56 protein-coding genes (1 of these 56 running past the window's edge) are annotated in these 54,995 nt (G+C 65.3%); 30 read left to right on the top strand and 26 right to left on the bottom strand.

Going from position 1 to position 54,995, the window contains the following annotated elements; genetic code table 11:
* Positions 1-308: 308 nt before the first annotated feature.
* Together NMQ16_RS15675 and NMQ16_RS15680 are read right to left on the bottom strand one after the other, a co-directional pair.
* Entirely contained in the window at positions 309-1,445 is a 1,137-nt protein-coding gene (locus NMQ16_RS15675) for an EAL and HDOD domain-containing protein (protein WP_257081814.1), read from the bottom strand.
* Positions 1,442-2,458, bottom strand: a complete 1,017-nt coding sequence (locus NMQ16_RS15680; protein WP_257081815.1) for a CDP-6-deoxy-delta-3,4-glucoseen reductase — start codon at positions 2,456-2,458, stop codon at positions 1,442-1,444. Before NMQ16_RS15680 ends, NMQ16_RS15675 begins: the two co-directional genes overlap by 4 nt.
* 22 nt (positions 2,459-2,480) lie before the next feature.
* Between NMQ16_RS15680 and NMQ16_RS15685 the strand changes: the two genes are divergently transcribed.
* The 4 genes from NMQ16_RS15685 to NMQ16_RS15700 all read left to right on the top strand — a co-directional run bounded on the left by NMQ16_RS15685 (position 2,481) and on the right by NMQ16_RS15700 (position 5,563).
* Entirely contained in the window at positions 2,481-3,413 is a 933-nt protein-coding gene (locus NMQ16_RS15685) for an SDR family oxidoreductase (protein ID WP_257081816.1), read from the top strand.
* An 8-nt stretch (positions 3,414-3,421) separates the two neighbouring features.
* Positions 3,422-3,850 (top strand): CopD family protein, encoded by a 429-nt coding sequence (locus tag NMQ16_RS15690; protein ID WP_257081817.1) that lies wholly within the window; start codon positions 3,422-3,424, stop codon positions 3,848-3,850.
* Positions 3,851-3,953: 103 nt separating this feature from the next.
* On the top strand, positions 3,954-5,180 hold the full coding sequence (locus tag NMQ16_RS15695) for a class I SAM-dependent RNA methyltransferase (protein WP_257081818.1): 1,227 nt from the start codon (positions 3,954-3,956) through the stop codon (positions 5,178-5,180).
* Between the two features lie 11 nt (positions 5,181-5,191).
* Positions 5,192-5,563 (top strand): hypothetical protein, encoded by a 372-nt coding sequence (locus tag NMQ16_RS15700; protein WP_257081819.1) that lies wholly within the window; start codon positions 5,192-5,194, stop codon positions 5,561-5,563.
* Between the two features lie 16 nt (positions 5,564-5,579).
* On the opposite strand, the gene msrA is transcribed toward NMQ16_RS15700, so the two are convergent.
* The 3 genes from msrA to NMQ16_RS15715 form a co-directional block, all read right to left on the bottom strand.
* A complete protein-coding gene (gene msrA, locus NMQ16_RS15705; RefSeq protein ID WP_257081820.1) occupies positions 5,580-6,083 on the bottom strand; it encodes a peptide-methionine (S)-S-oxide reductase MsrA in 504 nt (167 codons plus the stop codon).
* Positions 6,080-6,529, bottom strand: a complete 450-nt coding sequence (gene msrB, locus NMQ16_RS15710; RefSeq protein WP_257081821.1) for a peptide-methionine (R)-S-oxide reductase MsrB — start codon at positions 6,527-6,529, stop codon at positions 6,080-6,082. Before msrB ends, msrA begins: the two co-directional genes overlap by 4 nt.
* 113 nt (positions 6,530-6,642) lie before the next feature.
* Positions 6,643-7,248, bottom strand: a complete 606-nt coding sequence (locus tag NMQ16_RS15715) for an XRE family transcriptional regulator (RefSeq protein WP_069038618.1) — start codon at positions 7,246-7,248, stop codon at positions 6,643-6,645.
* Between the two features lie 196 nt (positions 7,249-7,444).
* Here NMQ16_RS15715 and NMQ16_RS15720 point away from each other — a divergent pair, with 196 nt between their 5' ends.
* Genes NMQ16_RS15720 through NMQ16_RS15755 form a run of 8 tightly spaced genes read left to right on the top strand, consistent with a single transcriptional unit; the run spans position 7,445 to position 16,928 of the window.
* Positions 7,445-8,686 (top strand): FAD-dependent oxidoreductase, encoded by a 1,242-nt coding sequence (locus tag NMQ16_RS15720; RefSeq protein WP_306441089.1) that lies wholly within the window; start codon positions 7,445-7,447, stop codon positions 8,684-8,686.
* 54 nt (positions 8,687-8,740) lie between these two features.
* Positions 8,741-8,998: a sarcosine oxidase subunit delta gene (locus NMQ16_RS15725; RefSeq protein ID WP_257081823.1), complete on the top strand. Its 258-nt coding sequence runs from the start codon at positions 8,741-8,743 to the stop codon at positions 8,996-8,998.
* Positions 8,999-9,012: 14 nt separating this feature from the next.
* Positions 9,013-11,895 carry a glycine cleavage T C-terminal barrel domain-containing protein gene (locus tag NMQ16_RS15730; RefSeq protein ID WP_257081955.1) on the top strand — a complete coding sequence of 961 codons (2,883 nt, stop codon included), beginning with the start codon at positions 9,013-9,015 and terminating at the stop codon, positions 11,893-11,895.
* A complete protein-coding gene (locus tag NMQ16_RS15735; RefSeq protein ID WP_257081824.1) occupies positions 11,892-12,530 on the top strand; it encodes a methylglutamate dehydrogenase in 639 nt (212 codons plus the stop codon). The genes NMQ16_RS15730 and NMQ16_RS15735 overlap by 4 nt, the downstream gene beginning before the upstream one ends.
* A gap of 37 nt (positions 12,531-12,567) precedes the next feature.
* Positions 12,568-13,908 (top strand): type III glutamate--ammonia ligase, encoded by a 1,341-nt coding sequence (gene glnT, locus NMQ16_RS15740; RefSeq protein ID WP_257081825.1) that lies wholly within the window; start codon positions 12,568-12,570, stop codon positions 13,906-13,908.
* A gap of 19 nt (positions 13,909-13,927) precedes the next feature.
* Positions 13,928-14,836 carry a class II glutamine amidotransferase gene (locus NMQ16_RS15745; protein ID WP_257081826.1) on the top strand — a complete coding sequence of 303 codons (909 nt, stop codon included), beginning with the start codon at positions 13,928-13,930 and terminating at the stop codon, positions 14,834-14,836.
* Positions 14,824-15,513: a protein glxC gene (locus tag NMQ16_RS15750; RefSeq protein ID WP_257081827.1), complete on the top strand. Its 690-nt coding sequence runs from the start codon at positions 14,824-14,826 to the stop codon at positions 15,511-15,513. The genes NMQ16_RS15745 and NMQ16_RS15750 overlap by 13 nt, the downstream gene beginning before the upstream one ends.
* A 47-nt stretch (positions 15,514-15,560) precedes the next feature.
* Positions 15,561-16,928 (top strand): FMN-binding glutamate synthase family protein, encoded by a 1,368-nt coding sequence (locus tag NMQ16_RS15755; protein WP_257081828.1) that lies wholly within the window; start codon positions 15,561-15,563, stop codon positions 16,926-16,928.
* A 14-nt stretch (positions 16,929-16,942) separates the two neighbouring features.
* Here NMQ16_RS15755 and NMQ16_RS15760 read toward each other — a convergent pair whose 3' ends face one another.
* Entirely contained in the window at positions 16,943-17,833 is an 891-nt protein-coding gene (locus NMQ16_RS15760; RefSeq protein WP_257081829.1) for a DUF4394 domain-containing protein, read from the bottom strand.
* A gap of 473 nt (positions 17,834-18,306) precedes the next feature.
* Here NMQ16_RS15760 and NMQ16_RS15765 point away from each other — a divergent pair, with 473 nt between their 5' ends.
* The 3 genes from NMQ16_RS15765 to NMQ16_RS15775 all read left to right on the top strand — a co-directional run bounded on the left by NMQ16_RS15765 (position 18,307) and on the right by NMQ16_RS15775 (position 22,253).
* Positions 18,307-18,906, top strand: a complete 600-nt coding sequence (locus NMQ16_RS15765) for a methylamine utilization protein (RefSeq protein WP_257081830.1) — start codon at positions 18,307-18,309, stop codon at positions 18,904-18,906.
* A gap of 10 nt (positions 18,907-18,916) precedes the next feature.
* On the top strand, positions 18,917-21,328 hold the full coding sequence (locus NMQ16_RS15770; protein ID WP_257081832.1) for a bifunctional diguanylate cyclase/phosphodiesterase: 2,412 nt from the start codon (positions 18,917-18,919) through the stop codon (positions 21,326-21,328).
* 88 nt (positions 21,329-21,416) lie between these two features.
* Positions 21,417-22,253, top strand: a complete 837-nt coding sequence (locus NMQ16_RS15775) for an alpha/beta hydrolase (RefSeq protein WP_257081835.1) — start codon at positions 21,417-21,419, stop codon at positions 22,251-22,253.
* 19 nt (positions 22,254-22,272) lie between these two features.
* On the opposite strand, the gene NMQ16_RS15780 is transcribed toward NMQ16_RS15775, so the two are convergent.
* Entirely contained in the window at positions 22,273-22,782 is a 510-nt protein-coding gene (locus NMQ16_RS15780) for a hypothetical protein (protein ID WP_257081836.1), read from the bottom strand.
* A 332-nt stretch (positions 22,783-23,114) separates the two neighbouring features.
* On the opposite strand from NMQ16_RS15780, the gene NMQ16_RS15785 reads away from it, so the two are divergent.
* From NMQ16_RS15785 to NMQ16_RS15800, 4 genes are all read left to right on the top strand, one after another.
* Complete coding sequence (locus NMQ16_RS15785; RefSeq protein WP_257081837.1) at positions 23,115-23,309, top strand: hypothetical protein; 195 nt, start codon at positions 23,115-23,117, stop codon at positions 23,307-23,309.
* A 147-nt stretch (positions 23,310-23,456) separates the two neighbouring features.
* Positions 23,457-25,313: a serine/threonine-protein kinase gene (locus NMQ16_RS15790; RefSeq protein ID WP_257081838.1), complete on the top strand. Its 1,857-nt coding sequence runs from the start codon at positions 23,457-23,459 to the stop codon at positions 25,311-25,313.
* A gap of 117 nt (positions 25,314-25,430) precedes the next feature.
* Positions 25,431-26,396: an AAA family ATPase gene (locus NMQ16_RS15795; RefSeq protein WP_069038590.1), complete on the top strand. Its 966-nt coding sequence runs from the start codon at positions 25,431-25,433 to the stop codon at positions 26,394-26,396.
* A 175-nt stretch (positions 26,397-26,571) separates the two neighbouring features.
* A complete protein-coding gene (locus NMQ16_RS15800) occupies positions 26,572-27,813 on the top strand; it encodes a Coenzyme F420 hydrogenase/dehydrogenase, beta subunit C-terminal domain (RefSeq protein ID WP_257081840.1) in 1,242 nt (413 codons plus the stop codon).
* On the opposite strand, the gene NMQ16_RS15805 is transcribed toward NMQ16_RS15800, so the two are convergent.
* From NMQ16_RS15805 to metG, 3 genes are all read right to left on the bottom strand, one after another.
* Entirely contained in the window at positions 27,814-28,260 is a 447-nt protein-coding gene (locus NMQ16_RS15805) for a hypothetical protein (RefSeq protein WP_257081841.1), read from the bottom strand.
* Positions 28,261-28,381: 121 nt separating this feature from the next.
* On the bottom strand, positions 28,382-28,699 hold the full coding sequence (locus tag NMQ16_RS15810) for an acylphosphatase (protein WP_257081842.1): 318 nt from the start codon (positions 28,697-28,699) through the stop codon (positions 28,382-28,384).
* Between the two features lie 2 nt (positions 28,700-28,701).
* A complete protein-coding gene (gene metG / locus NMQ16_RS15815) occupies positions 28,702-30,849 on the bottom strand; it encodes a methionine--tRNA ligase (protein WP_257081843.1) in 2,148 nt (715 codons plus the stop codon).
* Positions 30,850-31,023: 174 nt separating this feature from the next.
* Between metG and apbC the strand changes: the two genes are divergently transcribed.
* On the top strand, positions 31,024-32,112 hold the full coding sequence (gene apbC, locus NMQ16_RS15820; RefSeq protein WP_257081844.1) for an iron-sulfur cluster carrier protein ApbC: 1,089 nt from the start codon (positions 31,024-31,026) through the stop codon (positions 32,110-32,112).
* 29 nt (positions 32,113-32,141) lie between these two features.
* On the top strand, positions 32,142-32,444 hold the full coding sequence (locus NMQ16_RS15825; protein ID WP_257081845.1) for a hypothetical protein: 303 nt from the start codon (positions 32,142-32,144) through the stop codon (positions 32,442-32,444).
* 13 nt (positions 32,445-32,457) lie between these two features.
* On the opposite strand, the gene NMQ16_RS15830 is transcribed toward NMQ16_RS15825, so the two are convergent.
* The 10 genes from NMQ16_RS15830 to NMQ16_RS15875 form a co-directional block, all read right to left on the bottom strand.
* Entirely contained in the window at positions 32,458-32,943 is a 486-nt protein-coding gene (locus NMQ16_RS15830; RefSeq protein ID WP_257081846.1) for a thioredoxin fold domain-containing protein, read from the bottom strand.
* Positions 32,940-33,842, bottom strand: coding sequence for an MBL fold metallo-hydrolase (locus NMQ16_RS15835; RefSeq protein WP_257081847.1), 903 nt, complete (start codon positions 33,840-33,842; stop codon positions 32,940-32,942). Before NMQ16_RS15835 ends, NMQ16_RS15830 begins: the two co-directional genes overlap by 4 nt.
* A 73-nt stretch (positions 33,843-33,915) precedes the next feature.
* Positions 33,916-35,640, bottom strand: coding sequence for a thiosulfohydrolase SoxB (gene soxB / locus NMQ16_RS15840; protein WP_257081848.1), 1,725 nt, complete (start codon positions 35,638-35,640; stop codon positions 33,916-33,918).
* Between the two features lie 7 nt (positions 35,641-35,647).
* Entirely contained in the window at positions 35,648-36,295 is a 648-nt protein-coding gene (gene soxX / locus NMQ16_RS15845) for a sulfur oxidation c-type cytochrome SoxX (RefSeq protein WP_257081850.1), read from the bottom strand.
* A 10-nt stretch (positions 36,296-36,305) separates the two neighbouring features.
* Positions 36,306-37,112 (bottom strand): sulfur oxidation c-type cytochrome SoxA, encoded by an 807-nt coding sequence (gene soxA / locus NMQ16_RS15850; RefSeq protein ID WP_257081851.1) that lies wholly within the window; start codon positions 37,110-37,112, stop codon positions 36,306-36,308.
* Between the two features lie 92 nt (positions 37,113-37,204).
* Positions 37,205-37,516 carry a thiosulfate oxidation carrier complex protein SoxZ gene (gene soxZ / locus NMQ16_RS15855; protein ID WP_373566804.1) on the bottom strand — a complete coding sequence of 104 codons (312 nt, stop codon included), beginning with the start codon at positions 37,514-37,516 and terminating at the stop codon, positions 37,205-37,207.
* 50 nt (positions 37,517-37,566) lie between these two features.
* Positions 37,567-38,037, bottom strand: a complete 471-nt coding sequence (gene soxY / locus NMQ16_RS15860) for a thiosulfate oxidation carrier protein SoxY (protein WP_257081855.1) — start codon at positions 38,035-38,037, stop codon at positions 37,567-37,569.
* A gap of 11 nt (positions 38,038-38,048) precedes the next feature.
* A complete protein-coding gene (locus NMQ16_RS15865) occupies positions 38,049-39,077 on the bottom strand; it encodes a c-type cytochrome (RefSeq protein ID WP_257081856.1) in 1,029 nt (342 codons plus the stop codon).
* Positions 39,061-40,392 (bottom strand): sulfite dehydrogenase, encoded by a 1,332-nt coding sequence (gene soxC, locus NMQ16_RS15870; protein ID WP_257081859.1) that lies wholly within the window; start codon positions 40,390-40,392, stop codon positions 39,061-39,063. Before soxC ends, NMQ16_RS15865 begins: the two co-directional genes overlap by 17 nt.
* A gap of 2 nt (positions 40,393-40,394) precedes the next feature.
* Positions 40,395-40,778 (bottom strand): metalloregulator ArsR/SmtB family transcription factor, encoded by a 384-nt coding sequence (locus tag NMQ16_RS15875; RefSeq protein WP_069038577.1) that lies wholly within the window; start codon positions 40,776-40,778, stop codon positions 40,395-40,397.
* A 146-nt stretch (positions 40,779-40,924) separates the two neighbouring features.
* On the opposite strand from NMQ16_RS15875, the gene NMQ16_RS15880 reads away from it, so the two are divergent.
* The 5 genes from NMQ16_RS15880 to NMQ16_RS15900 all read left to right on the top strand — a co-directional run bounded on the left by NMQ16_RS15880 (position 40,925) and on the right by NMQ16_RS15900 (position 46,506).
* Positions 40,925-41,296 carry a c-type cytochrome gene (locus NMQ16_RS15880; RefSeq protein WP_223300310.1) on the top strand — a complete coding sequence of 124 codons (372 nt, stop codon included), beginning with the start codon at positions 40,925-40,927 and terminating at the stop codon, positions 41,294-41,296.
* A complete protein-coding gene (locus NMQ16_RS15885) occupies positions 41,293-42,567 on the top strand; it encodes an NAD(P)/FAD-dependent oxidoreductase (protein ID WP_257081862.1) in 1,275 nt (424 codons plus the stop codon). Before NMQ16_RS15880 ends, NMQ16_RS15885 begins: the two co-directional genes overlap by 4 nt.
* A gap of 136 nt (positions 42,568-42,703) precedes the next feature.
* Positions 42,704-43,270, top strand: a complete 567-nt coding sequence (gene dcd, locus NMQ16_RS15890; protein WP_069038575.1) for a dCTP deaminase — start codon at positions 42,704-42,706, stop codon at positions 43,268-43,270.
* Between the two features lie 155 nt (positions 43,271-43,425).
* Positions 43,426-44,094, top strand: coding sequence for a PEP-CTERM sorting domain-containing protein (locus NMQ16_RS15895; protein WP_257081863.1), 669 nt, complete (start codon positions 43,426-43,428; stop codon positions 44,092-44,094).
* A 159-nt stretch (positions 44,095-44,253) separates the two neighbouring features.
* Positions 44,254-46,506 carry an arginine/lysine/ornithine decarboxylase gene (locus tag NMQ16_RS15900; RefSeq protein WP_257081865.1) on the top strand — a complete coding sequence of 751 codons (2,253 nt, stop codon included), beginning with the start codon at positions 44,254-44,256 and terminating at the stop codon, positions 46,504-46,506.
* Positions 46,507-46,555: 49 nt separating this feature from the next.
* On the opposite strand, the gene NMQ16_RS15905 is transcribed toward NMQ16_RS15900, so the two are convergent.
* Positions 46,556-47,080, bottom strand: coding sequence for a dihydrofolate reductase (locus NMQ16_RS15905; RefSeq protein WP_257081866.1), 525 nt, complete (start codon positions 47,078-47,080; stop codon positions 46,556-46,558).
* Positions 47,047-47,841, bottom strand: coding sequence for a thymidylate synthase (locus NMQ16_RS15910; RefSeq protein ID WP_257081867.1), 795 nt, complete (start codon positions 47,839-47,841; stop codon positions 47,047-47,049). The genes NMQ16_RS15905 and NMQ16_RS15910 overlap by 34 nt, the downstream gene beginning before the upstream one ends.
* A gap of 165 nt (positions 47,842-48,006) precedes the next feature.
* Between NMQ16_RS15910 and NMQ16_RS15915 the strand changes: the two genes are divergently transcribed.
* Positions 48,007-49,476, top strand: a complete 1,470-nt coding sequence (locus NMQ16_RS15915) for a hypothetical protein (protein ID WP_257081868.1) — start codon at positions 48,007-48,009, stop codon at positions 49,474-49,476.
* A gap of 215 nt (positions 49,477-49,691) precedes the next feature.
* Here NMQ16_RS15915 and NMQ16_RS15920 read toward each other — a convergent pair whose 3' ends face one another.
* Both NMQ16_RS15920 and NMQ16_RS15925 read right to left on the bottom strand, forming a co-directional pair.
* The gene (locus NMQ16_RS15920) at positions 49,692-50,276 is read right to left on the bottom strand and encodes a YqiA/YcfP family alpha/beta fold hydrolase (protein ID WP_257081870.1); all 585 of its coding nucleotides are present in this window, start codon (positions 50,274-50,276) and stop codon (positions 49,692-49,694) included.
* On the bottom strand, positions 50,276-51,100 hold the full coding sequence (locus NMQ16_RS15925; RefSeq protein WP_257081872.1) for an undecaprenyl-diphosphate phosphatase: 825 nt from the start codon (positions 51,098-51,100) through the stop codon (positions 50,276-50,278). The genes NMQ16_RS15920 and NMQ16_RS15925 overlap by 1 nt, the downstream gene beginning before the upstream one ends.
* Positions 51,101-51,288: 188 nt before the next feature.
* Between NMQ16_RS15925 and NMQ16_RS15930 the strand changes: the two genes are divergently transcribed.
* From NMQ16_RS15930 to mtgA, 3 genes are read left to right on the top strand one after another with little or no spacing between them, the layout of a single operon-like run.
* Complete coding sequence (locus NMQ16_RS15930; protein WP_257081874.1) at positions 51,289-52,188, top strand: energy transducer TonB; 900 nt, start codon at positions 51,289-51,291, stop codon at positions 52,186-52,188.
* A 4-nt stretch (positions 52,189-52,192) separates the two neighbouring features.
* Positions 52,193-53,026: a shikimate dehydrogenase gene (gene aroE / locus NMQ16_RS15935; RefSeq protein WP_257081875.1), complete on the top strand. Its 834-nt coding sequence runs from the start codon at positions 52,193-52,195 to the stop codon at positions 53,024-53,026.
* A gap of 14 nt (positions 53,027-53,040) precedes the next feature.
* On the top strand, positions 53,041-53,733 hold the full coding sequence (gene mtgA, locus NMQ16_RS15940) for a monofunctional biosynthetic peptidoglycan transglycosylase (RefSeq protein WP_257081876.1): 693 nt from the start codon (positions 53,041-53,043) through the stop codon (positions 53,731-53,733).
* Positions 53,734-53,888: 155 nt separating this feature from the next.
* Here the strand turns inward: mtgA and mog are convergent, their stop codons facing one another.
* Positions 53,889-54,488, bottom strand: coding sequence for a molybdopterin adenylyltransferase (gene mog, locus NMQ16_RS15945; RefSeq protein ID WP_257081877.1), 600 nt, complete (start codon positions 54,486-54,488; stop codon positions 53,889-53,891).
* Positions 54,475-54,995, bottom strand: partial view of a ribosome biogenesis factor YjgA gene (gene yjgA / locus NMQ16_RS15950; protein ID WP_257081878.1) — the 3' portion only. Its footprint extends 61 nt past the window's final position; 521 of the gene's 582 nt are visible here — the last part of the coding sequence; its start codon lies beyond the right edge, outside the window; its stop codon occupies positions 54,475-54,477. The genes mog and yjgA overlap by 14 nt, the downstream gene beginning before the upstream one ends.

Here is a 54,995-nt window from a genome sequence, read left to right on the forward strand (position 1 = left end):
ACTGTCCGCCCGCCGCCGTCGCGGCTGAACGTTCGCGTCGGAAAGCCTGAACAAGCCCTCCGTGCCGCAAGGCGCGGGGGGCTTTTTCTTTTGCGGTGCGCCCCCTGTGGGCGCGGCAGTCTGTGTGGGAGCGGCGGCCTCGCCGCGATCGGCGCGTTCATCAACGATCATCGCAGCATCAATCGCGGCGAGGGCGGAGCGGGGGTTTCAGCGAGCACTGCTCGCCGCCCGCAGAGCCGGCCGGCCATGCAGGGCCGGCAGTGGATCGCCGCTCCCACAGGTGCTGCTCCCACAGACCGCAGCGCCGGTCAGAACTCCAGCGTGTCGGCGAACTTCAGCGCCGACATCTGCGCCCGATTGACCTGATTGGCGTCGAGCCCGAGCGAGTGGGTCAGCTCGCGCAGGGCGCCGGCTGATACATCCTCGCAGGCGCGGGCCAGTTTCAGGAAGGGCGTATAGGCGCCGTCGTTGCCGAGCAGCGCGTCGGTGATCGGGTCGGGCAGCGTCATTTCTTCGAGCACGGTGTCCATCGGAGCGCCGAGCAGCTTGTCGAGCAGCGAAAAGGCGCCGGTGATGAACAGGTTGTCGTGTTCCTCGCGCGGAAAGAACTCCGCGCCGAGCACTTCCATCAGCCGGCCGCGCGCGATCGCCGCCTGCATCAGCGCCGGTGCCGACGGGTCCTTGCCGGCGGTGACCAGCAGCAGCGACAGCCACTTGTTCAGCTTGTCATACCCGAGGATGACCACCGCGTGGCGGAAGGACTGCACCTGGCACATCAGGCCGAAACCGGCCGAATTGATGTAGCGCAGCAGCTTGAACGACAGCGCCACGTCCTGCTTCAGCGCGTCCTCGATCTGTTTGGGGTCGGCGTTGCGACGCACCAGATTGAGCACGCGCACGATCTGCGCGTGCGCCGGCGCCAGCTTTTTCGCCGTGGTCTGGTTGGCCTTGAAGAACCAGCCGGTCGCGCCGCCATAGCCGGCCTTGACCGCGGCATCGAACGCCAGCGGATCGGCCACACCTGTCGCGAGCAGGATGCCAGGCACGCGGATGGTCACAGGCTGCACCCGCGCGTCGGCCATCACGAAGCGGAAGCCGAGGCCGGTCGGCAATTCGGTGCCCACCTTGTAGTCACCCAGCACCAGCGGCACGCCGGCCTGCGCAAGCTGCAGCACCGCCTCCGCGCAGGCCGGATCGGCGAGCTGTACCGCGCCGACTTCCATCATGGCGCCTTCCGGCGCGATCCAGTCGGCCAGGCTGGCATCGGGTGCGCAGCCGGCGAGGCTGACGAACACCGGGCGCGCCGGCGGCCAGTCTTCGCCGATGGCGTCCAGCGCCGCCACGGCGTCGCCGCAGGTGGGTGCATGCACGCGCAGCCGGGTGGCCGTGATCGCGCGCTGCTTGTTGATGACCGGTTCGCGGGTGAAGAAGACGTCCTGGCTCATTGCGGTGAATAGGTAAATGAGTCTGCGTGAAAGTGCTCTATCGGCAGATTGCACTGTCGGGTGAAGTCCGCCTTCGCGGCGTCGATCATTGCCGGTCCGCCACAGGCATAGACCTGATGGCCGGCGAGATCGGGCAGGTCGGCCAGCACCGCCTGGTGCACGAAACCGGTGCGTCCGGTCCAGGCGTCACCGGTCGCCGGTTCCGACAGCACCGGGATGTAGCGGAAGCCGGGCAGCCGGCCGACCCAGCTCGCCGCCAGATCGTGCATGTACAGGTCCTGCTTCGTGCGCGCGCCCCAGTACAGCGTGATCGGCTTGTCGTAGCCGGTTTCGATGGCATGTTCGATGATCGCCTTGATCGGCGCAAAACCGGTGCCGCCGGCCACCATGATCACCGGCCGGTCGACGTCCTCGCGCAGGAAGAAGCTGCCCAGCGGCCCCTCGAAACGCAGGATGTCGCGCTCCTTCATCGTGCCGAACACATGGCCGGTGAAGTGGCCGCCCGGTACCTCGCGGATGTGCAGCGTCAGGAATTCGTCGTCGTGCGGCGCATTGGCGATCGAAAAGCTGCGCCGCTTGCCGTCGCGCAGCAGGAAGTCGATGTACTGGCCGGCGAGGTACTGCAGCCTTTCGTTGGCCGGCAGCTTCAGGCTGACCGCCATCACGTCCGGCGCGAGCCGTTCCAGCTTCTGCACCCGGGTCGGCATGATGCGCACCGCGATGTCCTTCATGCCGCCGACTTCGCGGCATTCCAGTTCGAGGTCGGAGCGCGCGGTGGCGCAGCAGAACAGCGCATAGCCCTGCGCCTTTTCGGCGTCTGTCAGCTTGGCCGCCTGATGCGTGCCGTAATCGACCGTGCCGGAAAGGATTTTCCCCTTGCACGAACCGCAGGCGCCGTTGCGGCAGCCATAGGGCAGATTGAAGCCGGCGGCCAGCGCAGCGTCGAGCAGGCGGGTTTCGGCGTCGGTGGTGAAGGTGTGCTGGCTCGGTTTGAGGGTGACCTGATAGGACATGGCAGCGTGAGACAATCCGTGAATGAACAAGGTAAAGCGATCGCAGCGCACGGCCCCGGCGGGGTGGTGCGGCAAACGGTCAAGGGTGCTGATTGTAGGCTGTGGCGACGTTGCTCGTCGCGCGCTGCCCTGGCTGGCACCACGGGTAAGGGTATGGGCCATGGTGCGCAACGTCGAATCGGCTGTCGAATTGCGCCGCCTGGGCGTGCGTTGCGTGCGCGCAGACCTCGATGATCCGGCCAGCCTGCGCCGGGTGGCGGCACTGGCCACCTGGGTGTGGCATTTCGCGCCGCCACCGGCCACGGGTGACGGCCGCGATCCGCGCACCCGCCGCCTGGTGGCCGCGCTGGCGCGCGCCGGGCGGACCGACCGGTTGTGCTACATCAGCACCAGCGGCGTCTATGGCGACTGCGCCGGCGAGCGCGTGCCGGAAACGCGGCCGTTGAACGCCGGCAGCGCGCGCGCCGCGCGGCGGGTCGACGCCGAATCGGCGGTGCGCCGTCTGGCGCGGCGCGGTGTCGCGGTGAGCATCCTGCGCGCGCCCGGCATCTACGGTCCCGACCGCCTGCCGCTGGACCGCCTGAAGCGTGCCGATCCGGTGCTGCACCCCGATGAGGACGTGTACACCAATCACATCGACGCCGCGGATCTGGGCCGACTCGCGTGGGGCGCGCTGATGCGCGCGCGCGGCGGCCGCACCTACAACGCGAGCGACGACACCCGGCTCGCCATGGGCGACTATTTCGACCGCGTGGCCGACGCTTTCGCGCTGCCGCGGCCGCCGCGTGTCACGCGCGAGCAAGCGCGCGCGCGGCTCAGCCCGATGATGCTGTCCTTCATGAATGAATCGCGCGTGCTCGACAACGGCCGCATGAAGCGCGAGTTGCGGGTGACACGGCAGCGCCCCGACGTCGACGCCGTGCTCGCACACGCCCTGCAGACTTTCCAACGCTGAGCAATGCAATGACCAGTACCTATCTGTGGGCCAAGGCCCTGCACATCGTTTTCGTCACCAGCTGGTTCGCCGGCCTGTTCTACCTGCCGCGCCTGTTCGTCAATCTGGCCATGCTCGGTGCGGACGAAACCGCGGTGCGCGACCGCCTGCTGCTGATGTCGCGCAAGCTGCTGCGCTTCATGGGTCCGCTGGCCGGGCTGGCGGTCGGTTTCGGCCTGTGGCTGTGGCTGGGCGAAGGCATCGGTGGCGGCTGGATGCATGCCAAGCTGCTGCTGGTCATCTTCCTGATCGGCTATCACCATTACTGCGCGCGCCTGTTGCGCGCCTTCGAAGCCAACCGCAACACGCGCAGCCACGTCTGGTACCGCTGGTTCAACGAGGCGCCGGTGCTGGTGCTGTTCGCCGTCGTGCTGCTGGTCGTGCTGAAACCTTTCTGATCCCATGACGAATTTCCCTCCGAAGAAAGTCCCGCCAAAGACATCCGCGTCCGCCGGACGCTCCACGGCTGCACCTTCCGTGCGTTCCACGGCAGCGCCTGCCGTGCGTTCAATTCGCCGCGTGCCGCGCCCGGAAGGCGACATGCCGGCCGAACTGCAGGGCGATCAGCACTATTTCTCGCCCTGTCCGCGCGGCCTCGAAGCCGTGCTGGCCGACGAACTGGTCGCGCTCGGTGCCGACGCCGTGAAGGCGGTGCCCGGCGGCGTCGCCTTCTCGGGGCCGTGGGCGCTGGTGTATCGCGTCAATCTGGAAAGCCGCATCGCCACCCGCGTGCTGTGGCGCGTCGGCCACGGGCCGTACCGCAAGGAAGACGATATCTTCAAGCTGGCGCTGGGCCTGGCCTGGGAGCACTGGTTCTCGCCGCGCTGCACGCTGCGCGTCTACACCACGGCCGTGCGCTCGCCGCTGAAATCGGTCGATTTCGTCACCCTGCGCGTGAAGGATGCGATCTGCGACCGCATGCGCGAACAGACGCGATCGCGGCCGAGCATCGACACCGTGGCGCCGGACGTGCGCGTGCACGTGTTCCTGACCGACCGCGATGCCACGATCTATCTCGATACCTCGGGCGAGCCGCTGTACAAGCGCGGCTTCAAGGTGGCGCATGTCGAGGCACCGCTGAAGGAAAACCTCGCTGCGGGCATCATCCTGCTGTCCGGCTGGGACAGGGTGGAACCCTTTTTCGATCCGATGTGCGGCAGCGGCACCTTCCTGATCGAGGCCGCGCAGATGGCGCTCGACATCGCGCCCGGCCTCGGCCGCGGCTTCGGCTTCGAAAAGCTCACCACCTATCGTGCCGCAGACTGGCACGCCGTGCGTGACGCGGCCGCGGCGCGCGCCCAGCCACCGCGCGAACTGCCGATCTTCGGCTCCGACATCGCCGGCCGCGAAGTCGCGCGCTGCAAGGAGAACCTGCAGGCCGCGAAACTGCCCTGGGTGGTGCGGGTCGAGGGGGCGGACCTGATGGATCGAGAGCCGCCGGCCGACCACGGCGTGCTGGTGACCAATCCGCCGTATGGCGAGCGCATCGGCGAAAAGCAGGCACTGGCCACCTTCTATCCGAAACTGGGCGACCTGCTGAAGCAGCGTTACAGCGGCTGGCGCTGCCTGTTCATCACCGCCGACACCGACTTTCCGAAGCTGATCAAGCTGAAGGCGAGCCGCCGCACGCCGCTGTACAACGGTGCGCTGGAATGCCGGCTGTACGAATACCGCATGGTCGAAGGCAGCCTGCGCGCGCCGCGTGCCGACGCCCCAGCGGAACCGTGAAGGAGGCAGCGATGAGGCTGAACAGGATGTGCTGCCTGCTGGCAGCGATCGTCACGCTGCCGGCCGCTGCCGTAGAAGCGCCGCCAGCTGCAGACTGGCATCTCGCCGGCCGGCTCGGCCTGCTGCAGTTCATCGTCGTGCCCGAGGCCTCGGCACGCGACCGCGCCTACTACGACCGCGTCATCGACACGGTGTGCAGCGACGACACCGCATCCTGCTTCCTGCGCTTCTTCACCAACGCGAGCGGCGTCGCGATGAGCTTCCCGTTGCCCGATGCGGTGCTGGCGGAACCGACGGTCATGTTCCAGCGCTCGGCCAAGCACCGGACCGAACAGTTCCAGTGGAGCTGCCGGCTCGGGCTGGCGGAAAGCGCCTGCTTCTAGAAGGTATCGCCGACGCTCATCGATCGCTGCGCGGCAGCACCCAGCCGGCGCGCGGAAAGTGGCAGGTGTAACCGTTCGGAATGCGTTCCAGGTAGTCCTGATGTTCCGGCTCGGCTTCCCAGAAGTCGCCCACCGGTTCCACTTCGGTCACCACCGGCCCCGGCCACAGGCCCGACGCATTCACGTCGGCGATGGTGCGCAGCGCCTCGTCGCGCTGTGCATCCGACACCCAGTAGATGGCCGACCGGTAGGCGAGGCCGCGATCGTTGCCCTGACGGTTCTTCGTCGTCGGGTCGTGGATCTGGAAGAAGAATTCAAGCAGCTGCCGATAGCTGATCTGCGCCGGATCGAACACGATCTCGATGCCTTCGGCGTGCGTGCCGTGACTGCGGTAGGTCGCATTCGGCGCATCGCCGCCGGTGTAGCCGACGCGCGTCTTCAGCACGCCGGGCAGCTTGCGTATCAGGTCCTGCATGCCCCAGAAGCAGCCGCCGGCCAGCACCGCGCGTTCGCTGCTCATCGCGCGCCCTCCACCTGGTCGATCCAGTCGCCGTAGCCTTCCGCCGCCATGTCCTTCAGGTGGACGAAGCGCAGTGACGCCGAATTGATGCAGTAGCGCAGGCCGCCGCGCTCGCGCGGGCCGTCGTTGAACACGTGGCCGAGGTGGCTGTCGCCGTGCGCCGAACGCACTTCGGTGCGCACCATGCCGAGCGAGGCGTCGCGCAGTTCGGTCACGTGCGCCGGCTCGATCGGCTTGGTGAAGCTGGGCCAGCCGCAGCCGGACTCGAACTTGTCGGTCGATGCGAACAGCGGCTCACCCGACACGATGTCGACATAGATGCCGGGTGCGTGATTCTTCAGGTACTCGCCGGTACCGGGGTATTCGGTGCCGTTCTGCTGCGTGACGCGGTACTGCTCGGGCGTCAGGCGGGCAAGGGCTTCGGGGGTCTTGGCGTAGGTTTTCACGGGATTCTCCGGCCGGGATGGGGTGCAGCCTCTGCAGGTGCTGCCGCACAGAGGGATTTAAAGCCCGCGAGTTCCGTCTGTCGAGTACACACCGGGCAGATCGCAGGCCGCCGTCACTCGTGCGCCTGCTCCGGATAGATGATGATCGACAGGAAGCGGATCGGCACTTCGGTCAGCTTTTCCGGGCCGTGCGGCACGTTGCCGTCGAAGGTGAGCGCGTCGCCCGGCTCCAGCGAGTGGATGGTCTTGCCGTGGCGGTAGTCGATGCGGCCTTCCAGCATGTAGATGAATTCGGTGCCCGGATGCTCGAACACCGGGAAGGTGGCCGAGGTCTGTTCGATGGTGATCAGGAAGGGCTCGAACAGCTTGGTCGGTCCCTGGTGGTAGGACAGCAGGTGATAGGTGTGGCCGCTCTTTGTGCCGCGCCGCGCCACTTCCATGCTTTCGCCGGCTTTCACCAGCTGGGCGCCGCCGCCTTCGGTTTCGTAGTCCTTGAACAGCGCCGACAGCGACACGCCGAGCGCGCGTGCGATGCGCGACAGCGCGTCCAGGCTGGTGGCCGTCTGGCCGTTCTCGATGCGCGACAGCATGCCGCGGCTGATGTCGGCGCGGTCCGAAATGTCGGCGATCGTCAGTCCGTGCGCCCGGCGCAGCTCGCGGATCGTGGTGCCGAGGTAGCGCTCGAGTTCGCCTTCCATCGCACTGTCTTGCGTGCTCATTGTTGTGGCCTCCCTGTTCTGGCTGTGCGCGATTTTACGTGTCAGGTTTCATCGTACGAATTTTTGTTGACTCCTGCTTCAAAAGGTTCATGATTTGAACTAAAGTTGCTTCACACGAACATTGACGTGAAGCGAGTCGCCCACCGGCGGTCGCCCCGCAGCCTGGAACTGCGGAAACCCAACTTCGGAAAATTTCATGCCCTGGCGCCTATTGCGGTTCGGTCTGTCCAAGTCACATCCGGAACCGCGGATGTTCACGACCCACGACACGCTGAAACCTTCTTACGACGTGGTGATCATCGGCGGCGGCGGCCACGGGCTGGCCAGCGCCTACTACCTGGCGCGCGACCACGGCATCACCAATGTCGCGGTGCTCGAAAAAGGTTACATCGGCGGCGGCAACACCGGCCGCAACACCACCATCATCCGCTCGAACTACCTGACGCCCGAAGGCGTCAAGTTCTACGACAAGTCCGTGCAGCTGTGGCAGGACCTGTCGACCGAGTTCGATCTCAACCTGTTCTTCTCCACTCGCGGTCACTTCACGCTGGCACATACGGACTCGGCGATGCGCACGATGCGCTGGCGCGCCGAGGTGAACAAGCACTACGGCATCGCGTCCGAAGTGGTCGGGCCGGAAGACGTGAAGCGCGCCACGCCGCAGATGGACCTGTCCTGTGGCGGCCACGCGCCGATCCAGGGCGCGCTGTACCACGCGCCCGGCGCGGTGGCCCGTCACGACGCGGTGGCCTGGGGCTACGGCCGCGGCGCCGACATGCGCGGCGCGGAAATCCACCAGCAGACAGCGGTCACCGGCATCGAGGTCAAGGGCGGCAAGGTGGTCGGCGTACACACCACGCGCGGCTTCATCGCGACGAACAAGGTGATCTGTGCGGTGGCCGGCTTCACGCCGCGCATCACCGACATGGTCGGCATCAAGACGCCCATCTACATCCACCCGCTGCAGGCGATGGTGAGCGAGCCGATGAAGCCCTGGCTCGATTCCATCCTGGTGTCGGGCAGCCTGCACATCTACGTCAGCCAGAGTTCGCGCGGCGAACTGGTGATGGGCGCATCGCTCGATCCGTACGAAGTGCAATCGACCCGCTCGACGCTCGACTTCCCGGAAGGCCTGTCGGCGCACCTGCTCGACATGTTCCCCTTCCTGTCGCACGTGAAGGTGGTGCGCCAGTGGGCCGGCATGGCCGACATGACGCCGGACTTCGCACCGATCATGGGCATGACGCCGGTCGAGGGCTTCTATCTCGATTCCGGCTGGGGTACCTGGGGCTTCAAGGCGACACCGGTGTGCGGCAAGACGATGGCCTGGACGGTGGCGAACGACAAGCCGCACGAACTGATCACCGGTTTTTCGCTGGACCGCTTCCGCAACTACGCGCTGACCGGCGAGAAGGGAGCGGCAAGTGTGGGTCACTGAGTGGATCAATGACGTTCTGTCCGTACCCCTTCGCCGGACTGCAGGAGCGACGACATGAAATTGATGACCTGTCCGGTCAATGGCACGCGGCCGGTATCGGAATTCGTCTACTGGGGCGAAATCCGCCCGATGCCCGATCCCGACACCTGCAGCGACGACGAGTGGGCCGCCTACGTGTTCAACCGCAACGGCGCACCCGGCGTGAAGAAGGAGTGGTGGTGCCACACGCCGTCGAACACCTGGTTCATCGCCGAGCGCGATACCGAAAAGGATTTTGTGCTGCGTACCTATCTATATGGAGATGACCGGTGAAGCGCCTGCCCGCCATGCCCGACGAGTGGATTGACCGCAGCACGGTCGTCCGCTTCCGTTTCGAGGGATCCGCTTTCGAAGGTCTTGCCGGCGACAGCATTTCCAGCGCGCTGTGGGCCGCCGGCCAGCGCGCACTCGGCCGCAGCTTCAAGTACCACCGGGTGCGCGGCATCCTGTCGGCCGCCAACCATGACGTGAACGTCATGCTGCAGGACGGCCCGCGCCTGAACACCCGCGGCGACGTCGTTGCGCTGCGCGACGGCATGGATCTGACGGCCGTCAATACCTTCGGCGGCGTCGCCAACGACCGCGCCCGCGTGCTCGGCCTGTTCGCGCGCTTCCTGCCGGTCGGCTTCTATTACAAGGCCTTCCATTCGAAGCGGCTGTTCCCTAAATGGGAGCGCATGTTCCGCCGCATCACCGGCCTGGGCGTGCTCGACTTCGACACGCCGCACGTGCGCACACCCAAGCGCTACGATTTCTGCGACGTGCTGGTGATCGGCGCCGGTCCGTCCGGCCTGTCCGCCGCACTGGCAGCGGCCGACGCCGGTGCGAAGGTGGTCATCGTCGACGAGAACGCGCACGCCGGCGGCAGCGGCCTGTTCCAGCTGGGCGGCGACGTGGCACGGCGCGAGCACACCCGCGCACTGCTGCAGCGCGTGAAGGCGCACAGCTGCATCCGTCTGCTCGAAGGCACGTGTGCCGGTGCGTACTACGCCGACAACTGGGTGCCGCTGATCGACGCCGAACGCATGACGAAGATGCGCGCCGCGGCAGTGGTGGTCGCCAGCGGTGCGTTCGAACAACCGGCCGTATTCCGCAACAACGACCTGCCGGGCGTCATGAATGGTTCGGCCATGCAGCGCCTGATCTATCGCTATGCCGTGCTGCCGGCGCAGCGCACCGTGGTGCTGGCGGCGAACGCCGACGGCTATCGCGTCGCGCTCGATGTGCTGGCGGCCGGCGGTGAAGTCGCCGCCGTGCTCGACCTGCGCGCCAACGTGCCTGCGTCGCCGCAGCTCGATGCACTGCGCAGCCGCGGCGTGGAAGTGCTCACCGGCCACGCGGTGTACGAGGCGCATTCCGACGGTCGCGGCGCGCTGGCCGGCGTCACCGTGTGCCGCGTCGATGCGGCGGGCAAGGTGGTCGCCGGTTCGCAGCGGCGCATCGATTGCGACGGGCTGGCAATGAGCACCGGCTGGTCGCCGGCCGCGAACCTGCTGTACCAGGCCGGAACGAAGATGCGTTTCGACGACGGCCTGCAGCAGTTCGTGCCGGATGTGCTTCCGCAGGGCGTGTTCGCCTGTGGCCGGGTGAATGGTGCCTACCGCATCGAGTCGCGCATTGCCGACGGCCGGCGCGCCGGTGCCGCCGCCGCGGCGCACACCGGTTTCCCGAGCGCGATCGATGCGGTGATACAGCCGGAAACCGAATCGCCGTCGCATGCCTGGCCCATCGTTGCCCACCCGGATGGCAAGAACTTCGTCGATTTCGACGAAGACCTGCAGGTGAAGGACTTCGAGAACGCGGTGCAGGAGGGCTACGACAACATCGAGTTGATGAAGCGCTTCTCGACCGTCGGCATGGGCCCGAGTCAGGGCAAGCATTCGAACATGACGGCGCTGCGCATCCTGGCGCGCCTGACCGGCAAATCGCCGCAGCAGGTCGGCACGACCACCGCGCGGCCGTTCTTCCACCCGGTGCCGCTGTCGCATCTGGCTGGCCGCGGCTTCAGCCCGCAGCGCCAGTCGCCGCTGCACGGCCGCCACGCCAGGCTCGGTGCCGTGTTCATGCAGGCAGGTGCCTGGGAGCGGCCGGCTTACTACGCGGTCGAAGGACGCACGGCCACCGACTGCGTGCGCGCCGAAGTGGCGCGGGTGCGTTCGGCGGTCGGTCTGATCGACGTCGGTACGCTGGGCAAGCTGGAAGTGCGCGGTCCGCAGGCGGCCGAGTTCCTGAACCGCGTCTATACCGGCCGCTATGACAACATGAAGGTCGGCAGCACGCGCTATGCGGTGATGTGCGACGACTCCGGCGTGCTGGCCGATGAGGGTGTCGTGGCGCGCGTGGCGGACGACGTCTTCTACTTCACGACGACCTCGTCCGGTTCCGCGACGGTGTATCGCGAACTGTCGCGCCTGAACACCGAATGGCGGCTCGACTGCGGTCTGGTGAATCTGACCGGCGCGTATTCGGCGATGAATCTCGCCGGACCGGCATCCCGCGCCGTGCTGGCGACGCTGACCGACATGGATCTGTCATCGGCCGCCTTCCCCTACCTCGCGGTGCGGTCCGGCCTGGTGGCCGGCGTGCCGGTGCGCATGATGCGGGTCGGCTTCGTCGGCGAGTGGGGCTACGAGATCCATGCGCCGGCCGAGTACGGTCCGGTGCTGTGGGATCTGCTGATGAAGGCGGGCGAGGCGTCCGGCATCGGTGCCTTCGGCGTCGAGGCGCAGCGCCTGCTGCGGCTGGAAAAGGGTCACCTCATCGTCAGCCAGGACACCGACGGCCTGACCCATCCGTTCGAGGTGGGCATGGACTGGGCGGTCAAGCTCGACAAGCCTTTCTTCACTGGCCAGCGCTCGCTGAAAATCATCAGGAAGCTGCCGCTGAAACGCAGGCTGGTCGGCTTCATGCTGCCGGCCAACCACCTCGGTCAGGTGCCGCAGGAATGCCATCTGATCATCGGTGACGGCGACATCATCGGCCGCGTGACCAGCATTTCGTGGAGCCCGAACGTCGGTCGTCACATCGGGCTCGCCTTCGTGCCGCCCGAAATGACCGCACCCGGCACGGCGCTGTCCATTCGCGTCACCGATGGAACGATGGTGCCGGCCGAAGTCTGTACGACACCGTTCTTCGACCCGACAGATGCCCGCCAGAAGGAGGCGACATGAACGCAGTACTGCGCATCAGCCCGTTGTTCGACGTGCAGGCACCCCTCGCCCGTGACTGGACCACCCGCGAACGGATGCAGGTTGTCGCGCGCTTCGGCGCCGACGAAGCCGCCAGGCGGGCGAACGCCGGCATCGGCGACCGGAGCTTCCTGCAGCGCGCCGGCGTCAAGGGGGCGGGCGCCGCCGCCTGGCTCAATGCGCAGGGCATCGACACGCCGGCGCAGTCGAACAGTTTCCTGCAACTCGCCGACGGCACGCTGGTGGCGCGCCTCGGGCTGACCGAATACCTGATCGAGGATGCGCCGGGCGGCACACGCGCCGCCGCACTGATGGCGCAGCCGCCGGGCGAGCGCGTGTATCCGGTGCCGCGCTTCGACGCCGCGCTGGAGCTCACCGGCACGCAGATCCCCGAATTGCTGCGCCAGACCTGCGCCTTCGATTTTTCCACGCTGGCGGCACCGGCGCTGGTGATGACGTCCATGGTCGGCGTGGGGGTGACCGCGCTGACGCTCGACAGCGCCGATGGCCCGGTCGTCCGTCTGTGGTGCGACGGCACGTGGGGGGGCTATCTGTGGCTCACGCTGGTCGAGGTGGCAGGCGATCTGGGCGGCGGCGCGGTCGGCGTCGAGGCTTAACGGGACTGAACAACAGCGGGCGACAGGGAGAAATGACATGACACCGAGCGAAGCAAAGCAGTTTCTGAAGGACAACAAGGTCAGGTATCTGCTGGCACAGTTCGTCGACATCCACGGTTCGGCCAAGACCAAATCGGTCCCGGTCGAACATTACGACACCGTGGTGACCGATGGCGCCGGCTTCGCCGGGTTCGCCATCTGGGGCATGGGCATGACGCCCAATGTCGACGCCGATTACATGGCGGTCGGCGATGCGTCGACGCTGTCGCTGGTGCCCTGGCAGCCGGGCTATGCGCGCATCGCCTGCGACGGTCACACGCACGGCACGCCGCACGAATTCGACGCCCGCGTGGTGCTGAAGAAGCAGCTCGAACAGTTCAAGTCGCGCGGCTGGACCTTCTACACAGGCATGGAGCCGGAGTTCTCGCTGCTGCGCAAGGTCGAGGGCAAGATCCTGCCGGCCGACGCCGGCGACACGCTGGCCAAGCCTTGTTACGACTACAAGGGTCTGTCGCGTGCCCGCGTCTTTCTCGAACGGCTGTCCGAATCGCTGCGCGCGGTCGGCATCGACGTCTACCAGATCGACCACGAAGACGCGAACGGCCAGTTCGAAATCAACTACACCTTCACCGACGCGCTGACCTCGTGCGACCACTACACCTTCTTCAAGATGGGTGCCGCCGAGATCGCCGCCGACCTGGGCCTGATCTGCTCCTTCATGCCCAAGCCGTTTTCGAACCGCCCGGGCAACGGCCTGCACATGCACATGTCGATCGGCGAAACGGCGCCCGGCGGCAGGAAGAACCTGTTCGAGGACAAGTCCGACAAGCACGGCCTGGCGCTGTCGAAGCTGGCCTACCACTGGGCGGCCGGCCTGCTCAAGCACGCACCGGCGCTGGCTGCGCTGTGCTGCCCGACGGTCAATTCATACAAGCGTCTGGTGGTCGGCCGCTCGCTGACCGGTGCCACCTGGGCGCCGGCCTACATCTGCTACGGCGGCAACAACCGCAGCGGCATGATCCGCAGCCCCGGCGGCCGGCTTGAACTGCGCCTGCCCGACGCCTCCTGCAACGCCTATCTGGCCACCGCCGCAGTGATCGCAGCCGGCATGGACGGCGTGAACAACGAGCTCGATCCGGGCGCGCCGAACAACGACAACCTGTACGAATACAGCCAAGCCCAGCTCGACGCGGCCGGCATCAGCGTACTGCCGCAGAACCTGCATGAAGCGCTGCTGGCGCTCGAAAAGGACGACGTGATCCGGGCTGCACTGGGTCCCGTCGTCGACGAGTTCCTGCGTCTCAAGCACATGGAGTGGGTCGAGTACATGCGCCACGTTTCCGATTGGGAAGTGCAGAGCTACCTCGAATTTTTCTGATCATCCCCGGAGAACCGATATGTGTGGAATCGTGGGTTTGCTGGTGAAGACACCGGCACTGAAGGAAAGACTGGGCGAGTTGATGGTGCCCATGCTGATCGGCATGACCGAACGCGGGCCGGATTCGGCCGGTCTGGCGGTGTTCGCCGATCCGCTGGCCGAGGGCTCGCGCAAGCTGAGCCTGTATTCCGGGCTGACCGATGAAGGCGCGGATTTCAACTGGCATGGTCTGACGCACGCGCTGAAGGATCACCTCGACGTCGAGGCGATCATCGACGTGAAGAACAATCACGCCGTGCTGTCGTTCGCGGTGGCGCCGGACATGATCAAGCGCTGGTTGCGCGAACACCATCCGAAGCTGCACATCCTGAGCACCGGCCGCACCATCGACCTGTACAAGGACGTCGGCACGCCGGCCGAAGTGGCCGAGCGCTACGACTTCAAGTCGATGAAGGGCTCGCACCTGGTCGGTCACACCCGGATGGCGACCGAATCGGCGGTGACGCCGGACCGCGCCCACCCGTTCACCGCCGGCGAGGATTTCTGTCTGGTGCACAACGGTTCGCTGTCGAACCCGAATGACATCCGTCGCAAGCTGCAGCCGCACGGCATCCACTTCGACACCGACAACGACACCGAAGCGGCCTGCCGCTTTCTCGAATGGCGGCTGCGCGAAGGCGACGAGCTGGAAGCGGCGCTGCAGCGCGGCTTCGACGAGATGGACGGTTTCTACACCTTCCTGATGGGGACGCCGGACAAGCTCGCGCTGATCCGCGACCCGTTCGCCTGCAAGCCCGCGGTGGTCGCCGAAACTGACGACTACGTGGCGATCGCGTCGGAATTCCGTTCGCTCGCCCACCTGCCCGGCGTCAAGCACGCCCACGTGTTCGAACCCGCGCCCGAGGAGATGTACGTATGGAACGCCTGAGCTTCGATCTTGCGGCCTCGTCGCTGAGCGACATGAACCGCTTCCTGCATCGCGACCTGGCCGACGGTGACCGTCGCCACGTGTCGGTGCTGAACCCGGACGGCGCGCACAACATCGCGGTCGGCCTCAATCACTCGGTCACGGTCGAGGTGCACGGCCATGCCGGCTACTACGCGGCGGGCATGAACAAGCACGCCACCGTGGTGATCCACGGCAGCGCCGGCACCGGTGTCGCCGAGAACATGATGAGCGGCACCGTGCATGTGAAAGGCTTCGCGTCGAATGGCGCCGGCGCCACCGCACACGGCGGCCTTCTGGTGATCGACGGCGACGCCGGCCTGCGCTGCGGCATTTCACTCAAGGGCGGCGACATCGTCGTCGGCGGCAGCGTCGGCAGCTTTTCCGGCTTCATGGCACAGGCCGGCCGCATGGTCATCTGCGGCAATGCCGGCGACGCGCTCGGCGACTCTTTGTACGAGGCGGTCATCTACATCCGCGGCACCGTGAAATCGCTGGGCGCCGATGCGCAGTTCGAGGACATGACTGACGCCGATTACAGCGCGCTGGCCGAACTGCTGTCGAAAGCCGGTCTAGACCACGATCCGAAGTCATTCAGGCGCATCGCCTCGGCACGTTCCCTGTACCACTGGAACGCCGACGCCGACCAGGAATATTGAGCCGGGCGTACCGGAAACCCGCAGGACTCAGCACCAAAGGACTTAGCATGGACACCAAGCCCGTAACGTTCAAACGCCCGTCGCTCGAACAGTCGGCCAGTTTCGACCGCAGCGTCATCGACTACATCCAGAATGCAGCCGCGCACGGCCTGTACGAAATCCGCGGTCTGGGCGCCAAGCGCAAGCTGCCGCACTTCGACGATCTGGTCTTTCTCGCCGGTTCGCTGTCGCGCTACCCGCTCGAAGGCTATCGCGAGAAGTGCTTCACCAAGACGGTGCTCGGCACGCGCTTCGCGAAGAAGCCGATCGAGCTCGACATCCCGATCACCATCGCCGGCATGAGCTTCGGCGCGCTGTCGGCCAACGTGAAGGAGTCGCTCGGACGCGCCGCGACCGAAATGGGCACCTCGACCACCACCGGTGACGGCGGCATGACGCAGGAAGAGCGCGGCTCGTCCAAGACGCTGATCTATCAGTGCCTGCCGTCGCGCTACGGCTTCAATCCGGACGACGTGCGCCGCGCCGACGCCATCGAAGTGGTGATCGGACAGGGTGCCAAGCCGGGCGGCGGCGGCATGCTGCTCGGCCAGAAGGTGAATCCGCGCGTGGCGAAGATGCGCACGCTGCCGCAGGGCGTCGACCAGCGCTCGGCCTGTCGCCACCCGGACTGGACCGGTCCGGACGATCTGGCGATCAAGATCCAGGAACTGCGCGAACTGACCGACTGGGAAAAGCCGATCTATGTGAAGGTCGGCGCCACCCGTACCTTCAACGACGTCAAGCTGGCCGTGCATTCGGGCGCCGACGTCGTGGTGGTGGACGGCATGCAGGGCGGCACCGCCGCGACGCAGACCTGCTACATCGAGCACGTCGGCATTCCGACGCTGGCCGCGGTGCGTCAGGCCGTCGATGCGCTGGAAGACCTGAACATGAAGGGCAAGGTGCAGCTCATCGTGTCCGGCGGCATCCGCAGCGGCCCCGACGTCGCCAAGGCGCTGGCGATGGGTGCCGACGCCGTGGCCATCGGCCAGGGCATCCTGTTCGCGCTCGGCTGCAATTCCGAGAGCTATATCCAGAACGGCGAACACGTGTCGGCCATCGAAGGCTACGACGCGCTGGGCACGGCACCGGGCTTCTGCCACCACTGCCACACCGGCAGGTGCCCGGTCGGCGTGACCACGCAGGACGCCATCCTGGAGCAGCGTCTGCAGCCGGACGTCGGCGCGCGCCGCGTCAAGAACTACCTGCAGACGATGAACATGGAGCTGACCACGATTGCACGTGCCTGCGGCAAGCAGAACGTGCATCACCTGGAACGCGAAGATCTGGTTGCGCTGACGCTGGAAGCCGCTGCCATGGCGCGCATTCCGCTGGCCGGCACGAACTGGATTCCGGGCGTGAACGGCGCGTTCTGATCGCGGTACCGGGATCAGGGTTCAATGGCGATGCCGCGCAGCGGCTCGCCCTTGCCGACCCTGCCCAGACGCGTGGCCGCGCCGGTTTTCAGGTCGATCAGGTAGAACTGCGGCGTGGCGTCCTGCGCCGTGCTGGCGGCGGCGTAGGCGTCGTTGCTGACGTCGGCGATGTCGAAGTGGGCGTCGGCCAGTCCGGCGATGCCGAGTGCGCCGACGGTGAACAGCTTGCCGGTGTTCGGCGACACCACCGGCTTCACGCCTTCCACCGAACCCTGGCGCACCAGCGCACCGGTGGCGGCGTCGATCGCGAAGTTGGTCGTGAGCTTTTCGTCTTCCTGGTTGTACGTGTAGCCGGCGGCGACGATGTTCGGCGCCACGGCGGCGTTGGTGTCGCCTTCGGCGTAGGTCAGCGTGCCGTCAGGCTGCAGGCCGGCAGTGTCGGGCGAGGCGTCGACCAGCGCGCCGGTATCAGGGTGGGCACGCAGGTTCTGCCGCGTGTCGGACACGATGCGGATGCGGTCGGCGGCCGGATTGAAGTCGAACCCGAAGCGCTGACCTTTCAGCGGCGCGGCGAATTTCGCATTGCCGACCGGCTTGAGCTGACCCCGGGCGACATCGACGGTGAAGATGCGGCCGGTGCTGCCGAGCGCAAACATGACGCCCCGTGCGACCCGGTAGTCGATGCCCAGCAACTGTTCGCCGTTGTCCAGCCCGGTCAGGGCGACATCGGACAGGAGCCTGCCCGGCTGGCCAGCATTGAAGCTGATCAGACGGTGCGACTGGGTCACCGCAAACACGGTTTCCTTGCGCGGCGGGCCTTCGATGTCGGGTGTGCCGGCGCAGGCGGCGAGCAGGCAGGCGGTCGAGGCAAGCGTCAGCAGGGGAAGACGGGTGGTGATCTGCATGGAGGGGTCCTTGATCGAATGAAGGGGCCTGACAGCATCGCGCCTGCGGGTGGCACTCGTTTCCTGGCGCGTGGGCGAAGTCCTTGTGGGTTACGGTTGATTCGCCGCTGCCTTTAGGGCACTCATCAATGGCCCGTGAGAAAATTCAACTGCCAACCCTCGGTTGATAGAGGGTGTCGGCAGGGTTGGCAGGGTGTCTGGCAGGGCGCAAGGACGCGGCGGGACGGCACGTGCAAGGACGAGCCACGCCGCCAGGCGCCCTGCGGAGGTCTTCAGCTTCATGGAGCTGTCGGTGTCGCAACGCGCTGTGGCGTCCGGCTTGTCTGCTTCAGGCGATCCGACGCCACCCCGGGCTGACGCGTGGTCCGCAGTCGTACCCCTAAAGGGTGAAGTCCTGTTGCCGTTAGCTGGAGCATCGACAGTGCGTGGGTAACGGGATCGTGCGCGTTCAAGGAGTGCGGAAGCAGGTTTGCATGGCAGGACGGATGATGCGCGCAGCCGCGCTTTCCGCAGTGCTTCTGACAGGTTCTGCGCAGGCTGCAACCGTCACCTTCAAGACCAGCGATACGTCGGGGCGTGCGCTCGACAGCGTCGTGGTGACCCTGTTGCCGGTGGGAAAGGTCGCGTTGCCGCCCCCTCGCCCGGCCAGCATCGAACAGGTCAGGAAGACGTTCGTGCCCCTGGTCAGCGTGGTGCAGACCGGCGCTGCAGTTGATTTTCCGAACAACGACACGGTGCGCCATCACGTGTATTCGTTTTCGGCGTCCAAGGTGTTCGAACTGAAGCTGTACGCCGGCAAGCCAGCCAGGCCGGTCGTTTTCGACAAGCCGGGTGTTGTCGTGCTGGGCTGCAATATTCACGACAAGATGGTCGCTTACATCATGGTGGTCGACACCCCGTGGTTTGCCGTGACGGGGGACGACGGCAGCGCGGAGATCACCGACCTGCCGCCCGGTGACTACATGCTCCAGACCTGGCATCCGCGTCGCCTCGGCATGCCGGACCTGCCGCCGCGTCCGATCAGGGTCAATGCCGACATGACCGAGTCGGTGACGGTCGACCTGAAGCCCTGACGCAATGCGAATGAACAGTCTCAAATGGCGCATCGCCGCCTGTTGCGCACTGCTACTGCTGCTGGTGCAGGCCGGCGGTCTGCTGATGTTCGGCCAGCTCGGCCGCTCCAGCGCGCTCAACGATGTGCGTGCCGAACTGCAGACGGCCGATCGGGTCCTGTCCCGCCTGCTCGAACAGCGCGCCAGCCAGCTGACACAGGCTGCCCGCGTGCTGGCTGCCGATTATGGGTTCCGCGAAGCGCTGACCAGTCGGGACAACGAAACGATCGTGTCCGCGCTCGGCAATCACGGCGAGCGCATCGAAGCCAGCCTGATGATGCTGCTCGGCCTCGACGAGCGCGTCACCGCCATATACCCGGACGCTGCGCAGGGCGTCGCGCCGCAGTTGCACGGCCTGATCGAGAACGCACGCAACGGCGGATCAGGGAGCGGTCTGGTCATCATCGACGGCACGCTCTACCAGGTCGTGGTGGTGCCGGTACTCGCGCCATTGCCGGTGGCCTATGTCGTGACCGCATTCATCGTTGATCAGCCGTTCGTGCAGGACCTCAAGCGGGTGTCGGGCCTCGATCTGAGCTTCCTGAGCCGGGTCGCAGACGATGAATGGGGGCTGGCAGCCAGTTCGCTCGCCGACACGCTGCAACCAGGGCTTCTGGCAGCCTTCCGCAGCCATCGCGGGGCGCTGCCTGAAATGCTGTCGCTCGACGGCAAGGACTATGCAAGTCGGCCCAAGGTCATCGAAGCGGGTACGCAGCAGCACATCACGGTCGTGCTGCAGCTGTCGCTCGATCGAGCGCTTGAACCCTGGCAGCGCCTGTACGACAACTGGCTGCAGCTGTCGCTCGCCGGAATGCTGTTTGCACTGGTGGCCAGCGCTTTGCTGGGGAGATCGATCGCGTCGCCGGTGGCCAAGCTGGCGCAGTTCGCCCGCCGTGTCGGCAGGGGCGAGTACGGTGTGCCGCCGGTGATGGACCGGCGTGACGAGATCGGCCAGCTGGCCGATGCCTTCTCGCACATGACCGAAGCCATCTCTACACGCGAGGCGCGCATTTCCGAGCTGGCCTACCGCGACACGCTGACCGGTCTGCCTAACCGCGCCTACTTCGTCGAGCGGCTGACCGATGGTGTGCACGACGCGAAGACGCGCGACGGCGCACTGGCGGTGCTGACACTCGACATGGATCGCTTCAAGATGGTGAACGACGCGCTCGGCCACGGCCTGGGCGACCTGCTGCTGGTCGAAGTGGGCAAGCGGCTGCGCGACACGCTGCGCGATGTGCGCGATCAGGTGGCGCGCCTCGGCGGTGACGAATTCGCAGTGCTGCTGCCGGGCGCCGATGCGCAGAAAGCCTATGGCGTGGCGATGCGCATTGCCGAAGCGCTCGACCAGCCGATGAGCCTCGAAGGGCAGATGGTGGACGTCAGCGCCAGCATGGGCATTTCGTCGTTTCCGGAACACGGCGACGACGTGCAGGCGCTGCTGCGCCACGCCGACGTCGCCATGTATCAGGCCAAACGCCAGAACAGCGGCGCAGCCATCTATGACCCGCGCCACCATGAACGCAACGTCGAACGGCTGTCGCTGCTGACCGAACTCCGGGCGGCCGTCGAGCACGATGAACTGGTGCTGTATTACCAGCCGAAGGTCGCGCTGGTGCCGGGCCGCCAGCATCACGTCGAAGCGCTGGTACGCTGGATCCATCCGACGCGCGGCTTCATTCCGCCGTTTGATTTCATCCCGTTCGCCGAGCAGACCGGCTACATCAAGGCGATCACGCTGTGGGTCATGAATGCGGCGATCCGCCAGTGCGGCCTGTGGCTGCGTGCCGGTATCGAGGTGAATGTGTCTCTGAATATCTCGGCGCGCGACCTGCTCAACCCCGACCTGCCGTCCAGTTTCATCGGAATGCTGCAGCGCCACGGCTGCGAATCGCGTCTGATCACGCTGGAAATCACCGAAAGCGCCGTGCTGGACGATCCGCTGCGCGCGCTGGCAAATCTGCAGGCGCTGCGCGACACCGGTTGCATGCTGTCGATCGACGACTACGGCACCGGCTATTCCTCGCTGTCCTACCTCAAGCAGATGCCGGTCAGCGAAATGAAGATCGACCGCAGCTTCGTGATGAACCTGGTCGAAAATCCGAACGACGAAATCATCGTACGTTCGACAATCGAACTGGCCCACAACATGGGACTGAAGGTAACGGCCGAAGGCGTCGAGACAGACGCCGTGCTGGAGCGGCTGCGCGAACTCGGCTGCGATCTGGCCCAGGGCTACCTGATCAGCAAGCCGATTCCCGTGGAAGCCCTTGAAAAATGGTTCCGGGAGTCGCACTGGGCGCTGATTTCGGTCGCCGAGCCGGGCTCCTGCGCAGACAACGACGAAATCGTTGCAGCACCGGAACATGCCGACGCTTTGTGACCATCCGTGTAATGCTTTCGACAATGCGTGTCCGGGCCCGATACCTGCTTGCAGTTAAAGTGTCTCGAAACCATCGGAGCACTGAAACATGATCAAGCGCCAAGGTCCGCTGGAAGTCATCACGCGAAGACCGGCTGCGGCGACCCACGCAACACCCTTGCTGTTCGTCCATGGCGCCTACACAGCAGCCTGGTGCTGGGACGAACACTTCCTGTCCTACTTCGCTGACGCCGGCTTCGAAGCGACCGCGTTGTCGCTGTCCGGTCACGGGGGCAGTCCGGGGCGCGAATTTCTCGATCTGCTGAGCCTTGACGACTACGTGCGCGACGTGCTCGAACTCATCGACGCATTCGACGTGCCGCCGATCCTGATCGGTCACTCGATGGGCGGCATGGTGGTACAGAAGTGTATGGAAGTGAGACAGGTGTCCGGCGCGGTGCTGATGGCGTCTGTGCCGCCGCAGGGTTTGTGGGCATCGGCGGTCGGTCTGGCGCTCCGCAAGCCTGACCTGATGTCCGAACTGAACACTCTGCTGACCGGTGGCGGCACGTCGCCCGAGGCGCTGCGCGAAGCCCTGTTCGCCCAGCCGGTGTCGATGGAGCGCCTGCAGGACATGGCGCGTCGCGTGCAGCCGGAATCTGCGCGCGTGATCTGGGACATGACACTGTTCGACCTGCCGCAGCCGTCACGCATGCGCCGTGCGCCGCTGCTGGTGCTTGGCGCCGAGTGCGATCCCATCATTCCGCCCTCGCTGACCGAAATGACCGCCCGCGCACTTGATGTCGAGGCGCGCGTCTTCCCCGGCATGGGCCACGGCATGATGCTGGAAGCCGACTGGCGCAAGGTGGCCCAGTGCGTGCTCGACTGGCTGCCGATGGCCTGCCGCAGCGCGCGCGGCCAGTCGCAGGGGGCCGGCGTCGTCTGAGCGCCTGTCGGGTGCCGCGTCAGCGCCCGGCCTTGCTTTCCAGATAGCCCAGGATGTCCTGCCGCCGCAGCTGAGGTTCGCCCCGCTGCGGCGCTGACCCCACGATCCGGTTCATCCAGGACATGTTGTCTTCCATGCGCTGCACTACTCGACGCCACTCCCGGGCGGGGCGGCTCGACGGCTCCGGCAGTACGTGGCACTGGTCGCAGGCGTCGCGGAAGCTGCGCCCGCGCGTGTCCAGATCGGGATAGCGCGCCACATCAATCGGCTTCTGTGCATTACGTCTCAGGTAGCCGATGAGCATGTGTACTTCTTCCTCGTCCGGCGCGGCCGCGCCGCCCATCATGTCCTTCATCAGCGCGCCGCGGTTCCCGCTCCCCCGCATGCGCACCACCATCCGGCCGACGATTTTCGGCCACTTGTCGGGGTGGTGCATCGCCGGGCTCGGCAGGTGGTGGCACTGAACGCAGTAGCGGGCCATCAGGGTCGCGGCGGGTGAATCGGGTTCGGGCAAGGCAGCAGCGGTCATGGTCGGCGGCAGGATGCGCGACAGCCAGCCTGCCTGCGGACCGCCCGACCAGCGCGCGAGCGCCGCGTCGATGAGGCGCTGGTTTGCGCTGCTGGCCGCATCCGCTGAGGCGGCAGGTTGCGTACACAAAAGTGCGCACAGCGAAGCGAGCAGGATGCAGCAACGGAACATGGCAGCGAGATGCACCGGTGGGGAGGAGGTCAGACCTCTTCAGCGTAGTTCAACGAGACGGCGGACTGAAGCCGCAAACATGTGTGCCAACGGCGATCGGAACCCTCAAGTCGCCGGGGCATGGGCCGATGGCAGTGGAAGATGTGTTCAGGAAGAGAGACATGGACCTGTTTGATTTCATGACCGGAAAGTCGCTTGGCCGCCATCAGGACTATGGTGACGAAGTGCTCGACTCAGGCTGGCTGCCGCAGCCCGAGGCCGCGCTTGCCAGCCGCCGCCCATCGGTCGCGCGCTCGCATACTGCCGTGTCGGATCCCGACGCGTTCCTGCGCGATATCTATCGTTCGCAGGAATAAATTGTCGTAAAGCCCGCCCGGGCTGCTGCGCAAGGGTGTGCAGCGGCAGCAGCTTGGGTAATATCGCAGATATGCCTTGCGATACCTTTTTTAACGTTCTCCGCCGACGGTTTCACCCTCCGCCTTCGAACGCACGAGGCGTTGCGCATGACTGACGCGCCGCGCAAGGTGGGGCGCTACGCGCTGGGACGCGAAATCGGCCGTGGCGAGCGTGGCGCCGTATTCGAGGCGACCGAAGCAGGCAGCGGTCGCCTGGTTGCGCTGAAACTGTTCCGCACGGATCTCGCCGATGACGTGCCGGCATACATCCGCGCGCTCGGCGACCGTCTCCTTCACGCGTCGCAGCTGAATCATCCGTGCATCGTTCGCATCATCGAACAGGGTGTCAGCGCCGATGACGGTACGCCCTGGGTCGTCATGGACCGCGTGGATGCACGTTCGCTGCGGCAACTGCTCGATGCGCTGCCGCGTCTGTCCTTCGAATGGGTGTGCAGCATCGGCTTGCAGACCGCCGACGCGCTGGCGCATGCACACGCCCACGGCGTCACGCATGGCGGCCTCAAGGCCTCGAACCTGCTGGTTGACGGTGCCGGTCATGTATCGGTGACCGACTTTGCGCTGCCTGCCCCAGCCCCGGATGCCTTGCCGGCGATGCCGCAGTATCTTTCGCCCGAGCAGGTTCAGGGACTTTCCCCCGATGCGCGCTCCGACGTTTTTTCGCTCGGCGCGCTGCTGTTCGAAATGCTGGCCGGCCGGCCTCCGTTCGGCTCGCCACTCACCGGCACCTTGTCGAGCGTGCTGGAGAACATCGCCCACGTGCCCACGCCCACGCCCAGCGCGATCGACCCGGATGTGCCGCCCGAACTTGATCTGCTGGTGATGAAGGCGCTTGCGAAATCGCCGGTCGACCGCTTCCAGACGGCTGCCGAACTGGCCGACGCGCTGCGCTGGATCCGGCTCGAACCGGTGGCTGCCACGGTGCTGAAAGTGACCGAACCGCCGCCGCATGCGATCGTAGTTCCCGAGGTGGCGGATGGCCCGGAAAGCCTGCGTCGCGGTCAGTCGCAGAAACCCGCACTGCCGGTCGACGACGTGCTGGCGGCACTGGCCGCCGATATCGATGCCTTTTCGGCCCGAGGCACCGCGCCGCCATCGATCGGTGCGGCGTCCAACGGCACCGCGCAGAGCCGCCTCAAGCCGCTGCGCGAGGCGTCGGCACCGGAGCCGGCTTTCCCCACGCTGCACGATGAGCCGGAAGTCCTTGCGGGTGCCGCTGCGCCTGCGGCATCGAACGGCGCGGGGCCGGGTGCGCCGGCATCCGCCGCATCGTCGTTGCTGGCCGATCTTGCCGGCGAAGCACAGCGCATCCGGACGCACAACGCGCAGATGCAGCGTGGCGAGCGGGCGGTGCGCACCGAAGCGGAACAGGCGCTCGCCGCCCGCCTTGTGCTGGTGCGCGACTACCTGACGCAGCTTGCCGGCCAGCTCAACGTGATCAAACCGCAGATCGCGCGCGACTATCCGCTGCTTGGTCTGGGCGTGCTGCGCGGACTCGCCTGGCAGGCATCCGATGTCAATACCCGCAATCGTGGTCCGGAGGCGCCGGATCAGCTGGCTCGCGTATCGCTGGCCTGGCTGCTGCGCGGCCAGGCCCTGATGCGCTGCGAGCGTGAGCCACAGGCGGCCGGCGCACTGCGCGTGGCGTTGCGCGAACACGGCCTGCGCTTTGAGGAGCAGGCTTCGCGCGACGAACAGAACCGCCTGCGCGCCCAGGTGTTCGATATCGCGCCCGAAGTGCGCGGCCGGGTCGAACTCAACGCCGATTACACCCGGTTGACGCTGCGCCTGACCTTGCAGAATGTCGAACGTTTCGGCATCGTCGATTACCAGCCGCCCTCGGAAGACAACGGGACCGAGTGGCTGGACGAACTGGCGAAACTGATACTCGGTCAACCGAGTCGCTTCGCTGCGCTTGCCCGGCTGATCGTTCCGACACCGCAGTAGTGGCACGGTTGATGCATCGGATGACGCATCGACCGTGCGCCTGCGGACCCGACTCAACTTCCCGGTGCGCGCGACGTTAGACCTTCAGGTGGGTGCAGCAACATCGGGAGACGGATCATGCAAGGGGCTGAGTTTCAGATTCCATTGGCCGAATGCCGCGAAATCTACAGCGTTGGTGCGGTGGACCGTGCAATGGAATCGGGTGCCACATCGCGCAATGAGTCGCTGGTGGCGTACTACGAAAAGATGAAGCAGCTGGGTGGCGTGCGCTACGTCGTCAAACCTTCGTCGTTCGACGGCCTCGATCCACTGTATGCCCGCTGTCCGAATTTCGCACCCGTGCTGGACGACCTCAAACGCTATCTCGCGCTGGCGGTCGCCGGCAACGAACCGATGCACTTCACGCCCATCCTGCTGCTCGGGGAACCGGGTATCGGCAAGACCCATTTCGCGAAGCAACTCGCCAATGTGTTGGGCACCGGCTTCGAGTTCGTGTCGATGTCGTCGCTGACCGCCGGCTGGATATTGAGCGGCACCTCATCGCAGTGGTCGCACGCGCGACCGGGCAAGGTCGCACAGGCCCTGGTTTCGGGTGACTACGCCAACCCGCTGCTGGTGCTCGACGAGGTCGACAAGGCGGGTGGCGACCCGCGCTACGATCCGATGGGTGCGCTGTACGGCCTGCTTGAGCAGGATACCGCGCGCCAGTTCAAGGACGAGTTCATCGAGGTCGACATGGATGCCAGTCACATCATGTGGGTGTCCACGGCGAATGACGAGCGTTCGATTCCCGAGCCCATCCTGAGCCGCATGAACGTCTACACCGTGCCGCGCCCGGATCACGATCAGGCCTGTGCCATCGCGCGCACGCTCTACGGCGAGATCGTCGCCGCCCATCAATGGGGCTTCGACGAGGATGCGCCGGAGGACGTCATCGACGGTCTGGCTCGTGTGCCGCCGCGCGATATGCGCAAGGTGCTGATGGCGGCCTTCGGCAACGCCAAGCTGGAACGGCGGGACCACCTGTTGCCGGCCGACCTGGACGCCGGCCGCGCGACCCGGCAGAAGAAGATCGGCTTCTAGGGTCTGTTGTCATTGAATTGCGGGCCGCGCGATCCAATGACAACAGACGCCGGGCACGCGGGCTCTGGTACGCTCCGGGCGCATGAACCACCCGAGTTCCCCAGAGCTGAACGCCGCGCCGCCGACCGCAGCCCCGTCGTCTGAAGCGTCCTCATCTTCAGGCGTATGGCGGCCGATGGTCGGCCCGGCTGCCAGCCGCGATCTGTGTACCGATTGCGGCATTTCCCGCAGCAGCGACGACAAGCGCTGTGGCCGCGCCTGCCAGTTCATCAAGCCGGATTACCCTGATCTGGAAACCCGCGTGCACGGCCGCGCACGCGACCCGCAGCGACCGGACGAGCTGCATTTCGGGCCGCATCGCCGCATGCTGCGTGCTGCACTCAAGCCGGCCAGAGCCGACGCGCAATGGACCGGCATCACCACCCGTATCGCCGAAAGGTTGCTCGAAACCGGCGCCGTCGACGCCGTGCTGACCATGGCGCCCGATCCGGACGATCGCTGGCGGCCGGTGCCGGTGCTGGTCACCCGGGCCGAAGGCATGGCGCAGTGCCGCGGCATGCGCATGGGTTATGCGCCGCTGCTTGCGCTGCTCGAACCGGCGCGTGCGCAAGGTTACCGGCGGCTCGCGGTGATCGGCATTCCGTGTCAGGTGTATGCACTTCGCGCACTCGAGGCCGAACTGGGCTTCGACAGGCTGTACGTGATCGGCACGCCGTGCTCGGACAACACCACCACCGAGCGCTTCCACGAGTTCCTCGAACTGCTGGCCCGTGAAACCGATGTTGCGGCTGATGACATCACCTATCTGGAGTTCCGCGCCGACTATCACGTCGAACTGCGCTATCGCGATGGCACCCGGCGCGCGATTCCTTTCCTGATGCTGCCGCTGTCGCAGCTGCCGAACGATTTCTTCCCGCTGACCTGTCGCACCTGTGTCGATTACACCAATGTGCTGGCCGACATCACGGTCGGCTACATGGGTGGCGAGGGCGAACAGTGGTTGCTGGTGCGCAACGAGCGCGGCGAAGAACTGCTTGCGCTGCTGGGCGACGAGATCGTGACGCGTGCGCCGGGCAGCGCAGGCAAGCGGCAGGGGCCGGTCAAGGGCTTCCTCGCCAACGTGGAACGCGCCGCGGGCGGTTTGCCGTTGCGCCGGATGCCGCAATGGCTGCGCCCGGTCGTGGGCTGGCTGATGCCGCGTGTCGGCCCCAAGGGGCTGGAATTCGCGCGTGCCCGGGTCGAAATGAAGGCGGTCGAAACCGTCATCCATCTGCGGCGCGAAGTGCCGCAGCGGTTGAAGAGCATGGTGCCGGCGCACATCTGGAAGCTGGTGGCGCCGTACCGGCTCAAGCCGGTGCCGACCGAATTGCCGGCCGGCCAGGACACCCGCGCGTCGCGCGAGGAGGATGCCGGCTGATCAGTGCAGCCGCATCGGATCTATCAGGAAGGTGTGGCTGCCGCGCGTCAGGTCGAGTTCGCCCCGCATCAGGCAGCCGGTTGCCAGATCGATGTCATTGGCAACCCACGTTTCGCGCTCCTTCGACACCAGATAGATCACCACGACGTCGCGCGTGACCGGCGGCTGATCGGGTTCATCGTCGTCGAATTCGGCCAGCCGCATCAGGCAGCTCAGGCCGATCACATCGATGTCGGGATGAGCGACCGTTTCCTGCACGAAGCGGGTCACGGCGAACTCGTCCAGCATGTCCATGTGGGCGAGCGCCGCGCTGCGGATGCAGCCGTGCTCGATGTGGGCCATCAGCGCGGTGGGGCGGGGCGGGTCGCCGCGCGCAAGCAATGCGTCGGCGTGATCCTGGCAGGCGCGCAACACGGCGCTAAAACACGCTTCCTCCATTGGCAGCATGATTGTCTCCTCCACAGAAGTGGGTTGCGTCCATGTGCGCGCCTGTTGAAGAGACTAGACCTGTGTGGAGGGAATGTCTTGACGCACCGCCATGGCGGCAGTGCACCAAATGGCCGCGCTTTCAGTCGCTTTTCGACAGCGGATCGCCGACGGTCGGGCGTTGCGAGAAGTCGTGCAGTGCACTGTCGGCAGCAATGGGCGCAATCAGACATTCATCGACACGCGCCCCTGCCGGCCCGCGTTCGGCCCAGGCAACCAATGCATCAAGGGCCGCCGGCACACCGCAGGCGAACGCCTCGACCGACCCATCGCGCCGGTTGCGCACCCAGCCGGTCACGCCGAGCCGGCGCGCCTCGTTGATCATGGCGTAGCGGAAACCCACGCCCTGCACCCGCCCGCGGATGGCGAAGTGCAGCGCCTCGATCTCGCTGTCGTTCACGCCTATTTGACGCGCATGCCCGGCGCCGCACCGCTGTCCGGCGACAGGATGAACAGACCCGGCACTTCGCCGGTGTCGTCGGACGCCGCCAGCACCATGCCCTCGCTCATGCCGAACTTCATCTTGCGCGGCGCGAGATTGGCCACCATGACGGTCAGCCGCCCGACCAGCAACGCCGGGTCGTAGGCCGACTTGATGCCGGCGAACACTTGACGCGGCGCAGCTTCGCCGATGTCCAGCTGCAGGCGCAGCAGCTTGTCCGCGCCCTCGACATGTTCGGCGGAGACGATTTTCGCGATGCGCAGTTCGACCTTCGAGAAGTCGTCGATCGAAATGTGCGACGCCGTGGCAGCCGGTGCGGCGGCCGCGGTTTCGGGCTTTTTCACCGGCTCGGCAGCGGGTGCGGGGGCTTGCGTGCTCACGAGGGTTTCCTTGTTGGCCTCGACCAGTGCAATGACCTGTTTGGGGTCGATACGGGTCATCAGATGCTTGTATTCGTTGATGGTGTGGCCGGAGGCCAGCGTGCTGCCGAAATCGTCCCAGACGAGCGGCGCGAGTTTGAGGAAGCGCTCGACCTCGGCAGCCAGATGCGGCAGCACCGGCTTGAGCAGCACGGTGAGCTGGCGGAACAGTTCCAGCGCGGTGCTGCACACCGACTGCAGCTTTTCGTCCTGACCGTCCTGCTTGGCGAGCACCCAGGGTGCATGGTCATTGACGAACACGTTGGCCTGGTCGGCGCAGGCCATGACCTCGCGCAGCGCGCGCGCGTAGTCGCGCGATTCGTAGGCGTCACGGATCGACACCTCATGCCAGTGAAATGGCACGGTCGGCGCCGACAACTTGCCCGCAAAGCGCTTCGTGATGAACCCCGCGCAGCGGCTCGCAATGTTGATGTACTTCCCCACCAGATCCGAATTGACCCGCGCGACGAAGTCGTCGAGGTTCAGGTCGATGTCTTCCATCGAGCCGTTGAGCTTGGCGGCGTAGTAATAGCGCAGCCATTCCGGGTTCAGGCCGAGATCGAGATAGCTCTGCGCAGTGATGAAGGTGCCTCGGCTCTTGCTCATCTTTTCGCCATTCACCGTCAGGAAGCCATGCGCGTTGATCTGCGTCGGCGTGCGGTAGCCCGAGTGTTCGAGCATGGCGGGCCAGAACAGGGCGTGGAAATACAGGATGTCCTTGCCGATGAAGTGAACCATTTCTGTGCCGGCCGCTTTCGCGCCCGCGGCATCGAGGAAGTCGGCCTCGCTGATATCCTTACCCAGCGCCTGCTGCTTCGCCACGTAGTTGCGGAAGCTGCCGAAGTAGCCGACCGGCGCGTCGAGCCAGACGTAGAAGAACTTGTTGTCGGTGCCCGGGATGCGGAAGCCGAAGTAGGGCGCGTCGCGCGAAATGTCCCAGTCGGACAGGCGGTTGTCGCCCGGCTCGCCCAGCCATTCCTTCATCTTGTTGGCGGCTTCGATCTGCAGTCGGTTCGAGCCCTGCGTGAAGTCGCGCAGGAACTGTTCGCACTGCGGCGCCGACAGGCGGAAGAAGTGGTGTTCGCTGGCGCGCCGCTCCGGCGCGGCACCGGACACCACCGAATACGCGTTCTTCAGTTCGGTCGGCGCATAGGTGGCGCCGCACACTTCGCACGAGTCGCCGTACTGATCCTTCGCGCCGCATTTCGGGCACTCGCCCTTGATGAAGCGGTCAGGCAGGAACATTGCCTTCACCGGGTCGTAGAACTGCTCGACCGAGCGCTGCGCGATCAGGTCGCCGGCCTTCAGCTTGCCGTAGATGTCTTCGCAGAAGGCGCGGTTTTCGTCGGAATCGGTCTGGTGGTAATTGTCGAAACTGACCAGGAAACCGCCCAGCTCGCCCTGCCCCTTCTTCCATGCAGCCTGCACGTCCAGGCCGCCGAAGAAGTCGCGGGCGTGTTCGTGCAGCACGCGCTCGACCAGCTGGTGCGGCGTGATGCCTTCCTTTTCGGCGCGCAGCATGATGGGCGTGCCGTGCTGGTCGTCGGCGCCGACGTAATGCACCTCGTGGCCGCGCATGCGCTGGAAGCGCACCCAGATGTCGGTCTGGATGTATTCGACCAGATGACCGAGGTGGATGGCGCCATTGGCGTAGGGCAGGGCGCTGGTGACGAGAAGGCGGCGGGACATGGCGGGCGGCGAAGTGGTGGCCAGAGCAGGCAAGCCCGCAATTCTACTGCCCGAGCACGGGCTTCCGGGATACGGACCGCGATGATCGGTTAAACTGGAGTAAATCAATCAGGTATTGCCTGCAGCGGCGCCGCATGATGCGGCCCGGCGGGCACACCGCCGTTCGGAGTTCATATGTCCATCAGCGAAGCCCAGGTCCAGAGTGCGCTCAAGGAACTGATCGATCCCAATACCGGCAAGGACTTCATCACCACGCGCAGCGCGCGGAACATCCGCGTCGATGGCACAGACGTTTCGGTCGACATCGAACTGGGCTACCCGGCCAAGAGCCAGATGGATCACCTGCGCCGGATGGCCATCGCCGTGCTGCGCGCCATTCCGGGCGTCGGCAACGTCAGCGTCAGCATGACGCAGAAGATCGTGTCGCACACGGTGCAGCGCGGCGTGAAGCTGCTGCCGGGCGTGAAGAACATCATCGCCGTGGCGTCCGGCAAGGGCGGCGTCGGCAAGAGCACCACCGCGGTGAATCTCGCGCTGGCGCTGGCCGCCGAGGGGGCGACCGTCGGCCTGCTCGACGCCGACATCTACGGTCCGTCGCAGCCGCAGATGCTGGGCATCACCGGCCGTCCTGAGTCCCCGGACGGCAAGTCGCTGTCTCCGATGATGGCCTACGGCATCCAGGCGATGTCGATCGGCTTCCTGATCGACGTCGAAACGCCGATGGTGTGGCGCGGCCCGATGGTGACCTCCGCGCTGGAACAGTTGCTGACCGAAACGCGCTGGGAAGACGTCGATTACCTGGTGATCGACATGCCGCCGGGTACCGGCGACATCCAGCTCACGCTGGCGCAGAAGGTGCCGGTGACCGGCGCCGTCATCATCACGACGCCGCAGGACATCGCGCTGCTGGACGCACGCAAGGGATTGAAGATGTTCGAGAAGGTGGGCATCCCCATCCTCGGCATCGTGGAAAACATGAGCATCCACACCTGTTCGAAGTGCGGCCACGAAGAGCACATCTTCGGCGAAGGCGGCGGCGCGCGCATGGCGGCCGACTACGGACTCGAGGTGCTGGGCTCTCTGCCGCTGGCGATGCAGATTCGCGAACAGGCCGATTCCGGCAAGCCGACCGTGGTGTCCGACCCGGACGGCCGCGTCTCAGAGATCTATCGCGACATCGCGCGCAAGGTGGCGGTGAAGATCGCCGACAAGGGCAAGGACATGAGCGCCAAATTCCCCAGCATCGTGGTACAGAACACCTGATCGCCAGACGAACCCGGAGGCAAGCCGTCATGAAGCCGAACGCACTGCTGCTCGCTGCATCCTGTTGTGTCCCTGCCGCGGCCGTTCAGGCTGCCGATCCGGCAAAGGGCGGCGAACTGATGGTCGAGGCGCAGTGCGAGAACTGCCACATGGACAAGCTGGGTGGCGACGGCTCGCAGATCTATCTGCGCAAGGACCGCCGGGTGAATTCGCTGGCCCAGCTCGCGACCCAGGTCAGCGTGTGCAATTCGCAGCTCAATACCGGCTGGTTCCCGGAGGACGAGGCGCACGTTGCGGCCTATCTGAACCAGCGTTACTACAAGTTCAGGTAGGCGGTCGGGCCGGTCAGCGCACGGCCGCCGCAATGCCGGCCGCGATGGCGTCATCGAGGTAGCCGCCGTAGAAGTCGGCCTTGCCGGCGCCTACCAGTGGTGAGGCGACCTGCCGACCGTGGGCATCGAGAAACAGCACGGTCGGCGCGAACTGCACCTTCATGCGTTTTGCGAACGCGGCCTGCGTCGTCTTGCTGCCGTCGAAATCGGTCAGTTTGCGTCCGCTGTCCAGGTCGACTTCGCGGATCACCAGCCGGCCGCGCTGTGCGGCATCGCGTGCCAGCGGCGCCAGATAGTGGCTGCGGACCTCTTCGCAGTAGTGGCAGCCGGGCAGCGAAAACAGCACGACGACCACGACGCCCGGGTTGCCGGCGTCACGTACATCCTTCACCGCATTCGTCAGCGTCGGCAGGGCCGGCCCTGCGGTACGCGCCGGTGCAGCGAACAGCACCGGACTGAGCAACAGTGACATCAGGACGACGAGCGCGCGGGCGGTCATTTGTCGAGCGCCTCCTGCTCCATGCGCAGGTAGGTGCCGTAGGCGTTGACGCGATTGGCGGCGTCGAAGGCCGGCATTTTTTCCCAGCGGCGCCAGTCGGTGCGTGCATAGGCCTCGTCGAAGGGCATGAAGTCGCTGACCGCCCGACCCATTTCGGTGCGCAGATAGGTCAGGTAGTCGCGCGTCAGGCCGAGGTCGCGCGCCGGGTCGGTCGAGGCCGGACCGTGGCCGGTGACCAGCGTGCCGGGCTTGAGCGCGAGCAGACGGTCCATCGTGGTCAGCCAGCGCTTGCTGTCGGCATCACCGACGAAGGGGATGCGGCCGATGAACAGGATGTCGCCGGAGTAGATCACCCCGTCTTCGCGCACCACGACCACCATGTCGTCCGGTGCGTGCGCCGGGCCCATGTGGATCATTTCGAAACTGAGGTCGCCCATGCGGAAGCTGGTGTCGCCCTCCAGCCAGAGGTCGGCGGCGATCAGTCGGGTCTTGCCATCGACCCACGGATCGAGATCGCGCCGTCGCTGTTCCAGCCGCGCACGGCCTTCCTCGCCTTCGATGTATTCGCGACCGCTGCGGTGCGCCCACACTTCGGCGCCGACGGCCTTGAATGCCTGCAGCCCGTAGAAGTGGTCGGCGTGGTAATGGGTGATCAGTACGCGGCGGATCGGCTGGTCGGTCACGCGACGGATGGCGGCGATCAGCGCCTCTCCCAGCACCGGGGTGCCGAGCGCATCGATCACGACCACTCCGTCGCCGGTGACAACGAAGCCGGCGTTGGAGTTGTAGCCCGCATTGGCCAGACTGGCCGGGCCGGCTTCACCCTGCACATACCAGCTGTGGGCGCCGACCTGTACCGGCTTGAGCGCCGGATGAACAAGAGGTGCGCCGCCCGCCATCGCCCATTGCGCAAGGAGGAGAGCGCATGTCGCGAGAAGTGTCCGCATCGACGGACGACGCAAAAGCTGCATGTCAGGCCATGCCCGGGTTGCCGGCCACGCCCTGCAGTTCGGGCAGGTTCAGCTTGACCGGCTTGACGGTTTTCACATCGCGCAGATAGCGCGCCATCAGGTCCCAGATCGGTTCGCCGCCGGCGTTCTTCGCTTCTTCCGACACCGGTGCCCAGCCCGCGACGCGATAGGTTTTCGACGCCTCGATCGGCTTGCCGCCGAGCGACATCGCGGTGATGCGGCTGCCCATCCTGGCGGTGGGGTCGCAGCGGTACTGCAGTCCGCCGACGCGCACCATGTCGCCGCCCTGCTGATAGTAAGGGTCGGGATTGAACAGGTTGTCGCAGACGTCCTCGAGCACCGTCTTGATGAATTCGCCGGTCATCGGCGTCAGCGTCGTGTAGGGATAGGTGATGGCGGTCTGGTCGAGCAGGTTTTCCATCGTGATCGGGTCGCCGGGCAGCAGGCTGGTACCCCAGCGGAAACCGGGCGAGAAGGCGATTTCTGCGTCCTTCATCTTCATCAGGCCGTCGAGGATGAGCTGATCGAAGCTGCCGTTGAAATTGCCGCGGCGATACAGCAGGCCTTCGGTCACCGCGAGCTTTTCATTCAGCTTCGCTTCGTACGGTGCGCGCATCTTCGTGATCAGCGACGCCATGTCGGCGTCCGGCTGGATCAGGTTGGAAAACACCGGCAGCAGGTGATAGCGGAAATCCGACACCTTGCCGCCCTTGACGTCGAAATCGAGCACGCCGAGGAATTTGCCGTTCGAGCCTGCATTGGTGACCAGGGTCTGGCCACCGCCGTTCTTGACGATGACCGGGGCTGGCACGCCATCGTGCGTGTGTCCGCCGAGGATGGCATCGACGCCGCGCACCCTGGAGGCCATCTTGATATCGACATCCATGCCGTTGTGCGACAGCACGACCACCACCTGCGCGCCCTTGGCGCGCGCGGCATCGACATGCTCCTGCAGGCTTTCGTCGTTGATGCCGAAACTCCAGTCCGGCGTGAAGTAGCGCGGATTGGCGATCGGCGTGTAGGGGAAGGCCTGGCCGATGATGGCCACCGGCACGCCGTTCATCGGCTTGATGACGAAGGGCGGGAACACCTGGTCGCCGAAGTCGGTGGTTTTCACGTTCTGCGCGACGAAGTCGATCTTGCCGGCGAAGTCGCCGTCGACGATCTGCTTCACCCGCTCCGCACCGTAGGTGAATTCCCAGTGACCGGTCATGACATCGACGCCGAGCAGCTTGCAGGCGTCGACCATGTCCTGTCCCTTCGTCCACAGCGACAGGCCGGAGCCCTGCCAGGTGTCGCCGCCGTCGAGCAGCAGCGCGCCGGGCCGGCTGGCCTTCATGCGCTTGACCAGCGTGGTCAGGTGAGCGAAGCCGCCGACCTTGCCGTAGGTTTTAGCCGCCTGCGAAAAGTCGAGGTAGGTGAAGGCATGTGCCTGCGCACTGCCCGGCGCGATGCCGAACTGCTTCAGCAGCTTTTCGCCGACCAGATGCGGTGGCCGACCCATCATGTCGCCGATGCCCAGATTCACGTCCGGCTCTCGGAAGTGGATGGGCATCAGCTGCGCGTGGCAGTCGGTCATGTGCAGCAGGCTCACGTTGCCGAAACGCGGCAATTCGTACATCTGACCGGCCGCGCTCGCAGCCTGGGCGAAGTTGCCATGCAGGGCCATGCCACCGGCACTGGCGGCCGCCAGCACCTGCATGAATTCGCGGCGGTTCATGCTCATTGCGCCATCACTCCGCGTTGACCGGCGACTTCGGGTCGAGCAGCAAGGCCACGATATGGCGGATCTGCTTTTCGTCGAGGATGCCGTGCGTGCCGAAGCGCGGCATGTTGGTGCAGGCGCTGTAGGCGTTGGGATTCCAGATCTTGGCCCACACATACTTCTGCGTGGTTTCCGTGTTGCCGTGCACCTTGCCGTATTGGTAGAGGCTGGGGCCGATGGTGCCGTAAGAGATTTCCTTCTTCGTGATGCGGTGGCAGTTGTAGCAGTTGCCGCCGTTTGCGGCGTCGGCCTTGTCGGTCCAGGTCAGGCCGCGACCGCTCTGCGCAATCTTTTCGCCTTCCTTCCAGTCGCCCAGATACTTGCCGTCGGACGGCCACTTCACCTCGGCCAGCGCGGCCGCCTGGAATCGTTCGCGCAGTTCGTCATCGAGGCTGTGCCCGAATTTCGAACAGGCGACCATGACCTCGTCCTGCGTCAGTCGGTCGGTCTTGACGATGCCCTGTTCGCGGAAGGATGCGGCCATGACGGCTGCAGCGTCCTTGTCGTAATCGGCCGAGGAGACTGTGGACGCGCCAGTGCCGGCGCAGCCTGCGACGGTGGCCAGCGCGGCCATGACGGCGAGCGCGACAGCGCCCTGACGGATGCGGATGTTCATCGTGCTCTCCTTAACGCTTGATGGCCGGCGCAGTGCTTTCGCCGGCGCCGTTGGCGGTCACACCCAGGTAGCTCGACAGGGCGATGGTCACGTCCGAGCCGTACACCGGGTAAGGGAAACGCTGCTGGCGGAAGCAGTCGTTGAGGCGCCGCTGCATGCTCCAGAGCTCGCCCGACGACACGCGGTAGGCCGGCCACGATCCGAAGCCGCGCGCGGCGTCCGGGCCCTTGGTCAGGTTGGGCAGATCCTGCAGACGGATGCGCTTGCCGTCTTCGCCATGACAGGTGACGCAGCCGAAATCGTGCGTGCCGCCGCGATAGTTGAAGGCGCGCTTGCCGATCTCGTACATGCGCTTCTCTTCCGGATGTGCCATCGGCAGGTTGAACTTCATGCCGCGCGATTCGGCGGAAATCCAGGCCACCAGTGCCTCGATGTTCTTCTGCTCACCCTTGCCGAACGGGGTCTTGGCGACCTCGTCGGCCGGAATGCCCTGCAGCGTTTCCATGCAGGTCAGCAGGCGGGACTCCAGATCCTGCACACGGTTGGTATCGGCGAAATGGCGCGGCAGCGTGACGAAGGCGCCCTTGACAACGCCCGGCCCCTGGCCGAGGTCACACTTTTCCAGTGTGGCCTTCTTCGGGCCGCGCGCTTCCTTCCACAACTCCTCGCCGCGCATTTCCCACAGCTCGGCCGGATTGCCTTCGGCCAGCGCCTCACGGTACTTGGCAATGCCCTCGGCGGTGGCGTCTGCCAGCACCGGTGTGGCAAACATGAGCGCGGACGCGGCAACGCAGGCAGCGTATGTGCTGTTCTTCATGATCTCTTCCTCCAGTCCTTGACGGGATGATCCGGGCTGATGACGGGACCGGCCTGCTTCGGGTCGATCCTCGGTGCAACGAAGCGCGGGGTTCAGGCCACGACGACTTCGTCGGTACGCTTGTCGCCCTTGTTGTCCACCCAGCTCACGCTGACCTTGTCGCCCTTGGCGCCGCCGGCGAACTTGAACTGCAGATAGGGGTTCTTCGAGACCGCCGGGCCGAACTGGGCGGCCAGCACGACGCGGCCATTGTGGGTGGCCGTCAGTTCGGTGATGTGATGGGCCGGGACCAGGGCGCCGGACGCGTCCTTGCGCTGACCGGTTTCCATGTCGTGGCTCATCAGGATCTTCACTTCGGTTTCAGTGCCATTGCTGGCGGCGCGGATGCGCATCGGACCTGCCATGTCTTGCTCCTTGGGTTGTGCGTGGAATGTGAACGAATTGCCGGCCGCTATCAGCCGCCGCAACCGCCCAGCGTCACCTTGATTTCCTTGGACACCATGTAGAAGCTGCCGCCGGCCTTGACCAGTGCGAACACATTCGAGGTCTGGCCCATCTTCACGCGGGTGCTCACGTCAGCCATCGTGCCGGCCGGCAGCGTGAAGCTGGCAGCCAGCATGCTCGGGTTCTTCTCGATCAGGATGGCGATGAATTCCGTGTCGGCGAGCGCGCTCTTGACGCCGACCGGCACCACTGCACCGTTCTCGGCGATGTCGGGGCCGCTGATCTGCACATCCTTCGAATCGGCGGGCTTGCCGGCACCCAGCGCCTTGAGCGCCTCGTCCATCGCCTTGGCTTCGAACGCCGGCTTGTCCCATCCGGCGGCCTGCGCCTGTTGGGTCGTGATCAGGCCGGCGGCCACCAGCAGACCGAACAATCCGGCTGCGCTGCCGCTCTTCAGGACTTCCCTTCGCTGCGTGTTCATCCGTTTCCTCCTCAGTTTTCGGGCGAGCCCGACAATATCCATTTGATCAACGCAGCCGTGTCCGCGTCGCTGACATGCGCCTGGGGCGGCATTGCCGCATCGCCCCACGTGCCGCTGCCACCTGCCTTGACACGGCCGATGAGCTGCGATTCTGCCCCCTTGTCGTCCTTGTAACGCTTCGCGATGTCGCGGAAGGACGGCCCGAGTATCTTGCTGGCGATGCCGTGACAACCACTGCAACCGCTTTTCTTCATCAAGTCCATCGCGGGATGCGGCGCGGGCGCAGCCGCACCGCCGCCGGCACCCTCGCTAGTCTGCTGCCCCCGTACGGCGCCGATCACCCGGTTCTGATCGGCAAGATTGCCGTGGGCGTCGCGAGCGTAGTCCGGCAGGCTGGACCCCATCGTGATCTGTGTCTTGCAGTTCTTCATGCAGGCCACGTTCTTCACGTCAGGCTTGCCCTTGATGTCCCACATGCCATGTTTTGTCGTCATGCCGTTGCGGTTCGGCATGCGCTTCTGCACCTCGGCGATGTTCTTGTCCGACAGCGTGAAGTCGGCCGGGACGATCTCACCCAGATGAAGCAGGTAGGCGAGCACGGCGTACACCTCGTCCGGGCTCAGCGACTTCGGTGCATTCCAGGGCATGGCGCGGTTGATGTAGTCCCACAGCGTCGACAGCGTCGGTACCTTCATCAGCGTGCTGCGCTGCGGGGCGTCCTGTCTGATGTAGGCGCCGACGCGGCCGGTTTCAATGTCTTCCTTCGTCGTGCCGCCGACCAGCGGGGTGAATACCTCGTTGCTCTCGCCAAAACTGCCATGGCAGGCCGTACATTTTGCCTCCCACAGTTCGATGCCCTGATCCACCGAGCCCTTGCCGGGTGGCAGGCCCTTGAAATCGGGACGCACATCGATATCCCATGCCTTGACTTCGGACGGGGTGGCTGGACGGCCGACGCCCGGAAAGCTGCTGTCGGCCGAGGCGCCGGCCGCGGCTGCGATCAGGCAGCCCGCGAGGAGAAGTTCAGAAAACCTGGACATTGCTCACGTCTCCGCTGTCCGCCAGCTTCCACGACTGGATGGCGTTGTTGTGATAGATCGACCGCGTGCCGCGCACCGCGCGCAGTTGCGCATAGGTGGGCTGCACGTAACCGGTTTCGTCCATGGCGCGCGACTGCAGGATCGCGGGACTGCCGTCCCACACCCAGTCGATGTTGAAGCGGGTCAGCGCCTTCGACAGCACCGGCGTTTCAAGCCGCGCGGTGCGCCAGTTGCGGCCGCCATCGACCGATACATCGACCCGCTTCACCTTGCCGCGGCCCGACCAGGCAAGACCGGTGATGTTGTGGAATCCCTTGTCGAGCAGGGTCTGGCCGCCGGACGGCGTCGTGATGACCGACTTGCATTCCTGAATCGAGGTGTATTGGCGGTGCGTGCCATCGGGCATCAGGTCGATGTAGTGCACCGCCTCGTCCTTGGTCGCCCACGGCTGATCGCCGACTTCGATGCGGCGCAGCCACTTGACCCACGATACGCCCTGAACGCCGGGCACCACTAGACGCAGCGGATAACCGTTCTCGGGGCGCAGCATTTCGCCGTTCTGGCCCCAGGCGACCAGTACGTCGTCCAGTGCGCGGTCGAGCGATATCGTGCGGGTCATGCTCGAGCCGTCGGCTCCTTCGGCCAGCACGAACTTCGCGCGCTTGCGATCGATGCCGCAGTCGTCGAGCAGAACGGACAGCGGCACGCCGGTGAACTCCGAACAGGACAGCATGCCGTGCGAGTACTGCACCGTCGGCACCGCCACATTGCCCCATTCCATGCCGGTATTGGCGCCACATTCGATGAAGTGGATGCGCGACACCGATGGCAGGCGCATCAGGTCGTCCATCGTGTAGACACGGGCTTCCTTCACCAGGCCGTTGATCATCAGCCGGTGACGCGCCGGGTCGATATCGTGCCAGCCCTGGTGGTGGCGTTCGAAATGCAGGCCGGACGGCGTGATGATGCCGAACAGTCCCTGCAGCGGTGAAAACGAGACCGAAGAGCCGGCCACGCGGGTCAACCCGGGGCTTTCGCGACGGCGCAGCCCCGCTTCGAACTGCGACGGCGCACCGTAAGGGCGTTCGGCGACGGGACGGCCGAGTGTCGTGCTGTGTTCGGGCAGCGTCAGGATGGCCGGGTCGCCATCGGCGGCCCGTGCAACGGACGTCCCTGCCACGGCCATACTGGCGCTGACGAAGGCCGTCCGCAGGAAGTCGCGACGCCCGGCAGACACGTCACGTATCTGTTCCGGCGACAGAAAGCCTTCCGGTGCGCGCTGTATGCGCCCGGGGCGTGGGGTGTTCTGGGGCATGCTTACTCCTGTTCGGACGCGAGTTCGAGTGACTTGCCCACCTTCTTCAGCGATGCCTTGCTGGGTCGGTGCGGCATGTTCAGCGAGTTGCCGGAGGCAATCTGGATGCAGACGGTGCGGCAGATCGACGGAAAATTCGGGTCGATGAGCTTGTAGAACACCATGGCGCCATCCTTGCGCCGGCCGACGATGCCGGCGCGGTACAGCATGTTGAGGTGACGGGAGGTGTTGGTCTGGCTCAGACCCGACTGGTCCACGACGTCGGCAACCGAACGTTCGCCGTCGCACAGGCAGTGCAGGATCTTCAGTCTTGCAGGTTCGGCCAGCAGTCCGAAGTAATCGGCAACCGACTCAAAAACCTTGTCCAGCTCGGGATCGTAATCCACAGCTGCTCCTCGTCTTGTCCTTGTTGAAATCAAACATATGCGCAAATGCGCATATAGTCAAGAATTAATTTATTATTTTTTCTACTTGAGACGTGACGAGTTTTTGTCTAGCGTGTCGTTAGCTCGCAAGGTTCTTCACGACAGATGTGGAACAGGCGTGCCCGGATTACCACGAAGATTCCACGGAGGAGAACATTTTGAAAAAGAAACTGGCGGGCACGGCGCTGCTGTGGCTTGGCCTCTCAATGGCCTGTGCACAGGCTGCCGACCCGAACCTCGGACGCAATCTTGCAGCCACCTGCGCAAATTGCCACGGCACGGACGGCAACAGCGCCGGCGGCATTCCGGGCCTTGCGGGCATGTCGAAAGCGAAGATGCTCGGCCTGATCAACGAATTCCGCAGCGGCGCCAAGCCGGCGACGATCATGCATCAGCTGTCCAAGGGCTACACCGACAGCCAGCTTGACCTGATTGCGGATTATTTTGCTTCGCGTACACCGGTCGGAGGTGCCAAATGAGCGCGGCACGTCGTGGATTCATCAAAGGCACGCTCGGCCTGTCCGCCATGGCGGCGCTGTACGGCTGTGCCGGCGCCGGCAAGGGCGCCAAGGGCCATGTTGTCGTGGTCGGTGGCGGCTACGGCGGCGCGACCGCCGCGAAGTACATTTCGATGTGGAGCGAGGGCGGCATCCGCGTGACGCTGGTCGAGCGCAACGCCGCTTTCGTGTCGTGCCCGATCTCCAATCTGGTGATCGCGGGCGAGAAGCAGCTGTCGGACATCACGATCGGCTACGAAGGGCTCGCGAAGTACGGCATCACCGTGGTGCAGGACGAAGTGACCGCGGTTGACGCTGAAAAACGCATGATCAGGCTGGCACGTGGTGGCGACCTGGCCTACGACCGGCTGGTGCTGTCGCCCGGCGTCGATTTCATGTACGAGTCGCTGCCCGGCATGGCATCGGCAGCGGCGAAGGAAAGCATCCTGCACGCGTGGAAGGCGGGACCGCAGACGGTTGCACTGCGCAAACAGCTGGAAGCGATGCCCGACGGCGGCGTGTTTGCGATGACCATCCCGAAGGCGCCTTACCGCTGCCCGCCCGGGCCTTACGAGCGCGCCTGCATGGTCGCCCATTACCTGAAGCAGGCGAAGCCGAAATCGAAGGTGCTGGTGCTGGACGCCAATGAGGACATCGTGTCGAAGAAGGGCCTGTTCACCAAGGCCTGGGCTGACAACTACAAGGGCATGATCGAGTACCGGCCGCAGAGCGAGCTGCGCGATGTAGATGTCGGCAACCGCACCGCCATCCTCGAGTTCGAACAGGTCAAGGCGAGTGTGCTCAACGTCGTGCCGCCGCAGCGTGCGGGCGACATTGCCGCCAAGTCGGGGCTGAAGCTGATCAACAACCGCTGGGTCGACGTCAACTGGCTCACGATGGAATCGACCAGTACGCCCAACATTCACGTGCTGGGCGACGCCATCTTCCCGGCGCCGACGATGCCCAAGTCCGGTCACATGGCCAATCAGCACGCCAAGGTTGCGGCGGCGGCCATCATCAACCTGATGTCCGGACAGCCGCCGTCCGACGCGCCGCTGGTGATGAACACCTGCTACAGCTTCGTGGATGCGACGAACGTGGTGCACGTGGCATCCGTGCATCCCTACGATGCGGCGACGAAGCAGCCGCAGCCGGTCAAGGGCGCCGGCGGTCTGTCCGCAGCACCCACCGAGATGGAAGGCAAGTACGCACTCGCCTGGGCGCGCAACATCTGGGCCGACATGCTGACCTGATCATTCCTGCCTCAAGCCGCGCGGCCCGCACATCGCGTTGATGTGCGGGCCGCGTGCTTTTCTGCGCCGAACTTGCAACAATCGCGGTCTTTCGTGGCGCCCGGTCGCCCCGCTTACGCATGCCGAGGATACGCAGATGAGCATCAAATCCGATCGCTGGATACGCCGGATGGCCGAGGAACACCGGATGATCGAGCCGTTCGAGGCCGGTCAGGTGCGCGAGGTCGATGGCCGGCGCATCGTTTCGTACGGCACGTCGAGCTATGGTTACGACGTACGTTGCGCGGCCGAATTCAAGGTGTTCACGAACATCAACTCGACCATCGTCGATCCGAAGACCTTCGATCCGAATTCCTTCGTCGAAATGAACAGCGAGTCCTGCATCATTCCGCCCAATTCATTCGCGCTGGCGCGTACGGTCGAGTACTTTCGCGTGCCGCGCAACGTGCTGGTGGTGTGTCTAGGCAAAAGCACGTATGCGCGCTGCGGCATCATCGTGAATGTGACGCCGCTCGAACCCGAATGGGAAGGTCACGTCACGCTGGAGTTCTCCAATACCACGCCGCTGCCGGCGCGCATCTACGCCAACGAAGGCGTCGCCCAGATGCTGTTCTTCGAGTCCGACGAGCCGTGCGAAACTTCATATCGAGACCGTGGCGGGAAGTACCAGGGGCAGACCGGTGTCACGCTGCCCAAGATCTGACGCGGTTTTCGTGCGCAAATGCACGCTTTCCGCAAGTATTTGCCCGCGAATCGATACCAAGCGTTACACGGCGCTGCGACGTGACTTTATGAACAGTCCGCCCTGAACGTCAGCCCTAGACTCCGCTCACTTTCACGAATCACTGCGGAGCCGTCATGTTCAGGAATCTTCTTCTCGCTTCAAGTCTGGCCATTGCTTCGACGGGCGCCGTTGCCGCGCTCGACGCGCCCTGGATCGAAGGTCTCGAAAACACCGGTACCGGCTTCGACGCCGGCCAGACCGATACCCGCTACAGCTTCACCGCCCTCGCCGGCACGGCGACCGGCACCGACGGCTACGGCGTCGTGACCACCGGTTCGGGCTTTCCTTTCGGTTCCTGGCTCGCCAACAACGGGGACTCGGTCTGGTTGACGCCGTCAGCCAACGCGGCGCAGAGCTATGATCCGTCGTCGGCTGGCCTGTACAAGTGGTCGATCAGCTTCGATCTCACCGGCTATGACCCGGCAGCGTCAGCATTTTCCGGTCGCTGGGCGTCGGACAACAACGGTTATGTCGTTTTCAACGGCAGCACCATTTCCACCGGCTCATCCTTCAGCAGCTGGACCTCGTTTGCGGCCAGCACCGGCTTCGTTGCCGGCGTGAATACGATCGATTTCATCGTGAACAACAGTGCGTATCGCAGCGGCAATCCGACAGGTGTGCGCGTCGAATTCCTCGACAGCTACACGTCGGTTGCCGCCCCGGTGCCTGAACCCGCGTCGTACGCAATGATTCTCGCCGGCCTGCTGGTCGTTGGCGCCGTCGCCCGTCGTCGCCTCGGCTGAATGCAGTCGTAGCGTCTGCAGCATCCCGTCCGGGCCGCCCAGTGCGGCCCGGATTGTTTTGAGACATCGAACTGATACCATCGCGCGCTCAGGATCGCAGGTTCTCTGCAATCCGGGGCGCCGTGCCAGGGCGCTCCAGCCATCACACAGGTTGACGCCATGCGCTTCGAGTTTCCGATCATCATCATCGACGAGGACTTCCGTTCCGAGAACGCGTCCGGTCTGGGCATCCGTGCGCTGGCCGAAGCGATCGAGAAGGAAGGTCTGACGATACTGGGGGTCACCAGCTACGGTGACCTGACCTCGTTCGCGCAGCAGCAGAGCCGGGCATCGACCTTCATCCTGTCGATCGACGACGAAGAGTTCGGTGGTGGCAGCGCGGCGGAAATCCAGGCCGTGCTGCAGAACCTGCGCGAATTCGTGGCCGAAATCCGCCGCCGCAATGCCGACATTCCGATCTTCCTGTACGGCGAGACGCGCACCACGCGCCACATCACGAACGACATCCTGCGCGAGTTGCACGGCTTCATCCACATGTTCGAGGACACGCCGGAATTCGTCGCGCGTTACATCGTGCGCGAAGCACGTGCCTATCTCGACTCGCTGCCGCCGCCGTTCTTCCGTGCGCTGGTGCACTACGCGCAGGACGGTTCCTACTCCTGGCACTGCCCGGGCCACTCAGGCGGCGTCGCTTTCCTGAAAAGCCCGGTCGGGCGCATGTTCCACCAGTTCTTCGGCGAGAACATGCTGCGTGCCGACGTGTGCAACGCAGTCGAGGAACTCGGGCAACTGCTCGACCATACCGGCCCGGTGGCTGCGTCGGAGCGCAACGCAGCGCGCATCTTCCACGCCGACCACCTGTTCTTCGTCACCAACGGCACGTCGACGTCGAACAAGATGGTGTGGCATTCGACCGTGGCGCAGGACGACATCGTGGTCGTTGACCGCAACTGTCACAAATCCATCCTGCACTCCATCATCATGACCGGTGCGATTCCGGTCTTCCTGACGCCGACGCGCAATCACTACGGCATCATCGGCCCGATTCCGCTGTCCGAATTCAGTCCGGACGTGATCCGCGCGAAGATCGAGGCCAATCCGTTCGCGCGCAAGGTGTCGAACAAGAAGCCACGCATCCTGACCATCACGCAGTCGACCTACGACGGCATCCTGTACAACGTGGAAGCCATCAAGGATGTGCTCGACGGCGAGATCGACACGCTTCATTTCGACGAAGCATGGCTGCCGCACGCGTCCTTCCACGACTTCTACGGCGACTACCACGCCATCGGCGAAGGCCGGCCGCGCTGCAAGGATTCGATGATCTTTTCCACGCAGTCGACGCACAAGCTGCTGGCCGGCCTGTCGCAGGCGTCGCAGATCCTGGTGCAGGATTCGCAGACCCGCTCGCTCGATCGCGACGTATTCAACGAGGCTTACCTGATGCACACCTCCACCAGCCCGCAGTACGCGATCATCGCGTCGTGCGACGTTGCGGCTGCGATGATGGAGCCGCCGGGCGGCACTGCGCTGGTCGAGGAGTCACTGGCCGAAGCAGTTGAGTTCCGCCGTGCGATGCGCAAGGTCGGTGCGGAATTCGGCGCCGACTGGTGGTTCAAGGTGTGGGGTCCGGAACATCTGGCGGAAGAGGGCCTGGGTACGCGCGAAGACTGGACGCTGCGCGCCGGCGAGCGCTGGCATGGCTTCGGCGACCTGGCCGAAGGCTTCAACCTGCTTGATCCGATCAAGGCGACGGTCATCACGCCGGGTCTGGATGTCGACGGCGACTTCGCCGACTGGGGCATTCCTGCCGGCATGCTGACGCGCTATCTGGCCGAGCACGGCATCATCGTCGAGAAGACCGGGCTGTACAGTTTCTTCATCATGTTCACCATCGGCATCACCAAGGGCCGCTGGAACACGCTGGTGACCGAACTGCAGCAGTTCAAGGATGACTACGACAACAACGAACCGCTGTGGAAGGTGATGCCGGAATTCGTGGCGGCGCATTCGCGCTACGAACGCGTGGGGTTGCGCGACCTGTGTGTGCGCATCCACGAAATGTACAAGAAGCACGACATCGCGCGCCTGACGACCGAAATGTATCTGTCGCCGATGGAACCGGCGATGAAGCCGGCCGAAGCCTGGGCGCGCATGGCGCATCGCGAGATCGATCGTGTGCCGATCGACGACCTCGAAGGCCGCATAACCAGCGTGCTGCTCACCCCCTATCCGCCGGGTATCCCGCTGCTGATCCCGGGCGAGCGCTTCAACCGCACCATCGTCAATTACCTGCGCTTTGCACGCGAATTCAACCGCGCCTTTCCGGGCTTCGAAACCGACATTCACGGTCTGGTCGGCGATGGCGAGGGCGAAACGATCAACTACCTGGTCGATTGCGTACGCGACTGAACGTCCGGGCCGCCAGCGAGGCAGCTGATGCAACGCGGTGCGCCGTCGCTCAGCGTCGCGCGTAATCGACGAAGGCGTACCGCAACCCGCCGGCGCTGACAGCCGATTCGCGGGCGGTTTCGATCCATTCGCTGCGGTCGAAGGCAGGGAATACCGTGTTGCCGTCGAACCGGTCGGCGATTTCGGTCAGCAGCAGCCGCTGTACGTGCGGCAGAGCCAATGCGTACAGCTGGGCGCCACCGATGATGAAGGCGTCCGCGCCACCTTCGACCTGCGCGGCAGCCTGCCACGCCGCCTCCAGCGACGGCACGACGATGGCACCCGGAATCGACAATCCGGGCTGCCGGCTGACCACGATGCTGGTGCGACCCGGCAACGGCCGGCCGAGCGAATCCCAGGTCTTGCGGCCCATGATCATCGGGTGACCCATGGTCAGCGCACGGAAGCGCTTCAGGTCTTCCGGCAGGTGCCAGGGCATTGTGTTGTCGCGGCCGATCACGCCATTGGCGGCCAGGGCGGCAATCAGCGACAGGCGCGGCGTCACACGGCCACCTTCGCCGGAATGTGCGGCCACGGGTCATAGCCGTCGAGACGGAAATCTTCCGGCGCGAACGCGAACAGGTCGGTCACCGCCGGGTTGATATGCATCACCGGCAGCGGCCGCGGTGCGCGTGACAATTGCTCGCGGGCCTGATCGACATGGTTCAGGTACAGGTGCGCGTCACCCAGCGTGTGGATGAATTCGCCCGGCTTGAGCCCGCAAACCTGAGCAATCATCATCGTCAGCAGTGCGTAACTCGCGATATTGAAAGGCACTCCGAGAAATATGTCGGCGCTGCGCTGGTACAGCTGGCAGGACAATGCGCCGTCGGCGACGTAGAACTGGAACAGTGCATGGCAGGGCGGCAGCTTCATCGACGGGATGCTGGCCGGGTTCCATGCGCTGACGATGTGGCGACGCGAATCCGGATTCTGGCGCAACCCCTTGATCAGTTCGGCGATCTGGTCGATGTGGCGCCCGTCGGGTGTCGGCCAGCTGCGCCACTGGGCGCCATACACCGGACCGAGGTCGCCATTGTCGTCAGCCCACTCGTCCCAGATGCTGACGCCGTTTTCCTTCAGCCAGGCGATATTGGTGTCGCCGCGCAGGAACCACAGCAATTCGACGATGATGGAGCGCAGGTGCAGTTTCTTCGTCGTCAGCACCGGAAAGCCGTCGGCGAGATTGAAACGCATCTGCCAGCCGAACACCGAACGGGTGCCGGTTCCGGTGCGGTCGGTCTTGAGCGCGCCCTGTTCGAGCACATGGCGCATGAGGTCGAGATATTGCCGCATGGAAAATATCGCGCAGTCGCGTTACGCTAGAGGGTCGGGATTGTAGTCCAGCGCGCGGTTCCGGCGGGGTCTGCATGCAGTACGGACGGGGCATGGCGCATCGTCCGACGGACGATTGATGATCAGTACAATCGGGGCGCATCCCGAGCGGCGGAGGTGGCAGGTATGTTCGGTGTCTTTTCTTCATCCCCGGCGAGCGTGCTCGGCAATCCGGCCGAGCTGCGCCGTGTGCTGGCCGAAATAGCCGCCGCGCAGCCTGATCTGGCCATCAACGAACTGACCGGCTGGGTCGAATCGGTCAGCGAAGCCGCCAATATCGACATCGCGCACCACGTCAATCTGCTCTATCAGTTCGATTCCAGCGCCCAGCCCCACCTGCGAAAGCTCGACAGTGCTTACGTCGAGCAACCCGACGGCAAGGATGTGGTGTGGCGCACCGGCCGCGATTTCTGGTCCATCCTGTCGTCCGCCTACGAATTCGCGCTCGATCGCTACATGTCCGATCCTGCGCAGGCGTCGGTGCTCAGCGGTCTGTCTCGTCTGGCCTCGCGCACCGTGCGGGCGTGCCGCCAGCGTTTCAAGTGGGACGTCTATCACAATGGCCCGGTCGATGCCGGTCTGTGGCAGGTGGCCGGTCAGGCTTACCTGCTCGCGCAGGCATCGGGCGCCGAAGTGCGCGAGGTGGTCAACGCCGCCGACGAAGCGGCGACGTCGGTCGAACGCGAGTATCTGCGCCTGATCGCGCTGCATGTGGCGGCGCCGGAAGGACTGGTGCCGGCCGGTGTGCGACTGGCCGAGCAGCTCACCAGTTATTTCGCCGCCCGATTCTCGATGGCGTCCGCCGTCGAGCGCGGCACCACGCACTGGCTGGACTCCAATCAGCCTGCTCCGCCGTTGCGTCTGGTACGCGCGCCGCTGACCACCGACGGCATCCGCTACTTCTCCGGCATCGCGGCCGCCGATGCCGCACTCGCGATGGCGCGCAAGCTCGAAGCCGGCGAACGGCCGGACGCGCTGCATTTCGATGAAGAGCCGTCGCCGGAACAACTGGGTCGGCTGCTGCGCCACCTGTCGATCAACTGGGCGCTCGACCCGCCGACCCGGCAATACCGCCGCCACACGCTGGGTGGTGCACTCGCGGTCGCCAATGGCATCAAGCATCTGCACCACGTGCTGCGCGGCGCGCGCGACGAGGCGGTGATCTATCGCTGGGAAATGTCCGACGCCAGTCTGGGCGGCATCGGCGCAACGGCACCCACTGCCAGCGCCGAATGGGTGCGCGTCGGCTCGCTGGTCGGCATGCAGCCGTCGGGCGGCGACAACTGGCTGGTCGGTGTCGTGCGCCGCTACATGCGCGGTCGGGATGCGCGCGGCACGGTAGGCATCGAAACGTTGTCGACCACCGCCCGCCCGCTTGAAGTGTTCTCCGAACGCAACAGCGGCGAAGCCGTTGCACTCGATGACCCGATCACCGGCGCCGTCGTGCGCCTGGCGATCAACGGCACCGGCTATTCGGCTGAATACCCGCTGCACGCGTCGATCAACGGGCGCCACGTCAGGCTTGATCCGGTCGAGCTGATCGAGCGTGGCGCCAATTTCGATCTCGCCCGGTTCCGCGTCAGCGACTTTCGTTAGCGCGACTTCGTTCAGGGCGGGTGTCGGGCATCGCTGCGCTCACCCCAACCTACGGGGGATGGGCAAAACGTGATTGGCGGCGAGTGCCCGCGCTGCCGTAGGTTGGGGTGAGCGCAGCGATGCCCAACAACCCAGCTTCCTTAAGTTTCGCGCCGTCCCATCACCCCCGCAGGTCGGGGTGAGCGCCAGCGATGCCCAACAATCAGCATTCGCCCTCAGCGATCCGGCAGCAGGAATTCGGTCATCCGCGGAAGTTCTGTCGCGAAGCTCCGCAGGCTGTGATCGCCGCCGGCATGCACGACGAAGTTCGCGCCGCGCAGCTTCAGTACCGCCTGCCACCAGTCCAGTACCTCGTCGCCGGTTTCCAGCAGCACGAGATAACGTTCCGGTTGCGTGATGGCCGCGACATCCAGATCCGCGAGTTGTTCGACATGTTCCTGCTCGAAGCGGAACACCTCGCCCGTATACATGTGTTCATGTTCGCCGACGTAATCGCCGAGCGATTTCGGTGCGACCACGGCCGGATTGATCAGCGCCGCACGGAGTCCATGCTTTTCCGCCAGGTGCAGAGAATAGAAGCCGCCCAGCGACGAACCGGCCAGCGCAACCTCGTCGCCGTCCGCCATCGCGGGGCACAGCACCGACTCGATCAGCGCGATCGCGTCCAGCGGGCCGGGCGGCAGCTGTTCGCACCACAGGTCTCCGGCCCGACCCTGTCGTGCAAGGTGGGCGCGCAACTGCACGGCCTTGACCGACTGCGGGCCGGAGCGGAAGCCGTGCAGATAGATCAGCTTCTGCATCAGTGATCCGCCCAGTCCACCCAGCCGCCGATGGCTGTCAGCAGCACGATGATGCCGAAGACGATGCGGTACCAGGCGAACACCTCGAAGGTGTGGGTGGAGATGTAGCGCAGCAGCCAGCGCACGCTGAAGAAGGCCGCCAGGAAGGACGCCACGAAGCCGGTTGCGAACACCGGCAGATCTTCGGCACGCAGCAGCGCCCAGTTCTTGTAAACGTCGTAGGCGGTGGCCGCGAACATCGTCGGAATGGCAAGAAAGAAGCTGAATTCGGTCGCCGCGCGGCGCGACAGGCCGAAGATCAGGCCACCCATGATGGTCGCACCCGAGCGCGACACGCCGGGAAACATCGCGAGCGACTGTGCAAGACCGACCTTCAGTGCCGCTCGCCAGTCCATGTCTTCCACGGTTTCGTAGCGCGGCTGGTGATTGCGACGCTCGATCAGCAGAATGAGCACGCCGCCGACGATCAGCGCGCCCGCCACGGTCAGCGGGTTGAACAGATAGGTCTTGATCACGCCGTGCAGCAGGAAGCCGAGTACTGCCGCCGGCATGAAGGCGATCAGCACCAGTGTCACGAAGTGGTTGGCCTGCGGATCGCGCGCCAGCACGCCGCTGCCGACATCGATGAGCTTGCGCCGATACTCCCAGCAGATCGCCAGTATCGCGGCCAGCTGGATGACGATCTTGAATACGCGACTGGTGTCGTCGGTATAACCCAGCAGGCTGCCTGCGATGATCAGGTGGCCGGTGCTGGAAATGGGCAGGAACTCGGTCAGACCTTCAATGATGCCTAGAATGAAGGCCTTGATCAGCAATGGATCCATGGAGTTTGCTGCACACGAAAGACGACTGATTATAGAACGCCCGTCGTGACACGCCGGCGACGCTGTGCTGTCTCATTTCCCGGCGGGCGGCGGTATTTCACCAGCCGCCTGTAAAATCCTGCCCCATGCCACGAAAAAGCGCTGCAGCCCGCACCCGCCCGAAGTCCGCGGCCACACCGGAGAGGGCCGTGCTGACCAGCGTTCGGCCAGCCGCTTTGACCACGGCCGAACCTGCGCTTCCGCCGCTGGCCATCGGCATCGCGGTGTCGATCCTCGTGCATGGCTTCGTGCTGGCGATCAATTTCGCGCCTGACCTCAAGCCGAAGCAGAAGGCGGTCGATCAGCCGCTGGAAGTCGTGCTGGTCAATGCGCGCGGCAAGCAGAAGCCGGTCGATCCGCAGGCGCTTGCACAGGCCAGTCTCGATGGCGGCGGCAATACCGATCAGGACCGCCGTGCAAAAACGCCGCTTCCGGCCAGCAAGCGCGACCAGACCGGCGATCAGCTGGTCAGCACGCAAAGCCGCGTGCAGGAACTCGAAGCGCTGCAGCAGAAGCTGCTGGCCGAGGCGCAGGCAAAGACGGCAGTCCGGGAAGAGGAACGTCGGGTCGAACAGCCGGAACCGACGCCGCAGGCTGTTCCGCTGCCCCGCGGCGCCGATCTCGCGGCGCGCGCCATGGCGATGGCGCGCATGGAAGCCGAAATCGCGCGCAATGTGGATGACTACAACAAGCGGCCGCGAAAGAAGTTCGTCGGCGCACGCACGCAGGAGTACCGCTTCGCACAGTACATCGAGGACTGGCGGCAGAAGGTCGAGCGGATCGGCAACCTGAACTACCCGAGCGCGGCGCGCGGCCGCATCTACGGCAACCTCACGTTGACGGTCGAAATCCGGTCCGACGGCGAAATCGAACAGATCTACGTCAGCCGCTCGTCCGGCCAGCCGCTGCTCGACGAGGCCGCGCAGCGCATCGTTCGCATGGCCGCACCCTATGCGCCCTTCTCGCCGGATATCAAGCGCGACTTCGAAATCCTGTCCATCACCCGTACCTGGAGCTTCACCCAGGGCGACCAGCTTGAAGCACGCTAGACCGATGCCCGATCGTTACGCCGTGGTGGGTCATCCCATTTCGCACAGCAAGTCACCCGCCATCCACGCCGCCTTCGCCGCGCAGACCGGTCAGGACATGAGTTACGAGGCGCTGCTGGCGCCGCTGGAAGGCTTCGCCGCCACGGTCGTGCAATTTCGCGCCGAGGGCGGGCGCGGCATGAACATCACCGTGCCGTTCAAGGAAGAGGCCTGGCGGCTGGCGGATCGCCTGACTGAAAGGGCGCGGCTGGCCGGCGCGGTCAACACCTTCGTGTTCGATCAGCACGTGCTGGGCGACAACACCGACGGTGCCGGGCTGGTGCGTGACCTCGAGTGGCTCGGTGGCCGGCTCGACGGCGCGCGCGTGCTGCTGCTCGGTGCCGGAGGCGCCGCGCGCGGTGTCGTGCTGCCGTTGCTCGATGCAGGGGTGGCGCGTCTGTTCATCGCCAACCGCACCGCCGACAAGGCGCGTGGTCTTGAAACACACTTCGGCGGGCACGATGGCCGCGCCGCGCTGGCCGCCGGTGGTTGGCAGGATGTTGCCGATGTGCCGTACGACATCGTGATCAACGCCACCAGCGCCAGTCTGAGCGATGAGGCGCCGCCGCTGCCGGACCGGTTGTATGCGCCGGGCAGCCTGGCGTACGACATGGTCTATGGCCGCGGCCTGACAGCCTTTCTGAAGCAGGCGCGCGCGCAGGGCGCCGGCACGCTGGCCGACGGTCTGGGCATGCTGGTCGAGCAGGCGGCCGAGGCCTTCGCGCTGTGGCGCGGCGTGCGGCCGGACACGGCGCCGGTGCGCGATATGCTGCGCGCGGCAACGCCGCCGCTTGCCTGAGCGCCGCCCCGGTCATGCGTCGCTTCCTTCGCCTGCTGAAATGGCTGCTTGCTGCTGCGGTGCTGCTGGCGCTGGCATATCAGCTGTGGATTTTCGGTCACCTGCTGTGGTGGACGAAATTCAATCCGGACGAAACCCGCTTCATGTCGCTGCGCCTGTCCGAAATGCGCGAGCGTCAGCCGGACGCACAGCTGCGCAGGCAGTGGGTGCCCTACGAGCGCATTTCGGTGCACCTGAAACGTGCGGTAATCGCTGCCGAAGATGATGGCTTCGTCGATCACGAAGGCTTCGACTGGGAAGGCATCCAGAAGGCGATGGAAAAGAACCGCAAGAAGGGCCGCGCGGTGGCCGGCGGCTCGACCATCAGCCAGCAGCTGGCGAAGAACCTGTTTCTCAGCCCGAGCCGCAGCTATCTGCGCAAGGCTCAGGAGGCGGCGATCACCTTCATGATGGAAGCGGTGATGGACAAGCGGCGCATCCTCGAAATCTATCTGAATGTGGTGGAGTGGGGCGACGGCATCTTCGGCGCCGAAGCGGCCGCGCAGCGCTACTACCGCGTGCCGGCGGCGAAACTCGGGCCGGATCAGGCGGCACGGCTGGCCGTCATGCTGCCCAACCCGCGCAAGTACGAAAAGACCTTCGGCCCTCGCCTCGCGGCACACGCCTCACGCGTCGCCGCGCGCATGCACTACTCGCAAGTGCCATAGCAGCAAGGTTTTCGTGGGAGCGGCGGCCTTGCCTAGATAGGCACTCTGCACAACGATGGTCGCGGCACTATCGCGGCGAGGCCGCCGCTCCCACAGGGGCAGCCGCCGCAGCTCAGCCGTGTGGCCCGCTGACGACCGAAGATGCGCGGTGACCTTCAGGCTCTGGGCGGCCGGATCGCGGATTTCGGGCGGAAGGCCTTCACCACGGAGTCGTCGGTTTCGATGTAGGGCCCGCCGATCAGATCGATGCAGTAGGGCACGGCGGCGAAGATGCCGGGTACGACCTGGGTGCCGTCTGCATCCTTCACGCCTTCCAGCGTTTCCCGGATCGATTTCGGCTGCCCGGGCAGGTTCAGGATGAGCGTGCTGCCGCGGATGGCGCCTGTCTGGCGCGACAGGATGGCGGTCGGCACGAAGCGCAGGCTGATCTGGCGCATCTGTTCGCCGAAGCCGGGCATCAGCTTGTGTGCCACCGCGGCGGTGGCATCCGGCGTCACGTCGCGCGGCGCCGGGCCGGTGCCGCCGGTGGTCAGCACCAGATCGCAGCCCGCGCTGTCGCACAGTTCGATCAGCGTCGCCTCGATCACCGGCTGTTCGTCCGGAATCAGCCGGGTTTCGAAGGTGACCGGCGTCTTCAGCGCGGCGGACAGCCAGTCCTGCAGCGCCGGAATGCCCTGGTCCTGATAGACGCCGGACGAGGCGCGGTCGGACACCGACACCAGGCCCACGGTCAGCAGATCGTCATCCTTGCTCATCGTCATCTTCATCCTCAGCGGTTTCGGTGGCGTCCGGCGTGCCGGCACGGTCGAGCTGGCGCAGCACGCGGAAGATTTCGCGGAACGCGCGCGGCGGCTTGTCCAGTTCGGTTTCGCGCAGCGCATTGCGGCGCAGCGTGCGCAGCTGGGTCAGATCGGCCTCCGGCCACTGCGCGGCGATGTCGCCCAGCACCTGTTCGTCGGCGATCAGCCGCTCGCGCATGCGTTCCAGCATCTGTTCGCGTGCGACCGCACGGGCGGATACGCCGCGTATGGCGTCCAGCGCCTCGACCAGCGGCGCGGTATCGATGGTGCGCATCACCTTGCCGACATACTGCATCTGGCGGCGCAGGCCCTCGCGGCTGCGCGTGCGGCGCGTTTCCTCGATCGCGCGGCGCAGGTTGTCCGGCAGGTCGATGCGCTTCAACTGCGTGTCCGACAGCGCGACCAGTTGTTCGCCGATGTCCTGCAGCGCATGCGAGTCGCGCTTCTTCTGACTCTTGCTCG

The sequence above is a fragment of the Methyloversatilis sp. XJ19-49 genome, from assembly GCF_024580145.1.
Classification (GTDB): domain Bacteria; phylum Pseudomonadota; class Gammaproteobacteria; order Burkholderiales; family Rhodocyclaceae; genus Methyloversatilis.

What these genes read in the sequence shown, in the direction of transcription:
- NMQ16_RS15735 (WP_257081824.1), top strand. Translation starts at nt 11,892, where the DNA reads ATGAACGCAGTACTGCGCATCAGCCCGTTGTTCGACGTGCAGGCACCC.
- NMQ16_RS15795 (WP_069038590.1), top strand. Translation starts at nt 25,431, where the DNA reads ATGCAAGGGGCTGAGTTTCAGATTCCATTGGCCGAATGCCGCGAAATC.
- NMQ16_RS15835 (WP_257081847.1), bottom strand. Translation starts at nt 33,842, where the DNA reads ATGGCGGGCGGCGCACCTCTTGTTCATCCGGCGCTCAAGCCGGTACAG.
- NMQ16_RS15720 (WP_306441089.1), top strand. Translation starts at nt 7,445, where the DNA reads ATGCCCTGGCGCCTATTGCGGTTCGGTCTGTCCAAGTCACATCCGGAA.
- NMQ16_RS15800 (WP_257081840.1), top strand. Translation starts at nt 26,572, where the DNA reads ATGGTCGGCCCGGCTGCCAGCCGCGATCTGTGTACCGATTGCGGCATT.
- NMQ16_RS15745 (WP_257081826.1), top strand. Translation starts at nt 13,928, where the DNA reads ATGTGTGGAATCGTGGGTTTGCTGGTGAAGACACCGGCACTGAAGGAA.
- NMQ16_RS15900 (WP_257081865.1), top strand. Translation starts at nt 44,254, where the DNA reads ATGCGCTTCGAGTTTCCGATCATCATCATCGACGAGGACTTCCGTTCC.
- NMQ16_RS15915 (WP_257081868.1), top strand. Translation starts at nt 48,007, where the DNA reads ATGTTCGGTGTCTTTTCTTCATCCCCGGCGAGCGTGCTCGGCAATCCG.
- dcd (WP_069038575.1), top strand. Translation starts at nt 42,704, where the DNA reads ATGAGCATCAAATCCGATCGCTGGATACGCCGGATGGCCGAGGAACAC.
- NMQ16_RS15865 (WP_257081856.1), bottom strand. Translation starts at nt 39,077, where the DNA reads ATGTCCAGGTTTTCTGAACTTCTCCTCGCGGGCTGCCTGATCGCAGCC.
- NMQ16_RS15790 (WP_257081838.1), top strand. Translation starts at nt 23,457, where the DNA reads ATGACTGACGCGCCGCGCAAGGTGGGGCGCTACGCGCTGGGACGCGAA.
- NMQ16_RS15715 (WP_069038618.1), bottom strand. Translation starts at nt 7,248, where the DNA reads ATGAGCACGCAAGACAGTGCGATGGAAGGCGAACTCGAGCGCTACCTC.
- soxB (WP_257081848.1), bottom strand. Translation starts at nt 35,640, where the DNA reads ATGAGCATGAACCGCCGCGAATTCATGCAGGTGCTGGCGGCCGCCAGT.
- msrA (WP_257081820.1), bottom strand. Translation starts at nt 6,083, where the DNA reads ATGAGCAGCGAACGCGCGGTGCTGGCCGGCGGCTGCTTCTGGGGCATG.
- NMQ16_RS15885 (WP_257081862.1), top strand. Translation starts at nt 41,293, where the DNA reads ATGAGCGCGGCACGTCGTGGATTCATCAAAGGCACGCTCGGCCTGTCC.
- NMQ16_RS15910 (WP_257081867.1), bottom strand. Translation starts at nt 47,841, where the DNA reads ATGCGGCAATATCTCGACCTCATGCGCCATGTGCTCGAACAGGGCGCG.
- mog (WP_257081877.1), bottom strand. Translation starts at nt 54,488, where the DNA reads ATGAGCAAGGATGACGATCTGCTGACCGTGGGCCTGGTGTCGGTGTCC.
- soxY (WP_257081855.1), bottom strand. Translation starts at nt 38,037, where the DNA reads ATGAACACGCAGCGAAGGGAAGTCCTGAAGAGCGGCAGCGCAGCCGGA.
- NMQ16_RS15830 (WP_257081846.1), bottom strand. Translation starts at nt 32,943, where the DNA reads ATGACCGCCCGCGCGCTCGTCGTCCTGATGTCACTGTTGCTCAGTCCG.
- soxX (WP_257081850.1), bottom strand. Translation starts at nt 36,295, where the DNA reads ATGAACATCCGCATCCGTCAGGGCGCTGTCGCGCTCGCCGTCATGGCC.
- NMQ16_RS15730 (WP_257081955.1), top strand. Translation starts at nt 9,013, where the DNA reads ATGCCCGACGAGTGGATTGACCGCAGCACGGTCGTCCGCTTCCGTTTC.
- aroE (WP_257081875.1), top strand. Translation starts at nt 52,193, where the DNA reads ATGCCCGATCGTTACGCCGTGGTGGGTCATCCCATTTCGCACAGCAAG.
- NMQ16_RS15725 (WP_257081823.1), top strand. Translation starts at nt 8,741, where the DNA reads ATGAAATTGATGACCTGTCCGGTCAATGGCACGCGGCCGGTATCGGAA.
- NMQ16_RS15675 (WP_257081814.1), bottom strand. Translation starts at nt 1,445, where the DNA reads ATGAGCCAGGACGTCTTCTTCACCCGCGAACCGGTCATCAACAAGCAG.
- NMQ16_RS15750 (WP_257081827.1), top strand. Translation starts at nt 14,824, where the DNA reads ATGGAACGCCTGAGCTTCGATCTTGCGGCCTCGTCGCTGAGCGACATG.
- soxZ (WP_373566804.1), bottom strand. Translation starts at nt 37,516, where the DNA reads ATGGCAGGTCCGATGCGCATCCGCGCCGCCAGCAATGGCACTGAAACC.
- NMQ16_RS15920 (WP_257081870.1), bottom strand. Translation starts at nt 50,276, where the DNA reads ATGCAGAAGCTGATCTATCTGCACGGCTTCCGCTCCGGCCCGCAGTCG.
- NMQ16_RS15685 (WP_257081816.1), top strand. Translation starts at nt 2,481, where the DNA reads ATGAACAAGGTAAAGCGATCGCAGCGCACGGCCCCGGCGGGGTGGTGC.
- NMQ16_RS15825 (WP_257081845.1), top strand. Translation starts at nt 32,142, where the DNA reads ATGAAGCCGAACGCACTGCTGCTCGCTGCATCCTGTTGTGTCCCTGCC.
- NMQ16_RS15785 (WP_257081837.1), top strand. Translation starts at nt 23,115, where the DNA reads ATGGACCTGTTTGATTTCATGACCGGAAAGTCGCTTGGCCGCCATCAG.
- NMQ16_RS15760 (WP_257081829.1), bottom strand. Translation starts at nt 17,833, where the DNA reads ATGCAGATCACCACCCGTCTTCCCCTGCTGACGCTTGCCTCGACCGCC.
- metG (WP_257081843.1), bottom strand. Translation starts at nt 30,849, where the DNA reads ATGTCCCGCCGCCTTCTCGTCACCAGCGCCCTGCCCTACGCCAATGGC.
- NMQ16_RS15700 (WP_257081819.1), top strand. Translation starts at nt 5,192, where the DNA reads ATGAGGCTGAACAGGATGTGCTGCCTGCTGGCAGCGATCGTCACGCTG.
- NMQ16_RS15765 (WP_257081830.1), top strand. Translation starts at nt 18,307, where the DNA reads ATGGCAGGACGGATGATGCGCGCAGCCGCGCTTTCCGCAGTGCTTCTG.
- glnT (WP_257081825.1), top strand. Translation starts at nt 12,568, where the DNA reads ATGACACCGAGCGAAGCAAAGCAGTTTCTGAAGGACAACAAGGTCAGG.
- NMQ16_RS15805 (WP_257081841.1), bottom strand. Translation starts at nt 28,260, where the DNA reads ATGCTGCCAATGGAGGAAGCGTGTTTTAGCGCCGTGTTGCGCGCCTGC.
- NMQ16_RS15895 (WP_257081863.1), top strand. Translation starts at nt 43,426, where the DNA reads ATGTTCAGGAATCTTCTTCTCGCTTCAAGTCTGGCCATTGCTTCGACG.
- NMQ16_RS15780 (WP_257081836.1), bottom strand. Translation starts at nt 22,782, where the DNA reads ATGACCGCTGCTGCCTTGCCCGAACCCGATTCACCCGCCGCGACCCTG.
- NMQ16_RS15755 (WP_257081828.1), top strand. Translation starts at nt 15,561, where the DNA reads ATGGACACCAAGCCCGTAACGTTCAAACGCCCGTCGCTCGAACAGTCG.
- NMQ16_RS15680 (WP_257081815.1), bottom strand. Translation starts at nt 2,458, where the DNA reads ATGTCCTATCAGGTCACCCTCAAACCGAGCCAGCACACCTTCACCACC.
- NMQ16_RS15770 (WP_257081832.1), top strand. Translation starts at nt 18,917, where the DNA reads ATGAACAGTCTCAAATGGCGCATCGCCGCCTGTTGCGCACTGCTACTG.
- mtgA (WP_257081876.1), top strand. Translation starts at nt 53,041, where the DNA reads ATGCGTCGCTTCCTTCGCCTGCTGAAATGGCTGCTTGCTGCTGCGGTG.
- NMQ16_RS15690 (WP_257081817.1), top strand. Translation starts at nt 3,422, where the DNA reads ATGACCAGTACCTATCTGTGGGCCAAGGCCCTGCACATCGTTTTCGTC.
- NMQ16_RS15925 (WP_257081872.1), bottom strand. Translation starts at nt 51,100, where the DNA reads ATGGATCCATTGCTGATCAAGGCCTTCATTCTAGGCATCATTGAAGGT.
- soxA (WP_257081851.1), bottom strand. Translation starts at nt 37,112, where the DNA reads ATGAAGAACAGCACATACGCTGCCTGCGTTGCCGCGTCCGCGCTCATG.
- soxC (WP_257081859.1), bottom strand. Translation starts at nt 40,392, where the DNA reads ATGCCCCAGAACACCCCACGCCCCGGGCGCATACAGCGCGCACCGGAA.
- NMQ16_RS15775 (WP_257081835.1), top strand. Translation starts at nt 21,417, where the DNA reads ATGATCAAGCGCCAAGGTCCGCTGGAAGTCATCACGCGAAGACCGGCT.
- apbC (WP_257081844.1), top strand. Translation starts at nt 31,024, where the DNA reads ATGTCCATCAGCGAAGCCCAGGTCCAGAGTGCGCTCAAGGAACTGATC.